This window comes from Wolbachia endosymbiont (group A) of Ischnus inquisitorius, from assembly GCF_964026985.1.
Taxonomy (GTDB): Bacteria; Pseudomonadota; Alphaproteobacteria; order Rickettsiales; family Anaplasmataceae; genus Wolbachia; species Wolbachia pipientis.
Genome location: NZ_OZ034715.1, coordinates 922,257 through 979,927, shown reverse-complemented (window position 1 = coordinate 979,927; position 57,671 = coordinate 922,257). Strand labels below are relative to the sequence as shown.

The 57,671-nt window shown below is 35.6% G+C and carries 56 protein-coding genes, 2 rRNA genes and 10 pseudogenes (2 of these 68 cut by a window edge); 40 read left to right on the top strand and 28 right to left on the bottom strand.

Going from position 1 to position 57,671, the window contains the following annotated elements; all coding sequences use genetic code 11:
• A protein-coding gene (locus AAGD90_RS05050; RefSeq protein ID WP_341821667.1) for an IS110 family transposase crosses the window boundary here: on the bottom strand, positions 1-681 show its 5' portion. Its footprint begins 666 nt before the window's first position; the window shows 681 of its 1,347 coding nt (coding positions 1-681); the start codon lies at positions 679-681; its stop codon lies off the left edge, out of view.
• A gap of 252 nt (positions 682-933) precedes the next feature.
• Positions 934-1,467, bottom strand: coding sequence for a hypothetical protein (locus AAGD90_RS05045; protein ID WP_341821755.1), 534 nt, complete (start codon positions 1,465-1,467; stop codon positions 934-936).
• 50 nt (positions 1,468-1,517) lie between these two features.
• Between AAGD90_RS05045 and AAGD90_RS05040 the strand changes: the two genes are divergently transcribed.
• From AAGD90_RS05040 to AAGD90_RS04975, 14 genes and pseudogenes are all read left to right on the top strand, one after another.
• Positions 1,518-2,377, top strand: a protein-coding gene (locus AAGD90_RS05040) for an IS630 family transposase (RefSeq protein ID WP_156518142.1) whose coding sequence is annotated in 2 segments (ribosomal slippage) — positions 1,518-1,842 and positions 1,842-2,377 — 861 coding nt in all. Because the reading frame shifts where the segments join, the coding sequence is not laid out codon by codon here.
• A gap of 29 nt (positions 2,378-2,406) precedes the next feature.
• Positions 2,407-2,805 (top strand): annotated as a pseudogene (locus tag AAGD90_RS05035) (hypothetical protein); the annotation flags it as partial.
• 16 nt (positions 2,806-2,821) lie between these two features.
• Positions 2,822-4,039 (top strand): annotated as a pseudogene (locus AAGD90_RS05030) (DUF4815 domain-containing protein); the annotation flags it as partial.
• Between the two features lie 164 nt (positions 4,040-4,203).
• A protein-coding gene (locus AAGD90_RS05025; RefSeq protein WP_341821644.1) for an IS5-like element ISWpi1 family transposase occupies positions 4,204-5,036 on the top strand; the annotation gives its coding sequence in 2 pieces (ribosomal slippage) (positions 4,204-4,573 and positions 4,573-5,036; 834 coding nt in all).
• A 23-nt stretch (positions 5,037-5,059) separates the two neighbouring features.
• Positions 5,060-5,773, top strand: a pseudogene (locus AAGD90_RS05020) (DUF4815 domain-containing protein); the annotation flags it as partial.
• Positions 5,774-5,782: 9 nt separating this feature from the next.
• The gene (locus tag AAGD90_RS05015; RefSeq protein ID WP_070356855.1) at positions 5,783-6,961 is read left to right on the top strand and encodes a hypothetical protein; all 1,179 of its coding nucleotides are present in this window, start codon (positions 5,783-5,785) and stop codon (positions 6,959-6,961) included.
• 4 nt (positions 6,962-6,965) lie between these two features.
• Positions 6,966-7,160 carry a hypothetical protein gene (locus AAGD90_RS05010; protein ID WP_010962688.1) on the top strand — a complete coding sequence of 65 codons (195 nt, stop codon included), beginning with the start codon at positions 6,966-6,968 and terminating at the stop codon, positions 7,158-7,160.
• Positions 7,157-8,587 (top strand): hypothetical protein, encoded by a 1,431-nt coding sequence (locus AAGD90_RS05005; protein WP_022626305.1) that lies wholly within the window; start codon positions 7,157-7,159, stop codon positions 8,585-8,587. The genes AAGD90_RS05010 and AAGD90_RS05005 overlap by 4 nt, the downstream gene beginning before the upstream one ends.
• A gap of 6 nt (positions 8,588-8,593) precedes the next feature.
• Positions 8,594-9,154, top strand: a complete 561-nt coding sequence (locus AAGD90_RS05000) for a hypothetical protein (RefSeq protein WP_155968663.1) — start codon at positions 8,594-8,596, stop codon at positions 9,152-9,154.
• Positions 9,147-10,334 (top strand): phage tail sheath subtilisin-like domain-containing protein, encoded by a 1,188-nt coding sequence (locus AAGD90_RS04995; RefSeq protein ID WP_341822189.1) that lies wholly within the window; start codon positions 9,147-9,149, stop codon positions 10,332-10,334. Before AAGD90_RS05000 ends, AAGD90_RS04995 begins: the two co-directional genes overlap by 8 nt.
• An 11-nt stretch (positions 10,335-10,345) precedes the next feature.
• Positions 10,346-10,843 (top strand): phage major tail tube protein, encoded by a 498-nt coding sequence (locus AAGD90_RS04990; RefSeq protein WP_010082216.1) that lies wholly within the window; start codon positions 10,346-10,348, stop codon positions 10,841-10,843.
• A gap of 61 nt (positions 10,844-10,904) precedes the next feature.
• Complete coding sequence (locus AAGD90_RS04985; protein WP_007303020.1) at positions 10,905-11,105, top strand: hypothetical protein; 201 nt, start codon at positions 10,905-10,907, stop codon at positions 11,103-11,105.
• Complete coding sequence (locus AAGD90_RS04980; protein ID WP_010082215.1) at positions 11,089-11,370, top strand: type II toxin-antitoxin system RelE family toxin; 282 nt, start codon at positions 11,089-11,091, stop codon at positions 11,368-11,370. The genes AAGD90_RS04985 and AAGD90_RS04980 overlap by 17 nt, the downstream gene beginning before the upstream one ends.
• Before the next feature lie 83 nt (positions 11,371-11,453).
• Positions 11,454-11,711, top strand: a complete 258-nt coding sequence (locus tag AAGD90_RS04975) for a phage tail assembly protein (RefSeq protein WP_010405430.1) — start codon at positions 11,454-11,456, stop codon at positions 11,709-11,711.
• 143 nt (positions 11,712-11,854) lie between these two features.
• Here AAGD90_RS04975 and AAGD90_RS04970 read toward each other — a convergent pair.
• Positions 11,855-12,687 (bottom strand): annotated as a pseudogene (locus AAGD90_RS04970) (IS5 family transposase).
• Between the two features lie 156 nt (positions 12,688-12,843).
• Between AAGD90_RS04970 and AAGD90_RS04965 the strand changes: the two are divergent.
• The 4 genes and pseudogenes from AAGD90_RS04965 to ruvX all read left to right on the top strand — a co-directional run.
• Positions 12,844-13,266 (top strand): annotated as a pseudogene (locus tag AAGD90_RS04965) (phage tail tape measure protein); the annotation flags it as partial.
• A 164-nt stretch (positions 13,267-13,430) separates the two neighbouring features.
• A protein-coding gene (locus tag AAGD90_RS04960; protein ID WP_341821644.1) for an IS5-like element ISWpi1 family transposase occupies positions 13,431-14,263 on the top strand; the annotation gives its coding sequence in 2 pieces (ribosomal slippage) (positions 13,431-13,800 and positions 13,800-14,263; 834 coding nt in all).
• Between the two features lie 81 nt (positions 14,264-14,344).
• On the top strand, positions 14,345-15,295 hold the full coding sequence (locus tag AAGD90_RS04955) for an IS481 family transposase (protein ID WP_338482200.1): 951 nt from the start codon (positions 14,345-14,347) through the stop codon (positions 15,293-15,295).
• Between the two features lie 1,009 nt (positions 15,296-16,304).
• Complete coding sequence (ruvX, locus tag AAGD90_RS04950) at positions 16,305-16,772, top strand: Holliday junction resolvase RuvX (RefSeq protein WP_010082183.1); 468 nt, start codon at positions 16,305-16,307, stop codon at positions 16,770-16,772.
• Between the two features lie 44 nt (positions 16,773-16,816).
• Here the strand turns inward: ruvX and ruvC are convergent, their stop codons facing one another.
• Genes ruvC through AAGD90_RS04930 form a run of 4 tightly spaced genes read right to left on the bottom strand, consistent with a single transcriptional unit; the run spans position 16,817 to position 19,472 of the window.
• Positions 16,817-17,305 (bottom strand): crossover junction endodeoxyribonuclease RuvC, encoded by a 489-nt coding sequence (gene ruvC, locus AAGD90_RS04945; protein ID WP_038199503.1) that lies wholly within the window; start codon positions 17,303-17,305, stop codon positions 16,817-16,819.
• Complete coding sequence (locus tag AAGD90_RS04940) at positions 17,306-18,133, bottom strand: cytochrome c oxidase subunit 3 (protein WP_006279354.1); 828 nt, start codon at positions 18,131-18,133, stop codon at positions 17,306-17,308.
• A 47-nt stretch (positions 18,134-18,180) separates the two neighbouring features.
• Positions 18,181-18,840, bottom strand: a complete 660-nt coding sequence (locus AAGD90_RS04935; protein ID WP_010962391.1) for a TenA family protein — start codon at positions 18,838-18,840, stop codon at positions 18,181-18,183.
• Positions 18,841-18,884: 44 nt separating this feature from the next.
• Positions 18,885-19,472, bottom strand: coding sequence for a TenA family protein (locus AAGD90_RS04930; protein WP_223823049.1), 588 nt, complete (start codon positions 19,470-19,472; stop codon positions 18,885-18,887).
• A 115-nt stretch (positions 19,473-19,587) separates the two neighbouring features.
• Between AAGD90_RS04930 and AAGD90_RS04925 the strand changes: the two genes are divergently transcribed.
• The 5 genes and pseudogenes from AAGD90_RS04925 to AAGD90_RS07245 all read left to right on the top strand — a co-directional run bounded on the left by AAGD90_RS04925 (position 19,588) and on the right by AAGD90_RS07245 (position 21,176).
• Positions 19,588-20,420, top strand: a protein-coding gene (locus tag AAGD90_RS04925; protein WP_341821644.1) for an IS5-like element ISWpi1 family transposase whose coding sequence is annotated in 2 segments (ribosomal slippage) — positions 19,588-19,957 and positions 19,957-20,420 — 834 coding nt in all. Because the reading frame shifts where the segments join, the coding sequence is not laid out codon by codon here.
• Positions 20,413-20,514, top strand: a pseudogene (locus tag AAGD90_RS07250) (hypothetical protein); the annotation flags it as partial. The gene AAGD90_RS04925 and the pseudogene AAGD90_RS07250, both read left to right, overlap by 8 nt.
• Positions 20,515-20,604: 90 nt before the next feature.
• On the top strand, positions 20,605-20,796 hold the full coding sequence (locus AAGD90_RS04920; RefSeq protein ID WP_341821752.1) for a hypothetical protein: 192 nt from the start codon (positions 20,605-20,607) through the stop codon (positions 20,794-20,796).
• Positions 20,766-20,963 (top strand): hypothetical protein, encoded by a 198-nt coding sequence (locus AAGD90_RS04915; RefSeq protein ID WP_010082070.1) that lies wholly within the window; start codon positions 20,766-20,768, stop codon positions 20,961-20,963. The genes AAGD90_RS04920 and AAGD90_RS04915 overlap by 31 nt, the downstream gene beginning before the upstream one ends.
• A 3-nt stretch (positions 20,964-20,966) precedes the next feature.
• Complete coding sequence (locus tag AAGD90_RS07245) at positions 20,967-21,176, top strand: hypothetical protein (protein ID WP_405197159.1); 210 nt, start codon at positions 20,967-20,969, stop codon at positions 21,174-21,176.
• Here the strand turns inward: AAGD90_RS07245 and AAGD90_RS04910 are convergent.
• A pseudogene (locus AAGD90_RS04910) lies at positions 21,109-22,451 on the bottom strand (IS110 family transposase). The gene AAGD90_RS07245 and the pseudogene AAGD90_RS04910 overlap by 68 nt on opposite strands.
• A gap of 282 nt (positions 22,452-22,733) precedes the next feature.
• Between AAGD90_RS04910 and AAGD90_RS04905 the strand changes: the two are divergent.
• Positions 22,734-22,898, top strand: coding sequence for an IS3 family transposase (locus AAGD90_RS04905; RefSeq protein WP_010082072.1), 165 nt, complete (start codon positions 22,734-22,736; stop codon positions 22,896-22,898).
• Positions 22,899-22,989: 91 nt separating this feature from the next.
• Here AAGD90_RS04905 and AAGD90_RS04900 read toward each other — a convergent pair whose 3' ends face one another.
• The 3 genes from AAGD90_RS04900 to AAGD90_RS04890 form a co-directional block, all read right to left on the bottom strand.
• A complete protein-coding gene (locus AAGD90_RS04900; RefSeq protein WP_341821751.1) occupies positions 22,990-24,393 on the bottom strand; it encodes an NAD(P)H-dependent flavin oxidoreductase in 1,404 nt (467 codons plus the stop codon).
• A gap of 351 nt (positions 24,394-24,744) precedes the next feature.
• Positions 24,745-25,332, bottom strand: coding sequence for a dephospho-CoA kinase (gene coaE, locus AAGD90_RS04895; RefSeq protein ID WP_006280338.1), 588 nt, complete (start codon positions 25,330-25,332; stop codon positions 24,745-24,747).
• A gap of 312 nt (positions 25,333-25,644) precedes the next feature.
• Complete coding sequence (locus tag AAGD90_RS04890; RefSeq protein ID WP_341822188.1) at positions 25,645-26,823, bottom strand: ribonuclease D; 1,179 nt, start codon at positions 26,821-26,823, stop codon at positions 25,645-25,647.
• A gap of 303 nt (positions 26,824-27,126) precedes the next feature.
• On the opposite strand from AAGD90_RS04890, the gene AAGD90_RS04885 reads away from it, so the two are divergent.
• Positions 27,127-28,083: an IS5 family transposase gene (locus AAGD90_RS04885; RefSeq protein WP_341821750.1), complete on the top strand. Its 957-nt coding sequence runs from the start codon at positions 27,127-27,129 to the stop codon at positions 28,081-28,083.
• Positions 28,084-28,761: 678 nt separating this feature from the next.
• Here AAGD90_RS04885 and mutS read toward each other — a convergent pair.
• The 4 genes from mutS to AAGD90_RS04865 form a co-directional block, all read right to left on the bottom strand.
• Complete coding sequence (gene mutS, locus AAGD90_RS04880; RefSeq protein WP_341821749.1) at positions 28,762-31,272, bottom strand: DNA mismatch repair protein MutS; 2,511 nt, start codon at positions 31,270-31,272, stop codon at positions 28,762-28,764.
• A 274-nt stretch (positions 31,273-31,546) separates the two neighbouring features.
• On the bottom strand, positions 31,547-31,867 hold the full coding sequence (locus AAGD90_RS04875; RefSeq protein ID WP_341821748.1) for a hypothetical protein: 321 nt from the start codon (positions 31,865-31,867) through the stop codon (positions 31,547-31,549).
• Between the two features lie 15 nt (positions 31,868-31,882).
• Positions 31,883-33,229, bottom strand: coding sequence for an IS110 family transposase (locus AAGD90_RS04870; protein WP_341821667.1), 1,347 nt, complete (start codon positions 33,227-33,229; stop codon positions 31,883-31,885).
• Between the two features lie 190 nt (positions 33,230-33,419).
• Positions 33,420-33,980, bottom strand: coding sequence for an ankyrin repeat domain-containing protein (locus AAGD90_RS04865; RefSeq protein ID WP_264373862.1), 561 nt, complete (start codon positions 33,978-33,980; stop codon positions 33,420-33,422).
• 765 nt (positions 33,981-34,745) lie between these two features.
• Here AAGD90_RS04865 and AAGD90_RS04860 point away from each other — a divergent pair.
• Positions 34,746-35,453, top strand: a complete 708-nt coding sequence (locus tag AAGD90_RS04860; RefSeq protein ID WP_010082284.1) for a TerC family protein — start codon at positions 34,746-34,748, stop codon at positions 35,451-35,453.
• A gap of 32 nt (positions 35,454-35,485) precedes the next feature.
• Here the strand turns inward: AAGD90_RS04860 and guaA are convergent, their stop codons facing one another.
• The 3 genes from guaA to AAGD90_RS04845 form a co-directional block, all read right to left on the bottom strand.
• Positions 35,486-37,048: a glutamine-hydrolyzing GMP synthase gene (gene guaA / locus AAGD90_RS04855; protein WP_264373861.1), complete on the bottom strand. Its 1,563-nt coding sequence runs from the start codon at positions 37,046-37,048 to the stop codon at positions 35,486-35,488.
• Positions 37,049-37,950: 902 nt separating this feature from the next.
• Positions 37,951-39,735, bottom strand: a complete 1,785-nt coding sequence (locus tag AAGD90_RS04850; protein WP_077188557.1) for a ribonucleoside-diphosphate reductase subunit alpha — start codon at positions 39,733-39,735, stop codon at positions 37,951-37,953.
• Positions 39,736-39,793: 58 nt separating this feature from the next.
• The gene (locus tag AAGD90_RS04845) at positions 39,794-40,870 is read right to left on the bottom strand and encodes a methyltransferase domain-containing protein (RefSeq protein ID WP_341821747.1); all 1,077 of its coding nucleotides are present in this window, start codon (positions 40,868-40,870) and stop codon (positions 39,794-39,796) included.
• 335 nt (positions 40,871-41,205) lie between these two features.
• Between AAGD90_RS04845 and AAGD90_RS04840 the strand changes: the two genes are divergently transcribed.
• Positions 41,206-43,971 (top strand): 23S ribosomal RNA (locus tag AAGD90_RS04840).
• 66 nt (positions 43,972-44,037) lie between these two features.
• A 5S ribosomal RNA gene (rrf, locus tag AAGD90_RS04835) occupies positions 44,038-44,144 on the top strand.
• An 85-nt stretch (positions 44,145-44,229) separates the two neighbouring features.
• Here the strand turns inward: rrf and AAGD90_RS04830 are convergent.
• The 3 genes and pseudogenes from AAGD90_RS04830 to rpmH all read right to left on the bottom strand — a co-directional run bounded on the left by AAGD90_RS04830 (position 44,230) and on the right by rpmH (position 45,056).
• Positions 44,230-44,493, bottom strand: coding sequence for a hypothetical protein (locus AAGD90_RS04830; protein ID WP_341821746.1), 264 nt, complete (start codon positions 44,491-44,493; stop codon positions 44,230-44,232).
• A gap of 85 nt (positions 44,494-44,578) precedes the next feature.
• Positions 44,579-44,854 (bottom strand): annotated as a pseudogene (rnpA, locus tag AAGD90_RS04825) (ribonuclease P protein component); the annotation flags it as partial.
• A 67-nt stretch (positions 44,855-44,921) separates the two neighbouring features.
• Positions 44,922-45,056: a 50S ribosomal protein L34 gene (gene rpmH, locus AAGD90_RS04820; protein WP_006279898.1), complete on the bottom strand. Its 135-nt coding sequence runs from the start codon at positions 45,054-45,056 to the stop codon at positions 44,922-44,924.
• 107 nt (positions 45,057-45,163) lie between these two features.
• Here rpmH and pstC point away from each other — a divergent pair, with 107 nt between their 5' ends.
• The 4 genes from pstC (at position 45,164) to AAGD90_RS04800 (ending at position 48,744) form a co-directional block, all read left to right on the top strand.
• Positions 45,164-46,252: a phosphate ABC transporter permease subunit PstC gene (gene pstC, locus AAGD90_RS04815; protein ID WP_341822187.1), complete on the top strand. Its 1,089-nt coding sequence runs from the start codon at positions 45,164-45,166 to the stop codon at positions 46,250-46,252.
• A gap of 101 nt (positions 46,253-46,353) precedes the next feature.
• Positions 46,354-47,781, top strand: coding sequence for a F0F1 ATP synthase subunit beta (gene atpD, locus AAGD90_RS04810; RefSeq protein WP_341822186.1), 1,428 nt, complete (start codon positions 46,354-46,356; stop codon positions 47,779-47,781).
• Between the two features lie 12 nt (positions 47,782-47,793).
• Positions 47,794-48,138: a F0F1 ATP synthase subunit epsilon gene (locus AAGD90_RS04805; RefSeq protein ID WP_006279902.1), complete on the top strand. Its 345-nt coding sequence runs from the start codon at positions 47,794-47,796 to the stop codon at positions 48,136-48,138.
• A gap of 426 nt (positions 48,139-48,564) precedes the next feature.
• Complete coding sequence (locus AAGD90_RS04800) at positions 48,565-48,744, top strand: ankyrin repeat domain-containing protein (protein WP_223823054.1); 180 nt, start codon at positions 48,565-48,567, stop codon at positions 48,742-48,744.
• A gap of 176 nt (positions 48,745-48,920) precedes the next feature.
• Here the strand turns inward: AAGD90_RS04800 and AAGD90_RS07240 are convergent, their stop codons facing one another.
• From AAGD90_RS07240 to AAGD90_RS04775, 6 genes are all read right to left on the bottom strand, one after another.
• Positions 48,921-49,091 (bottom strand): DDE-type integrase/transposase/recombinase, encoded by a 171-nt coding sequence (locus AAGD90_RS07240; RefSeq protein ID WP_080717647.1) that lies wholly within the window; start codon positions 49,089-49,091, stop codon positions 48,921-48,923.
• Positions 49,092-49,177: 86 nt separating this feature from the next.
• Positions 49,178-49,330 (bottom strand): transposase, encoded by a 153-nt coding sequence (locus AAGD90_RS04795; RefSeq protein ID WP_022626429.1) that lies wholly within the window; start codon positions 49,328-49,330, stop codon positions 49,178-49,180.
• A 16-nt stretch (positions 49,331-49,346) separates the two neighbouring features.
• Positions 49,347-49,493, bottom strand: a complete 147-nt coding sequence (locus AAGD90_RS04790) for an IS3 family transposase (protein ID WP_080717648.1) — start codon at positions 49,491-49,493, stop codon at positions 49,347-49,349.
• Between the two features lie 59 nt (positions 49,494-49,552).
• Positions 49,553-49,684: a hypothetical protein gene (locus AAGD90_RS04785; protein ID WP_255322265.1), complete on the bottom strand. Its 132-nt coding sequence runs from the start codon at positions 49,682-49,684 to the stop codon at positions 49,553-49,555.
• Positions 49,684-49,818 (bottom strand): IS3 family transposase, encoded by a 135-nt coding sequence (locus tag AAGD90_RS04780; protein WP_007548354.1) that lies wholly within the window; start codon positions 49,816-49,818, stop codon positions 49,684-49,686. The genes AAGD90_RS04785 and AAGD90_RS04780 overlap by 1 nt, the downstream gene beginning before the upstream one ends.
• 209 nt (positions 49,819-50,027) lie before the next feature.
• A complete protein-coding gene (locus AAGD90_RS04775; RefSeq protein ID WP_006279391.1) occupies positions 50,028-50,957 on the bottom strand; it encodes an AEC family transporter in 930 nt (309 codons plus the stop codon).
• A 463-nt stretch (positions 50,958-51,420) separates the two neighbouring features.
• Here AAGD90_RS04775 and AAGD90_RS04770 point away from each other — a divergent pair.
• The 3 genes and pseudogenes from AAGD90_RS04770 to AAGD90_RS04760 all read left to right on the top strand — a co-directional run.
• Positions 51,421-51,909: pseudogene (locus AAGD90_RS04770) on the top strand (MFS transporter); the annotation flags it as partial.
• Positions 51,910-51,972: 63 nt separating this feature from the next.
• Positions 51,973-52,832, top strand: a protein-coding gene (locus AAGD90_RS04765) for an IS630 family transposase (RefSeq protein WP_156518142.1) whose coding sequence is annotated in 2 segments (ribosomal slippage) — positions 51,973-52,297 and positions 52,297-52,832 — 861 coding nt in all. Because the reading frame shifts where the segments join, the coding sequence is not laid out codon by codon here.
• Between the two features lie 24 nt (positions 52,833-52,856).
• Positions 52,857-53,537: pseudogene (locus AAGD90_RS04760) on the top strand (MFS transporter); the annotation flags it as partial.
• Positions 53,538-53,564: 27 nt separating this feature from the next.
• On the opposite strand, the gene prfA reads toward AAGD90_RS04760, so the two are convergent.
• Positions 53,565-54,644: a peptide chain release factor 1 gene (gene prfA, locus AAGD90_RS04755; protein WP_007548640.1), complete on the bottom strand. Its 1,080-nt coding sequence runs from the start codon at positions 54,642-54,644 to the stop codon at positions 53,565-53,567.
• Between the two features lie 98 nt (positions 54,645-54,742).
• Between prfA and yihA the strand changes: the two genes are divergently transcribed.
• From yihA to AAGD90_RS04730, 5 genes are all read left to right on the top strand, one after another.
• The gene (yihA, locus tag AAGD90_RS04750) at positions 54,743-55,336 is read left to right on the top strand and encodes a ribosome biogenesis GTP-binding protein YihA/YsxC (RefSeq protein ID WP_010962460.1); all 594 of its coding nucleotides are present in this window, start codon (positions 54,743-54,745) and stop codon (positions 55,334-55,336) included.
• Between the two features lie 4 nt (positions 55,337-55,340).
• The gene (gene argB / locus AAGD90_RS04745; RefSeq protein ID WP_341821743.1) at positions 55,341-56,252 is read left to right on the top strand and encodes an acetylglutamate kinase; all 912 of its coding nucleotides are present in this window, start codon (positions 55,341-55,343) and stop codon (positions 56,250-56,252) included.
• Between the two features lie 143 nt (positions 56,253-56,395).
• Positions 56,396-56,491, top strand: coding sequence for a WPE palindromic element domain-containing protein (locus AAGD90_RS04740; protein ID WP_341821742.1), 96 nt, complete (start codon positions 56,396-56,398; stop codon positions 56,489-56,491).
• Between the two features lie 175 nt (positions 56,492-56,666).
• A complete protein-coding gene (gene dut / locus AAGD90_RS04735) occupies positions 56,667-57,128 on the top strand; it encodes a dUTP diphosphatase (protein ID WP_006279458.1) in 462 nt (153 codons plus the stop codon).
• Between the two features lie 63 nt (positions 57,129-57,191).
• Positions 57,192-57,671, top strand: partial view of a hypothetical protein gene (locus tag AAGD90_RS04730; RefSeq protein WP_182282568.1) — the 5' portion only. It continues 174 nt past the right edge of the window; only the first 480 of its 654 coding nucleotides appear in the window; it begins with the start codon at positions 57,192-57,194; its stop codon lies off the right edge, out of view.

The window sequence follows — 57,671 nt, the reverse complement described above, 5'->3', positions numbered from 1 at the left end:
TTCTTGTTTTAGCACAAACAAGTGTTCCTCTCTATAATCACCAGCTAACGCTTTTGCTATAGTAGACTGATCATTTTTTATTCGTGCATCCCTGAATTTAGCCAATTTCTCAGGATCTCTTTCGCCTTCAATTATAGCTTCAATGATTTTCATACCAGTTATCCCAGTAATATGACTAATAACCTTGTGTAATTGAATATTCATTTGAATTAGCGCTTTTTGCATACGTTGAGTATGTTTAGCTGCATTTTCAATTAGATTAGCACGTTGTCTAACGTAACTACGCAGTACACACATTTGATTATCCGGTCTAAATGATCCTTGAAGCAGTCCATAGCTGTGCAATTGTTGCAGCCATTGACAATCTTGAACATCAGACTTTCTACCAGGCACATTTTTGACATGTCGCGCATTTACTAATTTTACTTCAAATTTATGTGATTCTAATATTTGAAATAAGGGAATCCAATATACTCCAGTTGACTCCATGGCTACAGTTCTAACCTGACACTTTTTTAACCACTTTGCTAAGTTGTGTAGATCTACTGTAAAGCACCCAAATTTTTGGATACGTTGTTCATCTCTTCCTTCAGGTACACATACATAATGTACAGTCGAGCCAATATCAATCCCTGCTGCATCAAGGTTTATTGTTTTTAATTTACTTTTTGCTTCTGCCATATAAAATCCCTCCTATATTATTATGATAAGAAGCACTTCAGCTTGGGACGGTTAGGTTATACAATCTTCTAAACGAGGTAGCCCAAAAAGAACTCCATCAATGGTTTTACCATTTCCCCCAAAACCATGCTTTCAAACGGGCATTTATAGCACCATTGATTGTTTCGGTTATAGCTGCAGAAGCGCTTCTTCATAACACTATACCCAAAGAACATAAAGTAAAGAGGGAGTTTCTTTTTGGTTTTACAGATTTTATCTGTTCTGGGCTTTTAATTGCTTCAGCAGATCTTGATTGCATACTTCCACCTTTATATGGCTTTTATTTTTTATGTCAGGACGCAACCTAACCTCTAACTCTCCCAAACTAGTATAGAAAGTTAATACTACATCGCTGCCTTCTGTAAGATCTGTGTAATTCCTTTTGCCTTTTTCAGTTTTAATTTCTACTTCACTATTACCAATCTTTACTATATTTCTTCCACACTTTAAATCTCCATGGGTTAGACCCAAACCCCTTGCCCCATCTGTTATTTTTGTAATGTCTATTTTACTATCTTTAGAATATTCTAAGTAAAAAACGGAGTTGTCTATTCTTATATCTTTCAGCTCGCTGCTAGTTGCACTTTTTGCGACTTCAATAAACTTATGAGTATTGCTAATATAATCTTTATATGCTTTTTTCATGTTAGTTTTATGCTCTTTAAATTCTGATGTCAGTGTGTTAACAATATTAGCATCAACTGTATTACCAAACACCGCTCCTTTTGATACTATAGCTCTTTCCACAGAAGTCCGGATATGATAAGATTAAGGATAGATGGCGATAAGGAGGTTGGATGCCGGCAGCATATAGTTATGATTTAAGAAAAAAAGCAATGGAAGCACTAGACGAAGGGGAAAGCAGAGAAGCAGTGGCAGCAAGATTTAAAATTGGACGAACTACTTTGTGGGAGTGGCAGCAAAGAAAAAAAGAAACAGGCGACTTTCAGTCAAAAAAACTCGGTAATGGAGGTTACAATCAGAAAATTATCGACTGGAATAAGTTTATCGAATTTGCTAAAAAACACGGTAGAAAAACTCTGTCGGAAATGGCTAAACTTTGGGGCAACGTTAGTATCCAAACGATCCACCGAGCTCTCAGAAAAATTGGATTTACGCGCAAAAAAAGACATATGGATACAAGGAAAGGAACGAAGAAAAACGTGCTGAATTCTTAAAAATTATAGCAACAAAAGAACCAGAAAACTTAGTGTATATAGATGAGTCTGGGATTGATAACACGGAGGACTATCCATATGGGTATTGCCAGAAAGGACAGCGATTTTATGCCCTAAAATCTGGAAAAAAAACTCAACGAATCAGCATGGTTGCAGCCTTAAGTAGAAGAAAGATAGTTGCTCCATTAACATTTGAAGGCCACTGTAATATGGATATTTTTAATGGATGGTTTGAGCAATTTTTGGCACCGATCTTAGAACCTGGACAAACTGTCATTCTTGATAATGCTACTTTTCATAAGTCTGATAAGCTTATCAAGCTCGCTAAAGGAGTCGGTGCAGAAATTTTGTATCTGCCGCCTTATTCTCCAGATTTTAACAAAATTGAGCATCATTGGTTTGCTATAAAAAACAGAGCCAGGAAAAACATTCCTCTATTCGAATCCTTTCGTCGTGCTGTTGATTCTGCCTTCCTATGACCTATTCGGACTATTATGAGAAATGCTATACTGTAGAGTATAGTGAAAGCACACCACCAGAGCTGATAACTTCTGAAAAACTGCTCAATGAACTTGGCAGACGTACTGCAGACGAAGTGCTATTCTGCACAGGTGATGAAAACGGTGAACTTATAACTCCATCTGGAAGGTTTAGGCCCTCAAATGTACCAACTAATAATCTCTATCTCAAATTTACTTTCGATTTCACGGATGCAGCAAATCAAGTAATCAGAGAGCTAGGGGTTATGGTTGGTACTAAAATAAAAGAAGAATTACCTGAAGGACAGAGATATTTTGAACCTCAAGATATAGAAGAACATGGGATTTTATTGATTTTGGAACATACCGTACCACTTATCAGAACTGCTGCAACTCGGGAAACTTTTTCATTTGTTGTAACTTTTTGAATTTTTCTAGCATTAAATGACTTTAAACGCCTATTATAACCGCTTTAATCCTGACAAAGAATACGAAAAAAGCTTGTTTCTAGCAGGAAGAGGTCTACAGTCTGCAGAACTAAACGAGACTCAGGAGTATGCTCTCTCTAAGATTAAAGGCATAGGCGATGCAATATTTCGTGATGGTGATGTTATAACAGGAAGCAATTGTATTATAGATAGAGAAACTGGTAAAGTTACACTTGAGGGAGGAAAAATCTATCTGCGCGGTGCAGTTAGAAAAGTTGAAAAAGAAGAATTTGTTATTCCACTGAGTACCACAGTTCGCATAGGTGTTTATTATGTAGAATCTACGATTACAGAACTTGAGGATGAAAACCTTCGTGATCCTGCTATTGGTACAAGAAATTATCAGGAAGTAGGAGCTGCAAGGCTTAAAGTTTCCACCATTTGGGGTTATCAAGCAGAAGGTCTTTCTCCACGTTTTTCTGAAGGAGAGTTTTATCCAATCTATAACATTGAAAATGGAGTATTAATAGAACATTCACCACCTCCACAAGCAAACATAGTAACTACTGCTCTTGCTCGTTATGACAAAGAAGCAAATGGTTCCTACGTCGTAAATGGTCTTGAAGTAATGTTCCTGCAAAAGGAAGAGGGAGAAGGAGGAAAAAAAATATTTGTGATTAATGAGGGCAAAGCTCATGTTGATGGCTATGAGATTGAACTTCCTCACAGTATTCGTGTTTCTTTTGATGAAGATCCGGATATAAAATCAGTTGAATCAGAACCACATACTTTTCAGCCAAATAGCCAAAGAGTAATGGAACTGAAGGTTAATGATTTTCCAATAAGTGAAATTAAAAAAGTAGATATAACTGTTCAGAAAACCATTACTGTTACTCATGGTTCATACTCTGGAGCTATTGATCCGATACCTGACTCTGCAGTACTTGAGATTATTCAAGTTAAACAAGGCAATGTTATTTATGAAAATAGTATAGATTACAAATTAAACGCAGGAAACGTTGATTGGTCATTACCAGGTAAAGAACCAGCTCCTGGAAGTAGTTATCAAATAACCTACCGCTGTCGTACTCATGTAAGCCCTGAAGATATAAGTGAACAGGGATGCAAAGTAAAAGGAGCAGTTGATAACAGCTTGGTTCTGATTGATTACACCTGGAAAATGCCCCGCTATGATTTAATTACTATCGATAGCAAAGGAGTGGTAAGAAGAATATAGCTCTTTTTACAATAATCCGAACAGACCGTAATATGCTACTGGCCTGCTATAGCCATAAACACATATCTTATCGCATTCGGACTATTATAAGAAAGGCTATAAGAGGTTGTCCGGAAACAAGTAAAAGGCTATAATATCTGAAATTTTAGTACGTGGTAAAGATGAGAAAAAAGTATCCAACAGATCTAAGCGAAAGGGAATGGGCAAGAATAGAAAAACACTTCAGAGTATCATACAAGAAAGGAGGAAGGCCGCAAAAGTATAGCAAAAAAGAAATATTAGAAGCAATTTTCTATGTATTGCGTACAGGGTGTCAATGGCGGTATTTACCAAATGATTTTCCGCTATGGAAGACTGTGTATGAGCAGTTCAGGCAATGGAAGAAGCAGGGAATTTTTGAGAAAATGAATTATGAAATTACAAAATATAGTAGAAGAAAAATAGGAAGGAATGAGCAGCCGAGTGCCTGTATAGTAGATAGTCAATCTGTAAAGACTACAGAAAAGGGGGGATCAAAGGCTATGATGGAAGTAAAAAAGTAAAGGGTAGAAAAAGGCATATAATTACAGACACTCAGGGTTTTATACTAGGTTGTTACGTAGGCGCTGCTAACGAAAATGATAGAGATGGTATTAAAATAGCATTAAACAATATGAGAACAAAATATACTAAAGTTAAAAAAATGTGGGCTGACATGGGATACCAAGGAAGAAATTTAAAGAATCACATAAAGGAAGAATATGACATAGATATTGAAATTGTTAAAAGGCCTCCATGTAGATTTTGGGTGCACAAAGATACGCCACCTGAGCTACTACCAACAAGAGAACAAGGGTTTAAAGTACAGCCAAGAAGATGGGTTGTAGAAAGGACTTTTGCTTGGGTTAATAGGAATAGAAGGCTATCGAAGGAGTATGATTTACTCACAACATCCACTGAGAATTTCATATACCTAGCTATGAGTAGGGTTATGTTAAAGAGGGAATATGCTTGAATTTACTAGTTTCCGGACAACCTCTAAAAGGAATTTCTCACCCTTGGCGACCATCAATGCCTAGAGCGCCTAGTGGACAACTTTTGCTCTGCTACATTCATCAGACGTGGAAAAAAGGCGAAGGGGTAAAAATAGTGAATAATGCTATTCATGCTGTACCGATGAATGAGCTTGAAGCAATGAAAAAAGGAATAAATGATCTTTATGCGCTGGTTGCAGAGGAACGTCTACGCAATGATGCAAATTCAAGAGAACCTACCACCAAAAAAGGAGTATTTGTTGATTCATTCTTTGATGATGATATGCGCGATCAAGGAATTTTGCAGTCTGCAGCAATAGTAAATAAGGAACTAATTTTACCAATAGATGTAACGATTGCTGATATTGATGGAGGAGAAAAAACTTATTTGTTGCCATATGAACTTGAACCGTTACTGGAGCAGCTTTTACAGACCAAAGGAGAAAAGATCAATCCATATCAAGCTTTTGACCCAGTCCCGGCAAAAGTTACCATGAACAAAAATATAGATCACTGGACGGAGGTTACTACGAATTGGAAAAGTCCAGTAACCAGAGTGTTTAATGTTAAAGAAACAACAGAGCTGCTGTCAAGTACCTCATACGAAACTGAATTTATGCGAGAAGCAACTCAAAATTTTGAGATTGAAGGTTTTGCAACTGGTGAAAAGCTTAAGGAAGTAAAATTTGATGGCCTAAGCATTCAACCCATACCATAGAGGAAAAAAGTGGAAAATCAAGGACGAATAAGTGGAAAGATAAAAATCCCAGCAAACATTCCAGCAGGTACTAAATTAGTACAGTTTTATGGGGATAAAGGAAGCTATGGAGAGGCAACTTATACTGGTAAAAAAACTATTACCATAGAAGAAAGAAGAAGAGTGATCGCAGCAAGACGAGTTGATCCTTTAGCCCAAACATTTACGCTAAATGAGAGCAGACACATAGGAGGCGTGGAGCTATGGTTTGTAAATAAAGGCAAAAAACGTGTTGTTGTGCAGATTAGAGAAACAGCAGTGGGAATGCCCTCGCAGACTGTCATTGCTGAAAGCTATATTGAGCCAAAAGATATAAAGATAGATGGCACAGCAACACGTATAACTTGGTCTCCTGTCTGGTGTGAATCTAGCAGAGAATATGCAATAGTTTTGCTAACCGATGATGCAGATACAGCAGTAAAAATAGCAGAGCTTGGCAAATATGATGTAGTAAATAGCCGCTGGGTAACGAGTCAGCCATATCAAGTAGGAGTATTACTATCATCAAGTAATGCAAGTACCTGGACTCCGCATCAAAATTTAGATTTAACGTTTCGACTACTAGCTGCAAAATTTAGTGAAAATTCTCATGTTATTGATCTTGGTAAAGTCACTGCAAACAACGTATCAGATTTAATAGTTTTAACAAATGTTGAAAAAGTAGCATTTGATACCAATGTAGAATTTATCTTAACAGATGAAGAAGGGAAAGAAAACTTTTTGTCTGATAATTTGCCGCTCGCGCTGCGTGAAAGACTATCTGGAGAGTTAACAGTAAAGGCAAATTTAAAAGGTGCAAAAGAAAAAAGTCCTGTTCTCTATCCTGGGTTACAGCTAGTTCTAGGTAATCTTTCAGAGTCCGGAGATTATGTTACAAGGAGCATTACAGCAGGAGCTAACACTAAGATAACAATTACCTATGATGCGCTAATACCTGGCACTGCAGATGTTAAAGCATATGTGGAACAAAGCGTCAAAGGATGGCAATTAGTAAATTTAACATCAGGAAAACCTATTGGGGAAAATTGGGTGGAGAGAACTCATGTACTAACAAACTTTAATAGCAATGAAACAAGGGTAAAATTGGTTTTAAGTGGAACGGTTATTTATCGGCCAAAGGTAAAAAACTTGCGGGTTGTTATAACGTAAGAAAATGCCAAATGATGAAACGAGGCGCGGATATCCTTTGCCACACCCAGAGAATATTGCAGTGGAAGATGTAGTACGTATTCGCAGAGCTATAGAAAAAGTAGATGAGGATATGAGTAATAGAGAAAATAAACATAATCAACTTAAAAGTAATTTTGAACGATTTAGATTTGAAACTTTTTTGAATTTTTGGGAATGAAAGAAGCAATAGAAGCGTTACATCAAAGGATAAAGGATTTAGCAGTAAGTAGCACACCTGATCAACTGGCATATCTTGCAAAATCGCTGGAATTGATAGCAGATAAAAAAGCTATTTCTGATATTGCGCAAATGACTAAAGTAAAAGAAATAATTGATGCACTACAAAAGAGGCTTAAGGATTTAGCAGAAAACAGTACACCAGATCAATTAGCATATCTTGCTAAAGCATTGGAATCAATAATCGACAAAAGTGCAGTTTCTGAAATTGTACAGATGACAGATGGTAAGCTAAAAGAACTTCTTGATAGTGCAAAAAAACACTTAACTGATCTGGATAATAAAAAAGCTAGTTCTTTAGCAGTGATCTCTGAATCAGAGAAGCAGTTATTAAAGAGAATTGATGAAAAAGGAACAACAAATTTATCGCTACTTGATACGAGAAAGAATGCCAATATTGCAGCAATAAATAGCATTAGTAACAGTCATAAAGATGGTCTTAAAGGTTTAGTGAATAACTTCCGTACTGTTAATGATGTGCCAAGTGGCTCATCAATTATTAGGGAAATAGAAACTCGAATTGAAAACATCCTGAATGAGGTAAAAACTCGGGATGAACAGTTAAAAGCGTCTCTTATAAATGAAATAAGAAAGCGCAACATGGTTGAACCAGGGTCATTACCTTTCTTATTTGGTGTACTTGGCAGAAAAAATAATTATTTTGGCCACGGAACTTTTACGACAGAGCTTGGAAAGTGGAGTAGTGATATAACAAAAACTGACTATATGTTACAACTACTAGCAGGTAGCCATACGTACAATACAGATTACGTTAGTTTTTATCGGCCAAGACAACTAAGTTTTATAGAGGGAAGTAAAGGAACATTTATTTACGGAGAGTTATGCACAAAAAGTTTTTCGGGTAGTTATGATGAGATATACTATTACCCGTATGCTGCACTTGGAGTAGTATTTGTAAAAAATACAACCAATGTGAACATAAATAAGACAATGGAATTTGTTGGATCATCGTATTCGAGTACGGAGTATGGGGGAGCAGGATTATTTGTGGGAACTCCTGATAACACTAATTCTAATAAATCAAGTATTTCAAAAATAGTATGGAAAAATGTTTACCAATACACGAGTTCTGATAGCAAGTTAGCCGGATCTGGTAATGTGGAGATTCCAGCAGGAAAAACAGTTGCAATATTACTTTACACATCATCTTATCTGTATTCCAGAACACAAGTTAGTCAAGGTATGCTTGCATCAAATTATGTACACAACTATGGTCAATTTATTCAGTGGGGGATTTATAACATACGTAGCAATTTTCTCACCACAGGGCTTGAGGTAGATGTGGAAAGGACGCTCAGGGGTTGGCAATGTCCAGGATTATCTAACACGTATGAGATTTGGAGGTAACAAACAATGTCTATCTACATTAGATTTGAAAATGATAAACAAGTAGAAACAACAACACTTGAAAGCAAGCCAACTGAAAATGATTGGTATGAAGCACCAGAAGATTTTGATTGGCAAAAAAGCTATTGTTTAACAGAAGGAGGAAAAATTGCTCAGCGTACTAAAGAAGATATACAAAAGGAGTTACTGGATAATGCGAAGCTTTGTGCATTTGATAGTATGCGTTTCTATTATGATAATCATACTCACCAATATGCAGGTCATTCTCACCAAAAAGCTAAATCTTATGAGATTCAAGCGGAAGCCGCAAAAAGCATTCTAGCAGCACCAGAATCTATAGATGAAAAGGATAAAGAAATTATAGAACCTTTAGCAAAAGTCCGTGGTATTACGGTTATTGAAATGGCAAGAATAATTGAGGAAAAAGTGAAAAAAGCAGTAAAAGCAATAATTAAATGTGAAGAGCTTGAAGATTTAGCCAAAAGAAAGATTGAAGAAGCCAAAAGTGAAAATGAGCTACAGACTTTGCTAGATGATTTCAGGAAAAAAATACAAAGAAATGGCTGAAGAATTTTTACATGGCGTAAATGTTATTGAGGTAACCTCAGGAGCAAAGACAGTACGTACAGCTAAATCATCAGTGATAGGTGTAATTGGTACTGCACCTGAAGCAGATGAGCAAAAATTTCCGCTAAATAAACCAGTGTTAGTTGCAGGAAGCTTAAAGGAAGCAGCAAAGCTCGGAAAGAGTGGCAGTTTACCTTCTGCAATAAATGGAATATTTTCCCAGATTGGTGCAACAGTAGTAGTTATTCGAGTTAAAGAAAGTGAAAACAGCGATCCAAAGCTCAAAGAAAGTGAAACTATTCAAAGTATAATCGGTGGAGTTGATAAAGAGACTGGAGAATATCAAGGGATAGAGGCATTCCTCAGTAGTGAAAGTATAGTTCATGTTGCTCCAAGAATATTAATTGCACCTCAGTTTACTCATCAGTTACCTGAAATAGATGGAGTAAATCCAGTAGTGAGTGCTTTAATTTCCATAGCAGAAAAATTAAGAGCAATTATTGTTGCAGACGGACCAAATACTAATGATGAAGAAGCAATAAAATGGAGAAAAAGTGTAGGCAGCTCAAGAGTTTACGTAGTTGACCCATGGATTAAGTTATTTATTGAAGGAAAAGAAAAAATCTTGCCATCGAGTCCATTTGTAGCTGGTTTAATAGCTAAAATAGACAGCGAACAAGGCTTCTGGCATTCACCTTCAAATAAAGAGATAAATGGTATTGTTGGCACAAGCAGGCCTATTGATTTTAGCTTAGGTTATGCAAATTGTAGAGCAAACCACTTAAATGAAAATGAAGTAACAACGATAATTCATCAAAACGGCTATAGGCTTTGGGGAAATAGAACATGTTCAAATGACTCAAAATGGGCTTTTCTGTCAGTGAGAAGGACTGCAGATTTAATCAATGATAGTCTACTTCGAGCTCATTTATGGGCAGTTGATCGCAATATCACCAAAACTTATATAGATGATGTGATTGAGGGGGTGAATTCTTACCTTGCAAGTTTAAAAGCGCAAGGAGCAATTATCAGTGGAAAATGTTATGCAACTCCCGAACTCAATACACCGGCAAATATTGCAAGCGGAAAAGTGTCTTTTGATTTTGAGTTTACACCGCCATATCCAGCTGAGCAAATAATATTCAGATCCCATCTTGTAAATAATAGTGTAATAAGTTAGGAGAAAGCGAAGTGTTACCCAAAATACTGAGAAATTTTAACGTATTTGTAGATGGTCGTGGTTATGCAGGAAAAATAGATGAAATAACCTTGCCGAAGCTTACCATAAAAACCGAAGAGTACAGAGCTGGTGGTATGGATATTCCAATAAATATTGACATGGGCATGGAAAAGCTTGAAGCAGACTTTACTTTTGCTGAGTATGATTCAGAACTATTTAGACTTTTTGGCTTGATAGATGGAAACTCAGTATCTTTAACGCTCCGTGGAGGAATGCAAGGTAATGATATTGAAGCAGTAATAATCAATTTAAGAGGCATTTTTAAAGAGTTTGACTTTGGCAACTGGAAACCTGCTGAGAAAGCAACGCTGAAGTGTACTGTAGCTGCCCATTATTATAAACTTACTATAGGTGGTAATGAATTAATAGAGATCGATGCTGAAAATATGATTAGAAAGATAAATGGCGTTGATCAAATGGCCTTGCTACAAACGATTCTAGGGATCTAATATGGTTGACAAAATTACATAAAAATGTTAAAATATAAGAAGTTGTAGGTATATAGTTAATATGGATTCTAAAGCTCATACAAATTCCATAGAGCAGCTAACTGGTTTACTTGTTAGTGTAGCACAATCTCAAGACAAGTCCGTTTTAAAGTTATTAACTGAATTAATGGAAGAAGAAATTGAAGATATGGAATTATCTAAGATTGCTGACGAACGCTATAAAGAAAAGAGGGTTAAACATCAAGATGCCTTCTGGGATTAAGCCTTACAATATAGACTATTCAGAATCTGTTATAAAGAAAGACATTCCGGCTCTTCCAGCAAAAGTAAAGTTAATGATTAAGAAGGCAATAATGGAGCGTCTAACAGTTGATCCAATTGGACTTGGAAAGCCATTAAAGCATAACTTAAGTGGACAACGTAGTCTACGGGTGAGTACCTATCGTATACTTTATTATATAGATGTACCAGAACATACAGTAGTTATTACTTCAATTGAACACAGAAAAGATTCTTATCAAAGCTAATCCTATTTATAGCACCATACAAAGAAATTAGTTATGTAAAAGCCGATATAGACTTTTATTTAATTAACTTTTTAAGGAGGAACATGCAAGCTATAACACTTAATAACCCAATAACAGTTGATGGAATTTCTGTCTCAGAACTTACTGTTAGACGTCCAAAAGTTAGAGACTATCTTGCAATTGAACGCTTAAATGGTAGTGACCTTAGTAAAGAAGTAACTTTGACTGCCAATTTGACATCAGTTGCAAAAGAAGCAATTGAAGAGTTAGATATTGCTGATTATGTGAAAATTCAAGAGGTATTAAAGGATTTTTTTTCACCGATTATCCAAAAAACTTGAGATTAGAAGTATTATAGCTCTTTTTACAATAATCCGAACAGACCGTAATATGCTACTGGCCTGCTATAGCCATAAACACATATCTTATCGCATTCGGACTATTATAAGAAAGGCTATAAGAGGTTGTCCGGAAACTAGTAAATTCAAGCATATTCCCTCTTTAACATAACCCTACTCATAGCTAGGTATATGAAATTCTCAGTGGATGTTGTGAGTAAATCATACTCCTTCGATAGCCTTCTATTCCTATTAACCCAAGCAAAAGTCCTTTCTACAACCCATCTTCTTGGCTGTACTTTAAACCCTTGTTCTCTTGTTGGTAGTAGCTCAGGTGGCGTATCTTTGTGCACCCAAAATCTACATGGAGGCCTTTTAACAATTTCAATATCTATGTCATATTCTTCCTTTATGTGATTCTTTAAATTTCTTCCTTGGTATCCCATGTCAGCCCACATTTTTTTAACTTTAGTATATTTTGTTCTCATATTGTTTAATGCTATTTTAATACCATCTCTATCATTTTCGTTAGCAGCGCCTACGTAACAACCTAGTATAAAACCCTGAGTGTCTGTAATTATATGCCTTTTTCTACCCTTTACTTTTTTACTTCCATCATAGCCTTTGATCCCCCCTTTTCTGTAGTCTTTACAGATTGACTATCTACTATACAGGCACTCGGCTGCTCATTCCTTCCTATTTTTCTTCTACTATATTTTGTAATTTCATAATTCATTTTCTCAAAAATTCCCTGCTTCTTCCATTGCCTGAACTGCTCATACACAGTCTTCCATAGCGGAAAATCATTTGGTAAATACCGCCATTGACACCCTGTACGCAATACATAGAAAATTGCTTCTAATATTTCTTTTTTGCTATACTTTTGCGGCCTTCCTCCTTTCTTGTATGATACTCTGAAGTGTTTTTCTATTCTTGCCCATTCCCTTTCGCTTAGATCTGTTGGATACTTTTTTCTCATCTTTACCCCGTACTAAAATTTCAGATATTATAGCCTTTTACTTGTTTCCGGACAACCTCTAATGTTCAGCTCTGTTGTAGGAGGCGGGGTTGAACAAATACTTGATATGGAGATTAATGAATTTATCTTATGGCATAAAGCAGCGAGGAAGGTACAATGTCAACATTATCTATAAAAATCGGAGCAGTTTTAGATGGCAGTTTCAGTACTGTAATAAAAGGAAGTAGCAGTCAACTTACTCATCTTGGTGAGAATATAAGAAAGCTTGACTCATCTTTAAAATCAGTATCAAAGTTTAAGCAGTTAGGTCATGATGTTTTGACTAGCAAGAGGTCATGGAAAGGCTTTGAAGATCAAGTAAAATCTTTAGCTAAACAAATGAAGGCAATAGAGAAACCGAGCAAAACTTTAAAAGCAGAATTTGACAAGGCCAAAACCTCTGCAATAAAAGCAAAAGAAGCATATTTGAAAAAGAGAGATGCTTTGCATTCATTTAATGAAGAAGTAAGAAAAAGTGGAAGAAATATTAAGTACTTAGTAAGTGACCAACATAAACTTGGCTCTTCTATTGAAGTATTATAGCTCTTTTTACAATAATCCGAACAGACCGTAATATGCTACTGGCCTGCCATAGCCATAAACACATATCTTATCGCATTCGGACTATTATAAGAAAGGCTATAAGAGGTTGTCCGGAAACAAGTAAAAGGCTATAATATCTGAAATTTTAGTACGGGGTAAAGATGAGAAAAAAGTATCCAACAGATCTAAGCGAAAGGGAATGGGCAAGAATAGAAAAACACTTCAGAGTATCATACAAGAAAGGAGGAAGGCCGCAAAAGTATAGCAAAAAAGAAATATTAGAAGCAATTTTCTATGTATTGCGTACAGGGTGTCAATGGCGGTATTTACCAAATGATTTTCCGCTATGGAAGACTGTGTATGAGCAGTTCAGGCAATGGAAGAAGCAGGGAATTTTTGAGAAAATGAATTATGAAATTACAAAATATAGTAGAAGAAAAATAGGAAGGAATGAGCAGCCGAGTGCCTGTATAGTAGATAGTCAATCTGTAAAGACTACAGAAAAGGGGGGATCAAAGGCTATGATGGAAGTAAAAAAGTAAAGGGTAGAAAAAGGCATATAATTACAGACACTCAGGGTTTTATACTAGGTTGTTACGTAGGCGCTGCTAACGAAAATGATAGAGATGGTATTAAAATAGCATTAAACAATATGAGAACAAAATATACTAAAGTTAAAAAAATGTGGGCTGACATGGGATACCAAGGAAGAAATTTAAAGAATCACATAAAGGAAGAATATGACATAGATATTGAAATTGTTAAAAGGCCTCCATGTAGATTTTGGGTGCACAAAGATACGCCACCTGAGCTACTACCAACAAGAGAACAAGGGTTTAAAGTACAGCCAAGAAGATGGGTTGTAGAAAGGACTTTTGCTTGGGTTAATAGGAATAGAAGGCTATCGAAGGAGTATGATTTACTCACAACATCCACTGAGAATTTCATATACCTAGCTATGAGTAGGGTTATGTTAAAGAGGGAATATGCTTGAATTTACTAGTTTCCGGACAACCTCTAATTGTATGGTCCCAGAGAGTGATGGTATACTATCATCATCATTTAAGGAGTCATTATGGGACAGATATTACATGGGTGCGCCAAAACAACACAGACGATTCGTAGAGCAATACAAAATAGAAAAGAGAGCATAGCAAAACTCTCCAAGCATTATAACCTTAATCCAAAAACTATTATTAAGTGGAGAAAACGTTCATTTACGAAAGATGCTGATATGGGTCCAAAGCATCCAAGATCAACTGTTTTAACGCTAGAAGAGGAAGCTATAATAGTTACATTTCGCAAGTATACACTACTGCCACTAGATGATTGCCTTTACGCTCTGCAGTCTACAATTCCGCATTTGACTCGCTCTAGCTTGCATCGTTGTTTACAAAGACACAACATTAGCAGATTACCAACTGTTGATGGAGAAGTTAAGTCAAAAAAGAAATTCAAACAATATCCTATCGGTTACTTTCATATTGATATTGCTGAAGTTAGAACTGAGGAGGGCAAATTACATTTGTTTGTTGCTATTGATAGGACATCCAAATTTACCTATGTTGAGTTGTGTAACAGTGCTACAAAACCCATAGCTGCTGAGTTCTTACGTAATTTGATTAGAATTTTACCGTATAAAATCCATACTATTTTGACAGATAACGGTATACAATTTACAAACCAGAAGCGTCATAAGTATGCTTTCCAACATATATTTGATAGAGTTTGCGAAGAGAATGTTATTGAACATCGTTTGACAAAAGTTAGCCATCCTTGGACGAATGGGCAAGTCGAGCGTATGAATAAAACTTTAAAGGATGCTACAGTTAAGAAGTATTACTATCAATCGCACCAGCAACTTAAAGAACACCTTTATAACTTTGTTATGGCTTATAATTATGCAAAGAGACTCAAAACTCTTAAGGGTCTTACTCCTTATGAATTTATATGTTATCAGTGGACACAGTCTCCAGAATTATTTATACTAAATCCACACCATCACACTCTGGGACCATACATCTAATTAGCCAACCACGGGGCTTCTTTTGCCTTTTTTTTCGTTTGGTAAATTTCTTAATGTTTGTAGCTAAACGATAACCGTCATCCCGCTACTTGTTAGCGGCCGAGATACCGCGAATGAATCGCGGTATGACGTAGGATTGCTGTCATTCCAGTGCCAAGCACTGGGATCCAGCCTTTATTATTTGGTTGAAATTAAGTCTTCTGGATCCCAGTGGGCTTTGTTGCATCGCTACTTATGAAAGGCTAACTATAGTTAGGATTATAAGCAACCTATTGAAAATCTTGTTTTTTTGCAATCAATCTGATCAAATTTAAGAATAGTAATTTGTTATTTATATTAATAAATTTAATTCTATTGAAAATAGCTAAAGCATTGAAATTCTTGAATTTTAGCCGGATTGGTAAATGGTAGTGAAATTTCTTTTACTCAAATTTAGGTATTCATTGACCGTTCTTGTTATAAATACCAGAATAATAAGCTACTGATATTCCCTATCTTTTTTATCTTTAATCCATCATAGCTAGCGATGCAACAAAGCCATCCCAGTGTCAGCTACTTGGATGACACCATTCTTTTTCCTGGATTCCAGTGTCTGGGCACTGGAATGACATCCTCCCTTGTGGAGATTGCTCTCAAATCACAATGTTCGTACAGCTATGCAAACACAAAGGTGTCATTCCAGCGCGTGACGCTGGAATCCAGTTGAGCTATTTCAACAAAAATACTGCATTTTGAGATGAACGTCTATTCTCACCAGACTTATTTACAAGTATAACAATTAAAGTCTGGATTCCAGTGTCAAGCACTGGAATGACATTATAGGGGCACTGCCCTTTTGGATGGAAACCAGTGTCAGCTACTTAGATGATACCTTTTTTCTACTTAGTTTGGGTTATGCAAGAAGTCTATTGCATTCCTGAGCAATTTGATTCATTATTCTTTTTGTAAAAAATTTTCTTAACTTTCTCTCCACTTTTTTGGTAAGGTCACTTTAAAGGAAGTCTAATAGATGCTACATAGAAATCCAGATGAGTTTCTAAAGTCTATTCCAAAAGATAAGCGCATAATGTGCCTTGACATGGGAGAAAAGCAAATAGGCATAGCATTTAGCGATAAAACACAGCTCATAGCCACAGCTCATAGCATATATCACAGAAAAAATATGAGCAAAGATTTAGGTTATCTGCATAGAATATTCAAAGAAAATGAATCTGGATCAATGGTAATAGGACTACCATTAAAAATGGACGAGCAAGAAACTAAATGGTGTAAAACTATAATCCAATTCGCAAATAAAATAATAAAAAAATATAAAGTAAATATATACTTACAAGACGAAAGCTTCTCAACATCTATCGCAACTCATACACTAAAAATTACTGGAATATCAATCACAAAATCGAAAAAAATAGATGATAAAATCTCCGCATGTATTATTTTGCAACGAACGTTAGACAAGATAAATACAATCAAATAGTTTTTCCAGATCTGGAAATCTTCAAACTGAATCCCATATAAAAGTTATTCAACAAAACAAGAACCTTTCGTATAAGCATGACAAATTGCTACAGCAAGAGCGTCAGCAGCATGGTGGCATTTTATACTCAAATTTTTAACTATTTGCTTCACCATAAATATAATCTGATCCTTATCAGCATGGCCATTTCCGGTAATGCTTTTTTTTACATAGTTTGCATCATATTCATTCATAGTTAGCTTTGTTATTTTTAACGCTAAAATTACAACCCCTCTTGCATATCCTAAAGTTAGTGAAGATTTAGGATTTTTATTAACAAAAATTTTCTCCACCGCAGCTTCATTCGGAGAGTATAGGGAAATTACTTTCTTTAATTGTTCAAAAATTATATGTAGGCGTTCACCTGTACCCAATTTACCATCAGTTGATATGGTACCGCCGCCCAAAAATTCAATATTATTTTTTTCGTTCAGGCTGATAATGGCCCACCCAGTCTTGCTTATTCCTGGATCTAGACCTATTATTTTAACCACTTAATAAACGCTTAACCAATAGACAAACAAAAATAAAAATATCCAGACTACATCTACAAAGTGCCAATACCAGGAGGCAAACTCAAAGCACAAATGGTCCTGAAGTGTAAATTGGCCTTTCCGTGCTCTAAATAAACACACTGATAAAAATATTATTCCTATTATAACGTGTGCGCAGTGAAAACCGGTAATCATATAAAAATTGGATGTATAAATAAGCTTTTCTCCTGTTTCTTGTAGAGAAAAACTCGCTTCATGATACTCTATTGCTTGCACTATTATAAAAAAAACTCCAAGCAATATAGTTATGGACAGCATTTTAATCATGCTCTTTTTATCATTTTTAAGTAAAGAGTGATTTGCCCAAGTAATTGTTGTACCAGAAAGCAATAATATTAATGTATTCATGAATGGTAGTGACCACGGATCAGGTGGCAAAATTCCCTCAGGGGGCCATTCAACTTTTTTTGCAGGAGAAAACGCCTCAAATAAAAAAACTGGATCAAGCCAGGCTTTAAAGAATGAACAAAAGAACACTATAAAAAATACGACCTCCGAGAGAATAAACAAGTACATTGCAAATTTGAGTCCATGTTTTACAATGGCAGTGTGACATTTGTCATAAATGGCCTCCCTTATTACATCTCTCCACCAATAAAACAGCACCCCTGATACTGCGGAGATTCCCAAAACTAAACAAAACATTCCGACAATTTGTTTATGAAGCGCGCCAACTAATCCAAGTGCAAGAATAAGAATTGCTGCTGATACAGCAATTGGCCAAGGGCTTGGATCCACTAAATGAAAATCATGTTCTTTACTTTTCATAGCATTTTAAAAAATACTTATTAAGGATACAAATTAGCTTAAAATTGTCAATGTTCCTTAGGAAATTGATTGAATCTTGAAAAATTATATGCACCGTTCAAAAAATCTAACACAAATTGTGCAGTTATTCTAAACAACTCAAGCATTCTGCTCTTTTCGTTTTCTCTTGCTCTGCTGCAATATCCATCAACAATATTTTCCAAAATAATGCATCCAGACTTTACTGAATCACTGTAACAAAAATTAAACCAATCCCTATATCTATTATTTTTCTTGAATCTATTTTTCATGCTATCAACGACAGTCTCGTATATAAACATGCAAGAATACAAAACCGTCATAGCCTCATAGGTATTACTATGCGAGATGGATAAAAGAAAATTAGTGAAATTAAAACACTCAAGAGATTTCTTTTCGCGACTTATACCGTACATAGTAAAGTAGTAGTCATATAGCATTCTATTAACAGTCACTACTCTTTGGGCTACTTCAGCAAGCGAGATAATACTACTATAATCTTCCATTTTGGATGCAGTAATTAAGGTGGTACGAATATAATCACCTAAGAACAACGTCTTTTGTTGAGCATAGAATTTGAAGTTCTCTATATTTAGGGTGTTATTCGCTAACTCAACATTAAAAGGATGCTCAATTATATCCTTTAAAAGATTTGACCCGTAACAGCTCCTAATTATGCCACTGAACACTGTAGTTACCGATAAAAGATCAAGTTAACGTAAATAATCCGCTGCTAATATTCTTTGCTAGATATATTAGAGTAATATGCCTCATCCCAAAACATTATTTCTAATTCCAGCCCTTTCTTAAAAAACTCATACATCCTCTTTTTTTCACAGTCACTAGCTTTTTTATATAGCTTATTTGTAATATCAGTAACCTCATCAATTACAGCATTTACTGTTTCGCTACTATAAATGTTGATCCACTCTTTGTATTTGTTATTTTTAACCCCTTTAGTTGTTATCTCATTTACCATATGGCGTATAACGATTTGGTATATGTTAAAGCAAGAATAAGATGCTACTAAAGCTTCATTAACAGAATTGTGATATGCGGCACTCATGAAAAAGTCAGTAAAGGCAGAACAAGCTCTTGACTTTTTGTGATCATCAGATAGATCACAATCTTCAAAATATTTTTTATACTGTTCTCGAACATAAAATGCTCCTTGTGCCAAATTGATTAAACTACTCATCATTTCAATATCATCAACTCTAGCTGCAACAATTAAAAAAGCACGAGCGCAATCTATACAATACAGAAAATCCTGCTGAAGGTAGAATTTGAATTTTTCATAATCTAATGTATTATTTATCAATTCAACATTAAAAGGGTGTTCTTTTATTTTATCAATAAGATCAGAAAACTCTTTTAGAGGTTGTCCGGAAACAAGTAAAAGGCTATAATATCTGAAATTTTAGTACGGGGTAAAGATGAGAAAAAAGTATCCAACAGATCTAAGCGAAAGGGAATGGGCAAGAATAGAAAAACACTTCAGAGTATCATACAAGAAAGGAGGAAGGCCGCAAAAGTATAGCAAAAAAGAAATATTAGAAGCAATTTTCTATGTATTGCGTACAGGGTGTCAATGGCGGTATTTACCAAATGATTTTCCGCTATGGAAGACTGTGTATGAGCAGTTCAGGCAATGGAAGAAGCAGGGAATTTTTGAGAAAATGAATTATGAAATTACAAAATATAGTAGAAGAAAAATAGGAAGGAATGAGCAGCCGAGTGCCTGTATAGTAGATAGTCAATCTGTAAAGACTACAGAAAAGGGGGGATCAAAGGCTATGATGGAAGTAAAAAAGTAAAGGGTAGAAAAAGGCATATAATTACAGACACTCAGGGTTTTATACTAGGTTGTTACGTAGGCGCTGCTAACGAAAATGATAGAGATGGTATTAAAATAGCATTAAACAATATGAGAACAAAATATACTAAAGTTAAAAAAATGTGGGCTGACATGGGATACCAAGGAAGAAATTTAAAGAATCACATAAAGGAAGAATATGACATAGATATTGAAATTGTTAAAAGGCCTCCATGTAGATTTTGGGTGCACAAAGATACGCCACCTGAGCTACTACCAACAAGAGAACAAGGGTTTAAAGTACAGCCAAGAAGATGGGTTGTAGAAAGGACTTTTGCTTGGGTTAATAGGAATAGAAGGCTATCGAAGGAGTATGATTTACTCACAACATCCACTGAGAATTTCATATACCTAGCTATGAGTAGGGTTATGTTAAAGAGGGAATATGCTTGAATTTACTAGTTTCCGGACAACCTCTAAAGAGCTACTCGCAGCTATTCAAAAAATATATCAAGTTTCTAAATGTAGATATGGAGCTCCTAAAATTCATGCTGAATTGAAGGCTTTGGGTAAAAGTTGCAATTTGAAAACGGTGCAAAGTATAGCTCTTTTTACAATAATCCGAACAGACCGTAATATGCTACTGGCCTGCTATAGCCATAAACACATATCTTATCGCATTCGGACTATTATAGCTCTTTTTACAATAATCCGAACAGACCGTAATATGCTACTGGCCTGCTATAGCCATAAACACATATCTTATCGCATTCGGACTATTATAAGAAAGGCTATATTATGCAGAAAAATGACATCAGGGCTATACTGAGAAGAAAGTTTAAAATTAAAAAACAACAAACAGATAATAGAGCTGTAGCTCCCAATATACTAGATCAAAACTTTATTGTTGATCAACCAAATAAAGTATGGGATTACTTACATCAAAACCAAGGAGGGATGGCTATATTTGGCAGCAATAATTCTCACGTATGGTAGTTAATGAGTAGTGCAATAAATAAACAATTGGTTATGAACTCTTTATTAATGGCCATTAATAGGCGTAAACCTGTTAAAAATCTACTGCTGCACAGTGACCAAGGTTCACAATATACTGCGCAAGGGTATCAATATCTCTTAGCTTCTAAGAAACTCCCTCTATTAGTTTATCTTGTTTTACCAAGATATAGCCAAATTCCTTTGCTCTTTTGATCAAATTTTTCACAGTTCTATCTTTATAGCGTGTTTCATAGTATTCCATTCCTTTTTCCACATATTCCTGCCCGTATTTGAGCATACTATAAAATATGCATGCTATTTTTCTTGCAGTAGCTGTTATTGCTTTTGGCGCTCCTAATCGTTTTTTTAATCTCCTGTAGTATGCACCCAATGAACTTTTACTATTTCCTACAGAATTAGCAGCCATTCGAAATGCATTCGCAGCACGATTAATGACTTTACGCGTTCTTGTGCTAAACACTTTTTCTCCTGTAATTTTATTGGCAGGGCTGAGTCCTAACCACGATGAAAAGTGCTTTTCTGTTGACCATTTATTATGGTTTATACCAGTTTCTGAAATTATGGTCTGTATACTTAGCACATCAAGTCCTGGAACTTTAGTAAAATCCATACCAGTTACTCGGTGCAGTTCTGCAAAGCAAAACCCGGCTTACTTTTGCTATACTTATTCTTTTCCTTACTCAGCTGTTTACTTTCGTAAGACTTTGTTTCAAACGTTTTATAATAGGCCTCAATATTTCTATCACACTCTGCTATTTTTTCTTGGTAAATATTATATAGTTCAAATTCTTGCCTTAGCGTGAATAGGTGCTCCTCCCTATAGTCACCAGATAACGCTTTTGCAATAGTGGATTTATTGTTTTTAATATTTGGACTCCTGAACTCAGCCAGTTTGTCAGGGTTCCTTTCACCTTCTACAATTGCTTTAATGATGTGCATTCCAGTAACACCAGTAATATCACTTATAACTTTATGTAACTGAATATTCATTTGAATTAATGCCTTCTGCATACGTAGAACATGCGTAGATGCACTTTCAGTGAGAGTCTTACGTTGCCTAACATAACTACGCAGTATACATATTTGATTGTCTGGTCTAAATGACCCCTGAAGTAATCCGTAACTGTGCAGTTGTTGAAGCCATTGACAGTCTTGAACATCTGACTTCCTTCCAGGTACGTTCTTTACATGTTTTGCATTTACCAATTTTACTTCGAACCCAGATGATTCAAGTATTTGAAACAAAGGGATCCAGTATACTCCAGTAGATTCCATAGCTACAGTCGTAACTTTACACTTTTTTAACCACCGTGCTAAATTATGAAGATCTTCAGTAAAACAGCCAAATTTTTGAACACGTTGTTCATCTCTTCCTTCTGGTACACATGCGTAATGTACAGCTGAACCAATATCAATCCCCGCTGTATCAGGATTGACTATCTTTAATTTACTTTTTGCTTTTTTCATGGTAACCTTCTCTTTATAATTTACAATAGTGAAGCGCTTCAGCTTGGAATGGTTAAATAATACACTCTTCTAACCGAGGTAGTCTAAGGACTCCATCAATGGTTTAACCGTTTCCTCCAAAACCACGCTGCAAAACGGGCACTTAAGGCACCATTGCATAGTTCGGTTATAACTGCAGGAGCGCTTCTTGTAAATTATACCTAACTATTACTGAAAATCTAGATAGGGAGTTTTTTGTCTGGTTTAACAGACTTCATCCGTTCGGCGCTGTAAAGAATATAGATGAGTAATAAAGGCTGTTGTTACGACAATTCTGTTGCAGAAAGCTTCTTTAGCTCATTGAAAAGAGAAATACTTATTGATACTTCACAACACTCTGCTCAACAAACTAGAACTGCAATATTTGAATACATAGAAATTTTTTATAACAAACAACGTCACTATTAACTATTGCATTCCAGAACAATTTGATGCATCATTCTTTTTGTAAAAAACATTCCACACTTTCTCTCCACTTTTTCTGGGTAAGGTCACTGACTCAATACCCAGTCAATATCCTTTCCACCAGTTCTTTTACTGCCGGTACGTAGCCATTCTCATAAAATGGATCTTGCTTAAATTTGTACACATTGTGCCCGGAAAACATGAGTTCGTTCTCAATATCACCATCGTGTATAACGTTTTGCAGTGTTTTTTGTATGCAAAAACTACGTGGATCTGGCTTTCGTCCTGTTGAATGGTCACCATGATCTTTCCAATTGCTAAACAAACAATGACTTAAGCATCCCATACAATTGATTTGATCTTGTCTTATCTCTGCAAACCTGCCTGGCGTCACAAAAATAACAGTTGTATCTGGAGTTTTCATTGCTTCTGTATACCCTGCTTTAGTCCATGTATTTGCCAGTTCTTTGTCTTTTGCAGTAAGGTAGATCTTTCTACCTCTGCTACCCATTGCAAATTCATTATTAAATTCTTCGCTAGCATTTTCTGAAAACTTTATTTGACGTGAATTCCGTTCATGCAACTCACGTATGAAGTTATTTTTTACTGCAGATGAGTAAAACCCTGTTGGACTGAATTTATTTAAAAATACATCACTTTCTTCTAAAGTGAGTAGCTTCTTTTTCCACTCTGCAGAAATTGGGCTTTCTTTCGTCAAAAGTGGACGAGTGCCAAACTGAAAAGCTATTGGTCCAATTTGCAGATTGTCAAACCAATGTTCCCAATCTTTCAAATGCCACACTCCTCCTGCCATAACAATTGGTGTTTCTGAGAGACCGACCTCGTTCATGAAAGATCTAAGCTCTGCAACTCTTTCAAATGGAGCCTGTGGTAGCTCTGGGTCTTCACTGTTACTGAGTCCATTGTGCCCTCCAGCAAGCCATGGATCTTCATACACTACTCCACCAAGCAAATAGGAAGATATTCTTTGGTAAGTACGCTTCCATAATGCTTTAAAAGCACGCACCGATGAGATAATAGGGTAATAATAAACCTGATATTTAGCTGCAATTTCTCCAAGCCTATAAGGCATACCAGCACCGCAGGTAATACCATGAATCAAACCTTTCGCTCCTTCTAATATGCCATGAAGTACGCGTTCTGCTGCTCCCATCTCCCAAAGTACATTCATGTGTATTCTTCCATGACCTTTTGATATTTCATTTGCTATTCTTGCCTGACTAATTCCAGCTTCAATACTATACTCAATCAATTCACTATGCTTTTCATTTCTTGTTTTGCCTTTATAAATTAGTTGCACTAACTCGCCATTATCATCAATAAGCTTAGCATTTGCACCAGAAAATGTACCCACAGCATCTGCTGCAGCAAATGCTCCGCTTGATCTCCCATCACTAACTGCAATGCCTTTACCACCTTCGATGATTGGCCACACTTCCTTTCCTGAAATTACTATCTTTTTTATCTTATTTTTCAAAACTTCCTCGCAATCTTTCACTCTATTTTACTTAATTACTAAAAAAATGATAGCTGTTTATTTTTTCTTGTATCATTAAAGCTTCTATAGCTACTCATGCTGTTGTAGTTTGAGAGCAGTTCCCATCGGAAGGGTGTCATTCCAGTGCTTGACACTGGAATCCAGTTTTTGATCAAAAATGTTGCTATAGTGCACAATCAATTTTCCTGGATCCAAGTAGTCTGGGCTACTTGGATGACACCATAGGGGGCTACTTGGATGACAGGGGAGGGAGGCTGCTGGGATCCTGACAACCGTCATCCCGCTGCTTGTTAGCGGGATCTAGAGATACCGCGGCGGTATGACGTAGAGCTACGTGTTTAGGTTTAATGAATCCACTATATCTTTTACTTGAGAAAAAACATACTCTTTGCTTACACTGGTATCGATAATAAAGTCACTCATCTTCCTTTTCTCCTCAATAGATAACTGAACATCGGAGATTAGATTAAGCTTTTCTTTATCTATGTTGCGTTCGTTAAGTCTTTGAGCTTGCACAACGCTATCTGCATGAACAAAAACAATAAGGTCGCAATATAAATAAAATTTTGTTTCTAATAGAAGTGGCACATCTAAAACTAAAAGTTTTCTATCGATCTTTTTTTCCTTGGCAATAAAAAATTCTAATTCACGCAGCACAGCAGAGTGAACCAAAGATTGAAATTGTTTCCAATTTTCATCGTAGGCTAAGAAATATTTAGACAGTACTGTTCTATCTATTTCACCATTTACTACCACTCCAGGAAAATTTTTCTCTGCATAACTTATTATGCTTTTATCCACTTTATAAAGTTGGTGTACAACAGAATCAGCATCAAATACAACAGCACCAAACTCTTGAAAGCAATTAGCTACAAAGCTCTTTCCTACCCCAATTCCGCCTGTTAGACTTATAATCATATAACAAAATACATTCGACTTCTTTTGAAACTATAGCTAAGGTTTCTCTATATATATTAACTAGATTTTCTAGATCCCAGTGTCAAGCACATAACTATACGAACATTGCAATTTGTAGGTGGTGTCATCCCAGTCTGGGATCTAGCTTTTTGGTAATTTTATCGAAAATGTTTGCTCGTTTACAATCAATTTTCCTGGATCGAAGTAGTCTGGGCTACTTGGATGACACCCTACTTAACCGTCATACCGCCGCGGTATCTCTTAGCCGCTAACACGTAGCGGGATGACGATTGTCGATAAATCTAAGTTACTTTAGCAACAGTTATTCTCTACCAAATTACTCTGAATTTTGGTTATATTATTTGCGGATTTCACTGCTGAAATCTCAAATTTTGAGCTTGTGTTCAAAAATGATTCAACTGACCTGCCAAAAAAATCATATCTCCACCCCTTGAATAATTTATCTGTCTGTCTAGATATTGACCCGGTTAACTCATCTTTTGAAGAAACTAATTTCCTTGATATGTTACTTTCTTTACATTTACTATCTAAAATAATTGAGAGTATATCAAGTACAGATTTGTCATAATTACTCGATAAGGTATTGTTTTGCTGCATCCAATTTCCCTCATTTTCATTAAAAATATTCACAAACTCTAGTAAATCTGCATCTTTTATATTTTTTGCATTCCTCTTGAGATCATCTAAAATCTCATCAACATGCTCTATATTTTTTTCAATAAAACCAGCTATTACAGCATTATTGATTATTTTATTACGGTTCATATTATAGCGCTGTGCTAAGGTTTCTTGCCACTCACTAACTGCTTTAACAGTTAGTATCAATCTTGGATTTACTTCATAATTAAATTTCATCCTCTTCCATGCATCTTTTGGATTATGTAAATACTTATTTATATTAACTATTGATTCCATCTCTTCTTGAAACCAACCCATCCTATTATTTTCTTCAAGTTTATTGCACAATATTTGGTGTAGGTCATATAGGTGTATCACGTCGTTTATTGCATAGTCTAACTGATCCTCGGACAACGGACGCCTTAACCAATCTGAATTTTTAGCTTTAATTTTATCCAGTGCTATTCCTTGATATTGCTCCACTACTTTTGAGTAACCAATAAAGTCATGATAATAATGACAAAACATAGCAGCAACTTGGGTATCAAAAATGGGAGTGGGAATACATTTAAACACAGTGAGTAAGGATTCTATATCCTGCCGGCAGCTATGAAACACTTTGGTTATCCCCTGATTTAGCATTATTTTCTTAATGAATGATAAATCAATTTCTGGCACTAATGCGTCTACAATAAAACTCTTCTCTCCGTAAGAAATTTGAATTAACGATAATTTTGGGTAGTAGATTAAATTATTTCTAATGAACTCCGTGTCAACTGCTATAAATTTTGGCTTTTTTGCTATCAACCCCTCACATATGTCCTCCAGCTCCGACGTTGTATTAATTAACATATGTTTTTTATTCAGTGGTTCTACTTTACCACTTATATTAAATTTTTGCAATTAATGACTTCTTGCAGAACTTTCTATCACTCATTGGCATCACACAAATAGCCTTTTCCATCCCAATCCCAGTGCTTCCTTCTCCTGTCATCCAAGTAGCTGACACTGGGATCTAGAAGACTTAATTTCAACCAAGTGGCTGCATAATAAAGGCTGGATTCCAGTGGGCTTTGTTGCATAGCAACTGAAAAAATCTGGTGGCTACTGACAAAATTCATTATAAAATAGCCATTTAACCTTGAAAGAAAAAATATGCCACAAAAAATGAGGGTCAGTAACCATAGCGAATATAACAAATTTCTAGAAAAAAGAGGAAATATTTTTCATTATATCAACGAAGCCATAGAAAAGTGGTACGAGAATGGTCCAAAAATACCAGGTGGCAACAATATTTATAGCGATAAAATTGTAATTTTGGTGCACATAATAACTTGTTTATTTAGAATAGGCCTGAGGCAAACAGTTGGGTTTATAGCAGGATACCTTGAGCAAATTGGGAAAAATTTGCAAGTTATCAGCTATTCACAATCATCAAGAAGGTTTAAGAAACTCAATATTAAGATCAATGATTGCAGAATTGATAAAAATAATATGGAAGATATCGAAATTGCTATAGACAGTACAGGAATTAGTATATACAACAACACTCCTGGTCATAGCAAAGAAAATAGCGAAGATAGAAAGTATCGCAGCTATGAACAGACAAGAAAATTGCATGTAATGTTGAATACAAACAGCAAAAAAGCCATAGCTGTAAAATACAGTAACGGTGTCTACTCTGATCACTATGGAGCTTGTGATTTGCTAAAAGAAGTCGATTTTCAGTATGTCATAAAAGTACTATATGCAGATAGGGCATATGACAGAGAAAAGCTCTATAAGCTGTGTAATCAATATGGTATAAAAACGAAAATTCCTCCGAAAAACAACGCAGCAGAGCATCCAAAGTTAGGCTATATGGCTGAGAGAAATTCTGCAGTCAAGCTCATAAAGTCATATGATGAAGATGGTATAAAGAAGTGGAAAAAAGAGATGAGTTATGGAAAAAGATCTTATATAGAAAGTTTTTTCTCGCAACTGAAACAAACATTCGGGTTTAGTTTTAGGAATAAATCTGAGACAAATAGAGAGAAGGAACTACTTGTTAAATGCTATTTGCTCAATAAGTTCACTGATATTGGTATGGCTAAATTTGAGATAGCTTCATAAATTTATTGTGCGTTACCTACTATCCGAAGAGCGATGCAACAAAGCCATTCCAGTGCCAAGCACTGGAATGACAGCACTCTACGTCATACCGCCGCGAACTGTCATCCCGCAGCGGGATCTAGAGATACCGCTGCGGGATGACGATTGTCGTTTAGCTATAAATATTAAGAAATTTACCAAATAAAAAAAAAGGCAAAAGAAGCCCTGGGGTTATTATCCGCTTTAAAATATTGGCGTTTTTTATGTTTTAAACGCTTGACAAGCGAGATTCAGCCGCTTTTAATTGCAACTAACTTACGCTGCAAATGTTTAAGAAATTTACTAAGCAGAAAAAAAGACAAAGAATCCCCGAGTTAGCTAGTCTTTTACTATCTCTGTCGAGTATTGGCATTTTTTGATGTCTTGTAACGCTTTATAAGCGCGTTCAGCTTATTTAGATAAAAATCTAGATGTAGATGAAGTTTTGTAAAGACATACAGTATCTATATACTGCAAAAAATTGAACATAAGACGCCGATACATTAAGTAATCCTTACCTTTTAATCTGCAGATTGGCGAAAGCAAATACAATAGCTTCACTATCATGATAAGGGCGCTGGCGAAGGGTGTCAAGTAAGTTTTTCGTTTCTATAGCTACTACCACGATTGTATAGGTAATTCTTCACTTATAATAATGATTTAAGCCTTCAGCTCCTCAAACACTTCACTTGCTCTATTTAAAACAGAATCAGGAAAACCAGCAAGTTTTGCTACATGTATTCCATATGACTCATCTGCAATGCCTTCAATTACTTCATGTAGAAAGATAACCTCTCCGTTCCACTCTCTTATTTTTACACAAAAACATTTCACGTTCTTCAAGTATTTGCTTACTTTAGTTAATTCATGATAATGAGTTGCAAAAATGGCGCGGCACTTATTTACATTGTGAATATGTTCAATCACCGCCTGTGCAATAGATAATCCATCATACACCCCTGTGCCCCTACCAATTTCATCAAGTATCACCAAGGAACGGTCCGTTGCCTGATTTACTATCGTTGCTGTTTCGATCATCTCTACCATGAAGGTAGAATAACCAGCTGTTATATTATCCGTTGCGCCAACCCTGCTGAATATCTTGTCAATCACTCCAATATGTGCACTCTCTGCTGGCACAAATGACCCCATGTGAGCTAAAATTGCAATGAGAGCGTTTTGCCTCAAGAAAGTGCTTTTTCCAGCCATATTAGGACCAGTAATTAGACGTATACCAGCTAAATTGATGCTATTTGCAATGAATTTATCGTTAACTTCAACCACTGGGTGTCTTCCGCTACAGATATTGAACTCTTTGCTGTCATCAATAATGGGTTTTACGTAATTATTTTGCACTGCAAGCTCTGCAAATGCGGTTCTAATATCAAGTTTTGCCAAAGCATTTGCAGCAAGAGCGATTTTTTCAGACTCTTTAGCAACTTCACTACACAGTTCACTAAAAATTTTCATTTCTAAGCCGATTGCAGCATCACGTGCCGTAAGAATTTTATTTTCTAGTTCTTTCAATTCATTAGTAGTGTAGCGCATGCTATTTGCTAAGCTTTGTCTATGAATAAATATATCCGAAGTTATTTTGTGATTTGCCGACACTTCAACGTAATAACCGAGTATGTTGTTATGTAATATTTTAAGTGCGGCAATACCAGTTAGGTCGCGATAAGATTCACGGAGTTTGGTTATTAGTTTATTACTATTATTTAATATGTAGGATAACTCAGATAATTCTGAGTTGTATTTTGAGTGAATAAATCCTCCTTCTTTCACGGAACTGAGGTTATTATCAAGTATAGCACTATTTAACAGTTCAAATAGGTCTTTATGATTGCCAAGGCTTTTATGTATTGTGCTTAGTTCACTTTCGTCACTACTTATCACCTGAGTAGTAGACACTGGTTCCTTTTCTCTGGTCAAGCACTGGAATGACATCTGAGAGTTAATTTCTGATTTTTCACTTAAACAATAATTATGCAAGGTAGACAGAAACTCAGACAACTCTAAAGTTTTTCCTAGGCCTATTTTTAATAGGTTCATATCCTTTGGTGAACCACGCCCTAGTATTAAGCGCGATAAAGACCTCTCAATATCTGGAATGTTAGATAATATCTCTCGTATTTTTTTGCGTGAATCATGATTATTTACAAAAAATTGAGCGGTACTGATCCTCAAATTGATTGCTTTGGAGCAAGCAAGGGGTGAAGCGAGCATTTGTTTTAACAGGCGTCCACCAGAAGCTGTAACTGTATGATCAATAACTGAAATTAGTGAACCTTTCTTTTCACCAAATTGAGTTGAAAATAACTCAAGATTTCTCCTTGCTGAAGCATCAATAAGCATGAAATTTTGTTGCTTATAGGTTTTTGGGAATTCAAGCCTTGGAATAGAGCCCCTTTGTGTTACTCTGACATATTCAAGCAGTGCACCACACGCCATGATTTCTACTTTGCTGAAATTTCCTATACTCCCAAGTTCCCTGATTTTATAAAACTCGCATAACGTTCTGTGAGATTTACTATACTCAAAAAAGCTCTGTGCGTGTTGCGTAATTGATATTTTATAATTTTTTAAAATCGATCTAATTTTTTCGTCCTCAGTGAATTTTTCAGAAATTAATAATTCTCTTGGTGATATACGCAACAAATCACTATCTAGAGCTTTCAAACTCGTTAAAGTGTGAAAAAATTTTCCCGTCGATAATTCAAGCCAACTAATAGCATATTCGTCATTTTGTTCAACTATGGACGCGAGATAATTATTGCTTTTATCCTCCAGTAGTGAATCTTCTATAATTGTACCTGGAGTTACAACTCGCACTACATCACGTTTTACTATGGATTTATAGCCCCTCTTTTTTGCTTCATCAGCAGTTTCTAATTGATCACAGATTGCTACTTTGAATCCTAAATCTATTAGCTTGTGCAGGTAAGACTCACTACTGTGTGCTGGCACTCCACACATTGGTATTTCTTGCCCACACGAATTACCTCTCTTAGTGAGCACTATATTCAGCAATTTCGCAGCTTTAATAGCATCATCGAAAAACAACTCATAAAAATCTCCTAGCCTATAAAATAGCAGATGATCCTTGTATTGAGCTTTCAGGTTCAAATACTGCTCCATCACAGGGGTGTTTTTTTCTTTTACGAAGCTCATAATATTTTTTAATATATTGTATTGATAAACGTTATTATAGATTATATTGCACATGTGAATAACATAAATTTTAAATAGGTGTATAGAGGGGAAAATTTAAAACAATTAAATTTCTTGGATCCAAGTAGTCAGGACACTTGGATGACATAAAGAGTAGGAGTATTTGATGACAAAAAAGCAAAAACACAGTTGTCATTCCAGCGCGTGACGCTGGAATCCAGAATATCCTAATTACAAGGTTTATTATTTAGTTTGAAAAATACTATAGCTTTTTCTATGTAAGTTGTGGCCCCTTTTTACCATTTGCGACAGTTGTATCATCAACAGATATTTCAGAGCTAACAGTGCTAATAGTTTTTTCTATCGCTTTAGCCTGTTCATAGTCTTGACTCAAAAAATACATGGCCAGTCCAATAGCTATACTAGCAACAAGAGAAGATGCTATCATTACACCTAGTATCATACCACCAGAAAGACTTACTGCAACACACACATCAGCTCCAAGTACAACACCAAGAAAACCACCAATTATTACGCCAGGCACCAAACTGCCTACCATAGCGCTTTCTTTTTTCGTATTAGCTTGTTTTTTCATACTTCTAAGAAACTCCTAAGAACCTTCTTCATCTATCGGCTCCTCTTTCATTAGTATATAACCAAATTCCTTTGCTTTTTTAGTCAAATTTTTGACTACTCTCTCTTTGTAGAGTGTTTCATAATAGTTCATTCCTTTTTCTACATATTCTTGTCCATATTTTAGCATATTATAAAAAATACATGCTAATTTCCTTGCTGTAGCAGTGATCGCTTTTGGTATCCCTAGTCGCTTCTTTAACCTCCTGCAGTATGCACCAAGTGCAGTGTTGCTTCTTGATACACAATGAGCAGCAAGTCGCAAGGCAGTTGCAGCACGATTAACAACTTTACGAGTTCTTGTTCCAATAATTTTCCCTCCTGTAATTTTATTAGCAGGACTTAATCCGAGCCAGGAAGAAAAATGCTTTTCTGTCCTCCATTTATTGTGATTTATACCTGTTTCTGAAATGACAGCCTGTATACTTAATACATCAAGTCCTGGAACTCTAGTAAAATCCATCCCCGTTATTCGATATAAATCTTCATCTACGGCAAAATCTGGACTATTCTTCTGTTTTCTCTTTCGTGTCTTATTCAATGCCCTGTTCTCATTCGACTTTGTTTCAAATGTTTTATAGTAATTTTCTATACTTTTATCACATCCCGTTATTTGCTCTTGAAAAAAAGTATATGCTGCATATTCTTGTTTTAGCACAAACAAGTGTTCCTCTCTATAATCACCAGCTAACGCTTTTGCTATAGTAGACTGATCATTTTTTATTCGTGCATCCCTGAATTTAGCCAATTTCTCAGGATCTCTTTCGCCTTCAATTATAGCTTCAATGATTTTCATACCAGTTATCCCAGTAATATGACTAATAACCTTGTGTAATTGAATATTCATTTGAATTAGCGCTTTTTGCATACGTTGAGTATGTTTAGCTGCATTTTCAATTAGATTAGCACGTTGTCTAACGTAACTACGCAGTACACACATTTGATTATCCGGTCTAAATGATCCTTGAAGCAGTCCATAGCTGTGCAATTGTTGCAGCCATTGACAATCTTGAACATCAGACTTTCTACCAGGCACATTTTTGACATGTCGCGCATTTACTAATTTTACTTCAAATTTATGTGATTCTAATATTTGAAATAAGGGAATCCAATATACTCCAGTTGACTCCATGGCTACAGTTCTAACCTGACACTTTTTTAACCACTTTGCTAAGTTGTGTAGATCTACTGTAAAGCACCCAAATTTTTGGATACGTTGTTCATCTCTTCCTTCAGGTACACATACATAATGTACAGTCGAGCCAATATCAATCCCTGCTGCATCAAGGTTTATTGTTTTTAATTTACTTTTTGCTTCTGCCATATAAAATCCCTCCTATATTATTATGATAAGAAGCACTTCAGCTTGGGACGGTTAGGTTATACAATCTTCTAAACGAGGTAGCCCAAAAAGAACTCCATCAATGGTTTTACCATTTCCCCCAAAACCATGCTTTCAAACGGGCATTTATAGCACCATTGATTGTTTCGGTTATAGCTGCAGAAGCGCTTCTTCATAACACTATACCCAAAGAACATAAAGTAAAGAGGGAGTTCCTTTTTGGTTTTACAGATTTTATCTGTTCTGGGCTTTTAATAAGCACTTCTTTTGTTTTTCCTTGAGCTAAATCTGAAGGAATTTTATTATCCGCGTTTTGTATCAAAGGATTTGCACTATATGTAACAAGAAGGGTGGTTATTTCTTCAGTTTTATTACCTATAACTGCATGATGTAGTAATGTATTTCCCTCTTCATCTTTAAAGTTTATATGAGTACGAAATTCTTCATCTAGATTTCTTATTGGGTTGTTTTTTGCATATATCCCAGATTGTATTGCTCTATCTAAGCATTGTATCACTTGTTCTAGTGATTGCTCGCCAGGATTTTGTATAAAATGAAGCAGAATTTCGTGTACTATCGCTTCCTTTGTAGTTTTTGGGCATCGTAAAGCGTAATTAAATGTCTGTGTAGTAATAACTTCTTCTTTTCTTTTTTTAAGAACAACCCTTAAATCTTCAATCGCCTTTTCACCATCTTTTATTCCAAGAATTATTGAATCCAAATTATTTATCATGCTATCCTCCTTGGTTTGATTGCATTACTCATTAATAAATAATATAATAAATCCTGCTAAAAGTCAAGCAATTAATTAATAAGTTAATATAATCCTCCAAAAGGAGCTCCTTACTTTTTGTTCAGCATGTCCATTGGATCAGACTCTTTAAGCTTGCTGTTTGCTGAATTTATTCATCACAATAGCTACAATGTGCTATCGAAGTTCTCTGTAATCTTAGTTGGTTCTTCTAGAATATTCAAAATATCAGTTGCACAATAAACCCGATCTCTCTTTCCTTGAGAAGTTTGTGAAACGATGCCTAAATCTTCAAGCTTTACGATTGCTCTTTGGGCTGTTGTAAATACGACACCTAAGTTTTCAACCACTTTCCTTATAGTAAAGTAAGGGTTTAAAGACTATTAACTAAATCATTGTCCCATTCAAATTTTGGTGGCAAGGGGCTTGGTATAAATGCCTGATAACCAGCGAATACTTTGCCTGATGGTGATCCTTTAATATACATTCATTCAACCGAGCACACTATTTTTATAGTATATATTATTTTCAAATAAAGTCAAAAATGAAAATAAGGCTTTATCTTATTTGCGTGCATGAAAATAAGAAACTCTCTTATTATTGATTTTGCTCAAAAACGAAAATAGAAGAAGCTGCTGAACTTTATATATCCTGTTTTTCTGGAGAACTGCTATAAAACTTCTGAGTGAAGTCACTTAATTTTTACACATCTATTGTAGAGTAAGAAGAACCGAATTTGAAACAAAAATGCTAACTGATGCTTGGACTTTACTGACACTTACACTACTTGAAACTATACTTAGTGTAGACAATTTAATCTTTATTTCTCTAGCAATAGATAAGGTACCAAATGCGCTGAGAGAAAGAGTGCGCCTTATGGGCCTTGGATTAGCACTATTAATGCGTTTTGTAATACTATTTTTTACATCATCTATATTATCAATGCAAAAACCTATATTTCACACTGCATCAGCAAGGGATTTACTTATGATCGCAGGGGGATTATTCCTTATTGTTAAGAGCTCTATGGAGTTACGGGATGACATCTTTGTATGTAAGAAAAATAAAAAGAAAGCAAACGTTAAATCAAAATTTTTTTTAGTTGTGCTACAAATTATATTAATAGATTTAGTTTTTTCGGTTGATTCGATATTAACTGCTATAGCACTAACTTATAACATGGTAATAATTGCTACAGCATTTACATTTTCCATGCTAGCAATGCTGTTTTTATCAAGTTATACCGCCCAGTTAATCAAATCTAACCCAGGGTTAAAAATAATCGCCATTTTATTTGTTTTACTTGTCGGTGTGTACCTCATACTTCATGGATTTCATATAGAATTACCAAAAGGATATTTGTATTCTTCATTTATGTTTGCACTGCTTGTGGAAATTATAAGCAAAATAAAGAAAATTAACCGTCATACCGCGATTCATTCGCGGTATCTCTAGATCCAGCTAACAAGCAGCGGGATCTTTTTGATTTACTCCCACTCAATAGTTGCGGGTGGTTTAGAAGTGATATCATAAACAACTCTATTTACTCCGGGAACATTATTAACAATTATACTGCCGACATTGCGTAAAAAATCCCAAAATACTAGCAAGTGTTGATCCTTATCTTCAAATGGAAATGCATCGGCTGTCATACCATCAGATGATGTTACAGCCCTTAAAGCACAAACATATCCATACGTACGACCATCTCCCATAACGCCTACAGTTTTTATTGGTAATAATACAGCAAAAGCTTGCCATATCTTATCGTATAGATCGTAATTTTTCATCGTATTAATATATATTTCATCTACTTCTTGCAATATTCGCACCTTTTCTTCATCGACTTCACTTATAATCCTCACTGCAAGTCCAGGTCCAGGAAATGGATGTTGAAATATTATCTCATCTGAAAGCCCAATTTCTTTTCCAAGTAGCCTTACCTCATCTTTAAAGAGGTAGCGTAAAGGCTCCACTAGCTTCAGGTTCATCTTTTCTGGCAACCCACCAACATTATGGTGAGACTTAATTGTACTAGTGTTGTTTGAGGCATGCCCTGACTCAACTACATCAGAGTAGATGGTACCTTGCATCAAAAAATCCACATCACCTATTTTTTTTGCTTCTTCTTCAAACACTTCAATAAAAGTGTTACCGATAATTTTTCGCTTTTCTTCTGGATCAGTTATTCCCTTCAACCTACTCAAAAATAAATTTGATTTATCAACGTAATTTATCGGAATCTCTTTCAACATAGCGATGGTTTGGTTCTTGCGTAACAACCCAGTATCGATAAAAATACAGTTCAATTGTTTTCCTATAGCTTTATGTGTGAGAGCCGCTGCAACGCTTGAATCAACCCCACCACTTACTGCAGCGATTACTTTTTTCTCTCCTACTACATTTTTGATTTTTTCCTTTTGCTCCTCAATAAACGACTTCATTGTCCAGTCTCTTTTGCAATTTGCAATATCCAAGAAGTTAGAGAGCAATTTACTGCCATTTGTTGTGGGCTTAACCTCAGGATGGAACTGAGTACAGTAAATCTTCCGCTGTTCGTTGACAATCATTGCAATTGTTTGATTTATCACACCTGATGCGATAACAGTAAATCCCTGTGGTATAGTATCAACACTGTCCGCATGGTTCATTAATACATCCACTTCAGAATTAACATCCCAGGTATCCTTTACAATGGGGGATTCTTTTAGTATCTTGATTTTAGTTCTACCAAACTCCTGTTTGAAACTCTCTTTTACTTTTGCTCCAAAATAATGACAAATGAGTTGCTGTCCATAGCATATTCCAAGTATAGGAACGCTTGTTGCCTCATTAAGTTTTATAATTTCATGTACTATTCTACTTGTTTCAGAACAATCATCATTTACAGATTGTGGTCCTCCAGAGAGAATAAACCCATTGAATTTTGATATTGTTTCAAAACTGACGCTGCTTGGAAATATTTCACAATAAACGCCCATTCCTCTTACTTGTCTTGCGATAAGCTGTGTAAACTGTGAACCAAAATCAATAATGGCAATTGCTGACAATTTGCTCCTCCATATTATTTAAAATGATATCTGATAATAAAGAAAATAATGGAGTAAGTAAACCAAGACCTGTTTAAAAGCTTTAACGCGTGGTACAAGTTAGCTATATAGCTAATTTTCCTACACCATACCGCTACGACGCTAACACGTAGCGGGACGACGAGCTTATCGTCATACCGCGATTCATTCGCGGTATCCCTTAGCCGCTAACAAGTAGCGGGATTATCTTCATGCTGCCACGAACCGTCATACCACCGCGAACCGTCATACCGCGATTCATTCGCGGTATCTCGGCAATAGATCCCGCTAACAAGTAGCGGGATGACGATTGTCGTTTAGCCATAAATGTTTAAGAAATTTACCAAATGAAAAAAAAGGCAAAAGAAGCCCCATGGTGGTTGGCTATTTACTATGTACTAAAATATCGGCGTTTTTTTTATTCTAAAACGCTTGATTAAGAGCGATTTAGCTGCTTTTAACTTGCAACTAACCTACACCGCAAGTGTTTAAGAAATTTACTAAGCAGGAAAAAAGGCAAAGAAACCCCGTAGTAGCTAGCATTCAAATTCTCCCTTGTCAATTTGACGTTTTTTGCTGTCTTAAACGCTTTGTAAGCGCGTTTCGGCTTATATAGGTAAAAACCTAAAAATTTTTAAAGACATGCGATGCACGTAGTGCGAAAAATTAAACATGAGACGCCAAATACCCTAAGTTTTTTGTCATTAACCTGCACAGACTGCGAAGATAAATAAATAGCTTCAGTTTTATGATAAGGGAGCTGGCGGAGTTTGTCAAGAAAGTTTTTTCGTTTCTATTCCCAATAAAAGTGCGTTATATGGTTATGCAAGAAGTCTATTTACCCATTTGCTTAACTTTCTCTCTACTTTTTCTGAGTAAGGCCGCTATTGGCATGACAGACATTCATCGTAGTCAATATCTGTTTTTTGTTGCAATATTTCACTTTTTTTGAATATGTCATGCGAGACCTTATCGGCTCTCTGCATTGATTGTGATCTGCAGTAATATAAGCTCTTCAATCCTTTTTTCCAAGCAAGCATGTGTATTTTGTGCAAGTAACGTTTATGTACGTTGGCAGGTAAGAACAGATTTACTGATTGAGATTGACAAATATACGAAGTTCTATTACTTGCATGTTCTATAATCCATCTTTGGTCAAGCTCGTACGCTGTTTTAAATGTCAATTTTTCATGCTCACTAAGAAAATCTAAATGCTGAACGGAACCCTCGTTTGTTGAAATTGAAGACCATATTTTATCATTGTCTTGATTTTTTTCTGCTAATAGTTTTTGCAAGAATTTATTTCGCACTACAAATGAGCCTGTAAGTGTCTTTTGTATGAATACGTTTGCTGCGTATGGTTCTATTCCAGGGGAGGTATTACCTGCAATAATGGAGATCGAGGCAGTAGGAGCAATAGCGAGTTTGTGTGTAAACCTTTCCATTAGATCAACTTCTTTGGCATCAGGACATGCTCCCTTTTCTTCTGCTAATTTTTTAGAAACTATATCTGCTTGCTCGCGTAAATACTTAAATATTTTTTTATTCCATTGTTGTGCTGTTACTGATTCAAAAGGAACCATTTTGCTTTGTAAAAATGAGTGAAAGCCCATCACACCAAGACCAATACTGCGTTCTCTGGCTGCAGAATATTTTGCTCGCTGCATTTCATTCGGTGCTTTATTTATGAAATCTTCCAATACATTATCAAGAAAGCGCATTATATCTTCTATGAAGAGTTTATTGTCTTTCCATTCTTCGTAGTACTCAAGGTTTACGGATGATAGACAACACACAGCAGTGCGTGACTTATTCAGGTGATCATAACCTGTGGTTAAAGTTATTTCACTGCATAGATTTGACATCTTGATGTCTAAGTTGAGCTTTTTGTAAGATTCTGGCTTATTGTTATTTGTTGCATCAAGGAAAATAATGTAAGGTTCTCCAGTTTCAACTCTTGCTGTTAATATTTTGATCCATATATCCCGCGCTTTTACAGTTGAAATAACCTTATTGTTGTGAGGGCTTATTAAATTCCATTCTTGATCATTCTCAACAGCCTGCATAAATTTATCTGTTACTATTACAGCATGATGTATATTTAACGCTTTGCGATTTGGGTCACCGCCTGTTGGCTTGCGTAAATCTAGAAACTCTTCTATCTCCGGATGAGATACAGGAAGGTAGACTGCTGAACTTCCTCGCCTTAGGGATCCCTGACTAATTGCAAGCGTTAGAGCATTTTGCACTACAATAAATGGAACAATTCCTGATGTTTTGCCGCTACCCTTTACGCTTTCGCCTATTGAGCGTAAATTTCCCCAATAACTACCTATGCCTCCTCCACGTGCAGCAAGCCAAACATTTTCGTTCCATAGATCAACTATTCCCTGCAAGCTGTCTTCGGTTTCATTAAGAAAGCAAGAGATAGGTAACCCTCTCTTAGTGCCACCATTGCTGAGTATTGGTGTTGAAGGCATGAACCACAAGTTGCTCATGTAGTCATAAAGACGCTGCGCATGTTCTTTATTATCAGAATAGTAATTAGCAATACGTGCAAAGAGGTCTTGATAACTTTCATTTTCTATTAAATACCTGTCTGATAGAACTGCTTTTCCAAAGTCGGTTAATTTGCTGTCCTTTGCGTAATTAATGGTAATGTTATTCATAAAGTTCCTTTTATTCTTTTATTATATATAGGTACTTAAAAGTCATTTTGAGCGATTTTTAAGTTAGGTTTTTCGGATTTTTTTGTTGATGCTGTAATGCAAACAAGATACCGTCAACCTGACTGCCATATATTTTACAGTAACTCATATAACTTATTTGCATATTTATTTCTTTTGCAACATGTTGAACATAACTTTCTGAGTGACGAAAATAGTCTCCTTTGTTTACAAAGTCAATACCTTCACCTTCCTTTCTTCTTATTAAACATACAATAACTCCTTTTTTGCTCGTAGATCTTTTTGCTAATTCCAACTCTTCTTGAAAGTCATGTAGATAATGTAGCACTTCAACAAAGATAATTACATCATACTGCTGGTTTTTCTCTTGTTTAAGAAACTCTTTCATTTCCATATGTATTAATTCATTGTAAACAGGCTTACCTTTTATAAAGCATCCTCTTGCGATATTTAGCATTCTACTTGAAATGTCAATTCCTGTTATATGGTTTCCAATACTATTTATTTTCAAGAAATGACCACATATTCCAGTTCCACAACCAAGGTCGAGTATATTGAGCTCAGAAGTGGAGTTGTTGAAGATTTTTGTAATTATCATGTGTACAAGTTCATGCCCTCTATATTGTTTGGCAATCAACCAATGCTCAACAAAATATTCACCTGTGTAATCAAAATATTGTCTTATGAGGTTTTTTGGCAATTCTGTAATAGGCGCTGAGTTTGTCATTTTTTTTATATAGTAAGACGCCTCCTCGTGGTCATTATCTAATTTTAGTGCCCTTGTTAAATAATTATAAGCTTTGTTAGTATTCCCTACCGCAAAATGACACCTTCCGATGTTATACCAGACTATAGGTAAATGGGGGTAAAATATGCTAATTAACCAAAATCGTAACTTTGCATCTGATATGCTACCTTTATAAAAGTGATATAAACCGATTTCAATGTTGGTGTTTAACAGGTTCTTAGATTTTTTAAGAAGCACTGTCATTTCTTTATGAAGAGTATTATATTTATTCACAATGAAGTGTTTTACTTTCTTAATATTTAATACGCCAATGAGCTTAGACATACAATTTAAAGCAACGTTTTTTATAAAAGAGAGATTACTTTTCATACGTTAGAAATACTCCGAATGTTTATTATCATTTTTAGGCAATTGATTTTAACACATTTTATCTTACAAAATATCTTTTTTATTAATTTTTACTGTATATATAAGTTTACCACATATTTCTCAGATTATACTGTTTAGGATTGCTAGTATATTGTTGTTGATAATATAAGTAAATGTTTTGTGCAAAAAGGCGTTGACATATTATTTATTAGGTTATAACATATAAAAGATTAATTTAGTTTTTAGATGTTTGACAAGTTTTATGGTAGAGATTAATTTAATCTCAATTCAATTTTAATAATATTTAACTCTGCATATTCTGCATATAGTCGGATAAATAAATTATTAAGAGCACTTGATGGATGCCTTGGCGTTAAGAGGCGATGAAGGACGTGGCAGGCTGCGATAAGCTGTGGGGAATTGTCAACAAATTTTGATCCGCAGATTTCCGAATGGGGAAACCCAACTAGTTTAGCTAGTTATTACGTACTAAGTATGTAAAGCAAACTTGGTGAACTGAAATATCTAAGTAGCCAAAGGAAAAGAAATCAACCGAGATTCTGTTAGTAGTGACGAGCGAAAGCGGAAAAGGCTAGTGATTTAAGAATAAGAATTAGAATACTCTGGAAATAGTAACCATAGAAGGTGATAGTCCTGTATAAGTAGAAAGTTTTTAAATCCTTGAGTAGAGCGGGGCACGTGAAATCCTGTTTGAATATGGGGGGACCATCCTCCAAGCCTAAATACTCCTTAACGACCGATAGTGAACAAGTACCGTGAGGGAAAGGTGAAAAGAACCCCGGGAGGGGAGTGAAATAGAATCTGAAATCAAGTGCTTACAAACAGTTGGAGCTCTATATCAATTTATTGATATTTAGAGTGACAGCGTACCTTTTGCATAATGGGTCAGCGAGTTAATCTATGAAGCAAGCTTAAGCCGTTAGGTGTAGGCGTAGCGAAAGCAAGTCTGAATAGGGCGTTTTAGTTTTATGGATTAGACCCGAAACCAAGTGATCTAGTCATGACCAGATTGAAGGTGTGGTAAAACACACTGGAGGATCGAACCAGTTAATGTTGCAACATTATTGGATGAGTTGTGATTAGGGGTGAAAGGCCAATCAAACTTGGAAATAGCTGGTTCTCCGCGAAATCTATTTAGGTAGAGCGTTGTATGTATGTTGTTGGGGGTAGAGCACTGGATAGACTAGGGGGATTCACCGTCTTACCAAATCTAACTAAACTCCGAATACCAACAATTAATTATACAGCAGGCACACTACGGGTGCTAAGTCCGTGGTGAAGAGGGAAACAACCCAGATCACTATCTAAGGTCCCAAAATTACAGCTAAGTGGGGAAGGAAGTAGAAAAACCATTACAGCTAGGAGGTTGGCTTGGAAGCAGCCATCCTTTAAAGAAAGCGTAACAGCTCACTTGTCTAAATAAGTTTTTCTGCGCCGAAAATGTACCGGGGCTAAAGCTGTATACCGAAGATGTGAGTGCTTATTGATTTCGATCAATAGGCGCGGTAGCGGAGCGTTCCGTAAGTCTGTGAAGGTGGTTTGTGAAAACTGCTGGAGATATCGGAAGTGAGAATGCTGACATAAGTAGCGTAAAAGAGTGTGAAAAACACTCTCACCAAAAATCTAAGGGTTCCTACGTTAAGTTAATCTGCGTAGGGTTAGTCGGTTCCTAAGGCGAGTCCGTAAAGGAGTAGTCGATGGCAATTAGGTTAATATTCCTAAACCTCTTAAGTGTGACGGGTTTCGTATTTGTATAGATCTTATTGGATTGATCTATGCTTAAAAGAAGCTCCAGGAAATAGCACTTATATTTATGAGGCCGTACCGCAAACCGACACTGGTGGATGAGTAGAGTATACTAAGGTGTTGAAAGAATGATGTTGAAGGAACTCGGCAAATTATACCTGTAACTTCGGAAGAAGGGTAACCTGCTTTTAGGCAACTATGAGTAGGTGGCACAAAATAGGGAGTAGCGACTGTTTACTAAAAACACAGGACTCTGCAAACACGTAAGTGGAAGTATAGGGTCTGACGCCTGCCCGGTGCTGGAAGGTTAATAGGAAGGGTGCAAGCTCCGAATTGAAGCCCCAGTAAACGGCGGCCGTAACACTGACGGTCCTAAGGTAGCGAAATTCCTTGTCGGGTAAGTTCCGACCCGCACGAATGGCGTAACGATTTCTCCACTGTCTCCAACATCACTTCAGCGAAATTGAATTCCCCGTGCAGATGCGGGGTACCCGCGGTTAGACGAAGAGACCCCGTGCACCTTTACTATAGCTTTACATTGCTATTAAAAGTGTGATGTGCAGGATAGGTGGGAGACTTTGAAGTTATGGCGCTAGCTATAATGGAGTCAACCTTGAGATACCACCCTTTACACTTTTGATATCTAACTATGTTTCATTATCTGGAACTAGGACATTGTATGGTGGGTAGTTTGACTGGGGCGGTCGCCTCCTAAAAAGTAACGGAGGCGTGCGAAGGTAAGCTAGAGCTGGTCGGAAATCAGCTTGATAGTATAATGGCATAAGCTTGCCTGACTGCGAGGCTGACAAGCCAAGCAGAGACGAAAGTCGGTCATAGTGATCCGGTGATTCTGTATGGAAGGGTCATCGCTCAACGGATAAAAGGTACGCCGGGGATAACAGGCTGATGGTGTTCGAGCGTTCATAGCGACGACACCGTTTGGCACCTCGATGTCGACTCATCACATCCTGGGGCTGAAGAAGGTCCCAAGGGTTCGGCTGTTCGCCGATTAAAGTGATACGTGAGTTGGGTTTAGAACGTCGTGAGACAGTTCGGTTTCTATCTGCCGTGGGTGAAGGAAATTTGAGAAGGTCTGACTCTAGTACGAGAGGACCGAGATGGATATACCTCTGGTGTACCAGCTGTTATGCCAATAGCATCGCTGGGTGGCTATGTATAGATGGGATAATTGCTGAAAGCATATAAGCAAGAAACCCTCTTCAAAAAGATTTCCCAATTAAGGCCGTGGAAGACTACCACGTTGATAGGCTAGGTGTGGAAGCATGGTAACATGTGAAGCTAAATAGTACTAATAGCCTGATTGATTTATTTGCTTTCTATATGTGTGTATGCAGTGTTAAATATTAAGTTAAAATTGTTAAGTTAGAAATTTTTATTGACTTGGTGGCTATAGCAAAAATGAACCACCCGATCTCATCTCGAACTCGGAAGTGAAACTTTTTAGCGCTGATGGTACTTGAAAAGGGAGAGTAGGTCGCCGCCAAGTTTATAAAAATTTCTTTGTTAATTAGACAGTAGGTATACTTATATTTTAACTTTCTTGTTTTGTTACTATTCTTTAAGTTTTTACTTTAACTACGATATCTTTTTTTTCTTATATGTTCTTGGTCATTTTCTACATTATTTAGCATTGTTCCTACTTCCCCTAATTGATTCCCTTTTGAAGGAGAATTACTGATTTCTGGTAACATTACATTACCTCCCACTTTTTTAAATAATTCTTCTTGTTGGCGAAATGCTGACCTCCAATCTGTTCCTGTTCCTTTAGGAAGAAATAAGAATTGATACATCTGACCAAAGCCTGTGTTATTTACCTCTTTTATATGCTCTACCATTCACCACACCCATTAACTATTTTTAAAAATTTTACCTATATTATCATAAAAAATATAGTTGTAAATACCTTAATTGAGATTTTTTTTATTTTATCTTTTTTAAGCAAATAGTTAGATCTTTTTGTAAATTTTTATAACTTGCTTGCATAATGTTTCTATGAGTTAGTATTATGTAGTAGTGCCCTATATTACTTATATTTAAAATGCTAATTTTAGCAAGCATTCGTAGTTGCCTTTTTATTTTATTTCTTTTTGCTGCTTTTCCGGTTTTTTTACTGATAGCCAGACCTACTCTAATAGTATGAATGTACTTTTCAGGTTCTCTTTCTTTTATAGCGTACAGTGATATATAAAGCCCACGATAAAAAAGACTATTGAGTGCTAACTTATTTTTGAAAGCAGAAGAAAAATCTTTTTTTTTATACTTACTATGCGCATAATTTGTTACACCCTAATGAACGGCGCCTATTAAGGATTTTTCTTCCAGCTCTTGTTGCCATACGTGAACGAAATCCGTGTCTGCGCTTTCTTATCAAATTTTTTGGTTGAAATGTTCTCTTCATTGTTTTTATATTAATATAATTATTTATTTTAAATTGTTTTACTTTATTGTCAAATAATGGTGAACTTGTATGACATTTTCGTAGAATAAAATTTGATGCATGGAAGAATGAATTCGGTGATAGTCATACCTGTCTTACTAATCCTTTTATTTTGTTTTAGTAGGTTTCAAGAAGTAAATAAGGTTAAATCTTATCTATATCTTAGTTGTGTATGGATGCTAACTTGGTTGTTAGTATTCTATAATAATTGTTTTGTAACTTTTATTTCTATAGCGTTACTTTTTTTCATGCTTGCTTTTATCTTTAAAAATAAAAGAAATAAGATAATAAAACTTTCGTTATTTGTGGCTTTGGCCATATCATTTTTTATCACTTTATTTATAATGCTGTCTATTTTTATTCAATCCATTAGTTTTTTTAATAAAGTAGCTATTTCAGAATTCTTGTTTTGCTTGAAATGGGGCCACAATGTAGTCACTATCAATGAAGAGAAGATAGGATGTTTTGGTATAGCGCCGCTTTTAGTTGGTACATTACTTATAACTATTATAGCAATGTTAGTTGTCGTTCCGCTTGGTTTATTTTCTGCAATATATATTAGTGAATATGCGAGTGAGAAAGTGCGTTATATTGTTAATACAACTTTGCAAGTTTTGTCTGCTATTCCTACGGTTGTATATGGATATTTCGCGGTTGTGTTTTTGTCTTTCTTTATAAAGCAGGTAGCAAATTTTTTTGGTTTAAGTATACACTCAGAAAGTGCCTTAGTTGCCGGTTTATCGATTGGGATAATGATTCTTCCTTTTATTATTTCTTTACTCGAAGATGCCATAAGATCTGTTCCAAAAAGCTTGCGTTATGGCTTCATGGCACTTGGTGCAACTCCAGCGGAAACTATATGGCATATAACAATACCTTATGCAATGCCTACAATTTTAAGTGCAATTTTATTGTCAATTTCAAGAGTGATAGGTGAAACAATGATTGTGCTAATGGCTGTGGGAATCAACGCAAATTTGACTTTTAACCCTCTTAATTCAGTTGCTACCATTACCGTGCAGATCGCTACATTACTTACCGGAGATCAGGATTTCAATAGTGTACAAACTCTTGCTGCTTATGCGCTTAGTTTAGTATTGTTTATTATTACTTGGCTATTAAATGCATTTGCATTGTTTGTAATGAAGCGTAACTAGTAAGCGTTTTAATGTTGCAAAATTTCTATTAATAATATAAAATTTATTTTCTTTAGAAGTTCTTTTATGGAATTATAGTGTTAGGTGATAAAAATAAAGAGATGAATATAGGTAGAGCGATTAAGGTAACTCAAGCAGTTGTTGATATAAAATTTGAAGGTGAATTGCCTAAAATATTTAATGCTTTAAAAAGCAAACTAAAATATAAGGATAAGGAGCTGGTTTTAGAAGTTTCGCAGCATATAGGTGACAATATAGTTCGTTGTATTGCTATGGATAGCACAGATGGCATGTCAAGGGGGGATGAATTTGTTGATACAGGTGCACCAATATCGGTGCCAATTGGGCGTTCAACTTTAGGAAGGATTTTTAATGTTGTTGGAGAGCTTATAGATGAGTGTGGTCCACTGAAGGGAAAGTATAACTTAGAGCCTATACACAGAGCACCTCCAAGTTTTACTGAACAGAGAATACAGGAAGAAGTTTTAGTTACGGGAATAAAAGTTATAGATCTTCTTGCACCTTATCTTAAAGGAGGAAAAATTGGCTTATTTGGTGGAGCCGGTGTTGGTAAAACAGTCCTAATAATGGAATTAATTAATAATATAGCAAAAGCTCATAAAGGATTTTCTGTGTTTGCCGGGGTAGGGGAGAGAACGCGTGAAGGTAACGATCTTTATCACGAGATGATCACTTCAAATGTAATAAATATAAATGAGCATGAAAAATCTCAAGCTGTTTTGGTTTATGGTCAGATGAATGAGCCTCCTGGAGCAAGGGCTAGAGTTGCTTTAACAGCGCTTACTATGGCAGAGTATTTTCGTGACCGTGAAAACCAAGATGTTCTATTTTTTGTGGATAATATCTTTAGATTTACACAAGCTGGTTCTGAAATTTCTGCTTTACTTGGAAGAATACCGTCAGCTGTTGGTTATCAGCCAACCCTTGCAACTGATATGGGTTCAATGCAAGAAAGAATAGCTTCAACAACTTCTGGCTCTATTACTTCTGTGCAAGCTATATATGTTCCTGCGGACGATTTGACTGATCCAGCCCCAGCAACTACATTCTCTCACCTTGATGCAACCACAGTGTTGTCAAGGCAAATAGCTGAAATGGGAATATACCCTGCTGTTGATCCACTTGATTCAACTTCTCAGTCTTTATCTGCTGAAATCATTGGTGAAGAACATTATAATGTAGCTTCTGAGGTGAAACGTATATTGCAAACTTATAAATCACTGCAAGATATTATCGCAATACTTGGTATGGATGAGCTATCTGATGAAGATAAAATTATTGTTGATAGGGCTCGTAAGATTCAGAAATTTCTTTCTCAACCTTTTCACGTTGCAGAAATATTTACTGGCATGCCTGGTAAATTTGTTTCACTTTCTGATACTGTTTCCAGTTTTAAAGGGATTGTTGAAGGCAAATATGATCACTTACCAGAGGCTGCTTTTTATATGGTGGGGAATATAGATGAAGCAATAAAAAAGGCTGAATTAATACAAGCTGAAGCTAAATAAAAGTTAAAGATTATGAATACTTTTAAAGTGCAATTTTTCTCTCCTGATGATCAAATTTCATTCAGTGGAGTGGTTTCTCTTTCAGTAACTGGGCTCGAAGGGGAGCTTATGATTTTAGCTCACCATGCTCCTTACTTAATTTATTTATTGCCTGGTATGATTACTGTTAAAATGAGTAACCAAACAGAAAAGAAGGTTGTAATTGATAGTGGCGTATTAGAAGTTGCAAATAATAATTGTAGCATTATAACAAGTCAAATTCAGGTTTTTGATCGTGCAATTCATGATGAGAAATCGTTTAAAAATAAGAGAATTAGTATATATTTAAGTTATCTTGATGAGAAGTTTCTTTCTTAGTTATTTTAGGCAAAAAGTCAATTATCATTCAAGTGGCTATAAGATTTTTGCTCAGGGGGCTCTTTTTTGTCATCCCAGAAACCCCTGGGTGTCATCCCAGTGTCGGAGTACTTTAGGTGTATGATCCCAGAGTGTGATGGTATGGGACCATACACCTAATCAAATAAAAATTAAAGAAGGAGAGTTGGTTGTAACGGTTGGAGATAACGACTTTGTTTTACCTGGAATTTACGTTGGATAAACTACAAAAAATAACAGGTAAAAATCAACGTAAATTTAAGATAAATCGATTTTATTAGTATTATCAAATCAAAATCTGTTTTTAATTAATCAATAATACTTTTTTACATATTTTCATCCCCTTTCATGGATTTTTTAATTTTATAGATGATATCTAATATTATTAGAAGCATTGTAAAATATCTTATGAGAAAAGTTATAAAATATATTAGCATTATTGGTATTGCATGTTTAGTATTGTTATTTTTTATATCTAATGTGGAAACACGCGTAAAAACACAGGAAGAACAATTATTCCTAGCTGTAGAAGATGGTAATGCACAAGAAGTAAAACTATTACTCAAAAATGGTGCAGACCCAAATTGACCTTACCCAGAAAAAGTAGAGAGAAAGTTAAGACGTTTTTATCATGAGAATAAATTGTGCAGGAATGCAATAGTTAATAGTAGAATGTCTACGTTATTTGTTATAAAAGATTTCTATGTATTCAAATATGGTAGTTCTGGTTTGTTGAGCGAGAAGTATCAATAAGCAGCTCCCTTTTAAGTGAACTTTTCTGCAACAGAGTTATCGTAACAACAGCCCTTATGGCTCATGCTGGAAATGATGTTTTTTGTATTCAATAGAAATTGGTAATTTTGAGAGGTATACTGTGATCCTTGATCGCTATGTAACAGCAGATTTTTATCGGGTTTGCGTTTATCAACGGCCATCAATAAAGAATCTATAACTAATTATCATGTTACTCATTAACCACCATGCGTGAATATAGGTCAATTATTGCCGCCAACAACCTTCTTTAGTTTTTATGTAGGTAATCCCAAACTTTATTTGGCTGATCAGTAGTAAAATTTTGATCCAATGTGTTCGGAGCCACAACTCGGTTGCTTATTTGCTGTTTTTTATTTTTGAACCTTCGTCTAAACTTGGCTTTAATGCCATTTTCTTGCATAACACTTTGTACTGTTTTAATTTTTGCCTAAAGCTTTTAATTCAGCGTGAATTTTAGGGGCTCCATATCTGCATTTAGAAGCTTGATGTATTTTTTGAATATCTGCTAGAAGCCCTTCTTTTGCTAATTCTTTACTGCTTTTTTCCTTAGCAACCCATACCACCAGTACAAAACCCTACATAGTTCCTGTGTTTTATAGCAATTTCTATATAAAAGAATACTTTACTCTTTTTCTTTGCCCAGGGCTTTTTTTAAGATGTCTCTTTCTCTTATTAGCTCTTTTTTTAGATCAAATCTTTCTTTGTCATAAGGAGCCTTTGCCTGGAAATGCGTATGCTCCAGACATTTTTCCATCATATTTTCTTACTTAACATACTGCCATCTATACCTAGATCTTTTGCTATTTTTGTACTTGCTTGACCTGTTTCTTTAACCAGCTTAACAGCTTCTAATTTGAATTCTGCTGTATATTCTCTTCTATTTGTCATATTTTGAAAAAACGTTTTATTTTACTCCAAAAACGTCTTAACTTTCTCTCTACTTTTTCTGGGTAAGGTCAATTTACCGCCGCGGCGCTAACTAGTAGCGGGATGACGGGTTACCAAATTGTAGAAGTTGCTTTAGCTATAAATTCAAGTTTTATCAATGTCTTGTGTTGTTACCCAAATAATGGTTGTGCAAGCGCTTAATTTTTTGATCAAAAAGGAACAAGTTTAGTAAAAAATAATGATATTATTAGTGGAACATAAAACAGTCCCACTGCAGTACTGATTAGAAGCAACAGAGTAGCTTTATCTGGTTGATAATTCAAAATATTAGCAAGTATTATACTGGACCCAGAAACTGGAATAATAGCCAGCAACATCAGTGCTTTATATATGCTCTCATCGTATATACCTATAACATGCTTGTCTAAAAGGACAATTCCTAAAACAAACAGTGGCCAGAATACGTACTTTGCTGTAATAGTGATCAAAGCAAGCTTCCAATCTATTTTAAAGCTTGCAATATTCGCAATGCTCACTCCAAGTAGCACCATTCCTAATGTGACAAATGTACTTCTAATATTCATCATAACATCTGTTAAAAAAGTAGGTATTTGTATATCGTATATACTTAAAAAGAAGCCCAGAACCATCGCATAAAGCGAAGGAAGTTTGAACAACTTTAATATGCATTCTTTTGCGGTATAAATACCATTTGCAGCTATGTAAAATCCTAAGCTGTTTTCAAATAGCGCCATTCCTATATAACAAACAACATATACAGATACTGAATCTTCATCAAATAAAGCCATGGCAATCGGCAGGCCAAAATAACCCATACTTGTGCTGCCCGAGCTAAATGCTAATATGTTTCTTGTGTTATCCTTAAATAAAAAAGAAGAAAGATAATACACTGATAAGGACATAGTGCTACCTATAAACCATATCAAAATCGGCAGAGAAATTACTTTTAAGTTAACTTCTGTATGAGAGACTCCATATAAAATCACTATTGGATTAGCTATATAAAAAAGTATTTGAGATATAGTGTTTCTATCAATTTTAAGATATTTTCCTGCTAAGTAACCAATAAATATTGTAATATAAATAGGTAATATTTTGAGAAAAAGAGTAAGGAACATACTAGCCTATTGTAATATTTTTGATTGATAAAGTGACATTAGATCTTAAGGTGTTGTAAAAGTAAACAAAATTTATTTTCCAATTTATCGAGCTCATAGTTAATTAAATTAGTGCCAAAATTTGTTTTTACATAGGACTTAAGAATGACATTTGTATGATAAAATTATGTTAAGTTTCTGTAAAGCTTCTTGCATATTTTTGAATAATGACATATTTACTAAAAATTAAACTGCTTGTAGTAATTTAGACGGACTGTTGAAAAAGTAAGAGGAAATAAGTAAAGTTAGGACAGAGAGTAAGAGCTTTAACATAGTTGTCATATTTTTCTTTAATTAACCCTAGTGTCCAATTTATCCACCATTCCTTCACATGAGGTGTTTCTAACCATTTTAATAACAGTAAAAAATGTTTTCTTTCAACGCTTTAAATGTGATATTTTTATTCATTAATTAAAAATCTCAAATGTTACTACCATTTCTGTTAATCCTGTCTCTCATTGCCAAGTTCATTGAAATTGACATTTCCGTACCTAGTTTTCCTGATATGGTGCACTATTTTAACGTACCGGAAGGCATAATTCAATTAACTATTGCTTATAATTTCCTAGGCTTTTGCATAGGAGGGTTGTTTTTTGGTCCATTGTCTGAATGCTATGGCAGAAGGAGAATTATGATCATAGGTAACACTTTGTTATTAATCGGCGCTGTTGGTTGTGTTTTTGCACCGTCGATTTTTTGGCTTTTAATCTCTCGCTTTGTTCAGGGCATTGGTGTTAGCACATCTGTAGTTGTGTTTGCAATCGTTGCAGACAGCTACAAAGGCGACGAAGCGGTGAAATTTATTGGAATCATGAATTCTGTTCTTACAGTTGTCATGGCAATTGCGCCAGTGTTAGGCAGTTTCATCAATGAAATTGTAGGATGGCGTGGTAATTATGCAACTGTTGCAATATAGCTCTTTCCACAGAAGTCCGGATATGATAAGATTAAGGATAGATGGCGATAAGGAGGTTGGATGCCGGCAGCATATAGTTATGATTTAAGAAAAAAAGCAATGGAAGCACTAGACGAAGGGGAAAGCAGAGAAGCAGTGGCAGCAAGATTTAAAATTGGACGAACTACTTTGTGGGAGTGGCAGCAAAGAAAAAAAGAAACAGGCGACTTTCAGTCAAAAAAACTCGGTAATGGAGGTTACAATCAGAAAATTATCGACTGGAATAAGTTTATCGAATTTGCTAAAAAACACGGTAGAAAAACTCTGTCGGAAATGGCTAAACTTTGGGGCAACGTTAGTATCCAAACGATCCACCGAGCTCTCAGAAAAATTGGATTTACGCGCAAAAAAAGACATATGGATACAAGGAAAGGAACGAAGAAAAACGTGCTGAATTCTTAAAAATTATAGCAACAAAAGAACCAGAAAACTTAGTGTATATAGATGAGTCTGGGATTGATAACACGGAGGACTATCCATATGGGTATTGCCAGAAAGGACAGCGATTTTATGCCCTAAAATCTGGAAAAAAAACTCAACGAATCAGCATGGTTGCAGCCTTAAGTAGAAGAAAGATAGTTGCTCCATTAACATTTGAAGGCCACTGTAATATGGATATTTTTAATGGATGGTTTGAGCAATTTTTGGCACCGATCTTAGAACCTGGACAAACTGTCATTCTTGATAATGCTACTTTTCATAAGTCTGATAAGCTTATCAAGCTCGCTAAAGGAGTCGGTGCAGAAATTTTGTATCTGCCGCCTTATTCTCCAGATTTTAACAAAATTGAGCATCATTGGTTTGCTATAAAAAACAGAGCCAGGAAAAACATTCCTCTATTCGAATCCTTTCGTCGTGCTGTTGATTCTGCCTTCCTATGACCTATTCGGACTATTATGAGAAATGCTATACTTTGTTTGATCTCTTGGGTTTTGCTGCTTTTAGCGTTACCAGAAACAAAAAAGAACCGCGATATTTTCAGTTTGAAAAAAACGATGAAAGATTACAGAAAACTACTATCTAATCCGAGGTTTGTTACGTTGTCTTTGATGTCAAGCCTCTTTTCTGCTGCGTATATGTCATTCATTACTTGTGGACCTTTTCTGTATATGAAGACTTTTGGTTTATCTAGCACTATTTATGCACTACATCAAGGTGCAATAGTTGGGTGCTTCTCACTCATCAGCCTATTTGCTGGCAAAATCTTGCAGAAACTTGGAGCAATAAAGTGTGTAATTTCTGGTACGAGCGTGGGTGCTATTGGGTCTCTATTGCTTGTAATATTCAGTATAATTGTACCCCACTCTTTCTACTTAGTAACACTGTCTATGATTATTTTTTCTATCGGTTGTGCAATTTTCCAGCCAGTGATTTTTAATGCATCAATAAATGTTTTCCCTGAAATTAAAGGCACAGCTTCTTCTGCAGTCTCGTTCATTAGAGCTTTTATCATGGCTATTTTTATCGGCTTAACAAGCTACATTTACAATGGTCAAACAATTAGTGTAGCTGTTCTTGTTTTATCCGCGATAGTACTAGAACTTGTTTTTACTGTCTATCTATTGCGTTTAAAAGATCCTATGTAATTAATAAAGATATTCCATTGTAGGCTGCTAACTTTCCCCTGCCAATCTTTCTGCTTCATTACGTGAGATTAATGCCTCAATAAATTCATCTAGTTCGCCTTCTTTTATAATCTGCTCTAGCCGATGTGAAGTTAGATTAATTCTGTGGTCTGTTATTCTTGATTGTGGGAAATTATATGTTCTTATGCGCTCGGAACGATCACCAGAGCCAATCTGACTTTTCCTCATTGTTGACCTTTCCATTTCTTTTTTTTGTCTTTCAATTTCGTATAGCCTTGCCCTCAATACTTTGAGCGCTTTAGCTTTATTTTTATGCTGCGATTTTTCATCTTGCTGTATCACAACTATCCCTGTTGGCAAGTGGGTGACCCTTACTGCGCTGTCAGTTGTATTCACTGATTGCCCTCCAGGACCACTGGATCTATAAACATCTATTCGTAAGTCTTTTTCTTCTATTTTAAAGTCAACTTCTTCTACTTCAGGTAATATCGCAACAGTAGCGGCAGAGGTATGCAACCTTCCTGAAGATTCAGTTTCTGGCACTCTCTGTACTCTGTGCACTCCTGATTCAAATTTCAACCTTGCAAAAACTTCTGTTCCATTAATGAGTGCAGAAGCTTCCTTATATCCACCTATACCTGTATTAGAAATGCTTATTGGCTCGAACTTCCAATTTCTTCTTTCTGCATATTTTTGATACATACGAAATAACATTGCTGCAAATAATGCTGCTTCTTCTCCGCCTGTACCTGCTCTAATTTCTAATATTGCATTTCTTGAGTCATCTTCATCTTTGGGCAATAATGCTAACTTTAATTTTGCTTTTATTTTTGGTAATAATACCTTGTGCTTTTCGAAAAATTCTTCTTTTGCTAACTCTTTTATATCACCTTCGCTGTTTTCATCTTTCATTATTTCTTCTAAGTCTGAAATTTCCTCTTTCAGCGTGTTATATTCATCAATTATCTTGATTATTGGCCTGAGCTCAGAGTATTCCTTTGAAAGGGTAATGAATTCTTTTTGACTTAAATTGGTAGGATTTTCCAAATTCCTCTCTATATCATTAAATTTTTTCTTTAAGTCTTGTAAATTATTTTCCATATCCATATAGCACAGATCTAGCTAAGTAATATATACTGAAATAAAAAATTTCTTATATCAAGCAATAACACTATAATATACCTACTACCTTCTAGTTGAATATAATGGCAAAACAGATAACATCAAACTGCAATTTCATATTTGGAGCTTCGGATATAAAATCATTACCAAATGAGTCGGCTCCAGAGATTGCGTTTGCTGGTAGATCAAATGTAGGAAAATCCAGTCTGATCAACTTACTGATAAACAGCAAAAAAGCTGCCAGAGTTTCCTCTAAACCTGGATGCACTAGACAAATAAATTTTTACTCTATGTACGATGATAAGTTCAGACTTGTTGATCTACCAGGGTATGGCTACTCTCATGCAGGCAAGGAGGAAATTATACAATATTTAAACTTAATTGAGTATTATCTAATTCAAAGAGAAAATCTAAGAAGAGTGTTTGTGTTGATAGATAGCAAGGTAGGATTAAAAGAAATAGACAAAGACTTCATTTATTGGTTAATATATAATAACATTAACTTTAACATTGTGCTAACAAAAATAGATAAAGTAAGTCAAAAAAGCTTAGGTGCTGTTATAGAAGATATTCAAAAATGGATTAATAATGAGAATGTGTCAATTCATCAAATGAGCATCCGTGTTAAGCATAAAATAACCAAGGTAAGAGATGAGTTTTTCAAGTTTACAAGATAAAAAAATGAAGAGTAGTGAATTTTTAAAGGGTGAGGTATCATTTGAACAAAAAGCAGAAATATTACTTGAAGTGCTATCTAACATACCTAGCTTTGTAGGCGAGACTTTTGTCATTAAATGCGGTGGTACAATAATCTTAGATGAAACACTATTTAATACTTTTGTGCATAATGTTGTCTTGTTGAAGCAGCTTGGTATAAATCCGGTAATAATTCATGACGGAGAATATGAAATTAACTCGGTGTTAAAAGTGCTGGGTATGGACAGTAAATTTGTGAATGGTATCAGACTTACAGACAGAGACACTATGAAAATCATTGAAATGGCACTGTGTGGCTCAGTTAATAAAAAAATTGTTCAGCATATAAATTCTGCTGGTGGTTCAGCTATTGGATTATGTGGAAAAGATGGTAACTTAATTAAAGCCGAAAAAATAACCGCTACGCTTAGAGAAGATAGATCAAATAATATCGAAAAGATATTAGACATGGGGTTCATCGGTAGACCCACTGAAATCAATCCTGATATATTATTTTTTATTGAAGAATCAGATTTTATACCAGTTATTGCACCAATTGGTCATGGAAAAGATGGGGAAACATATCATATTGATGCCGATAGCACTGCAAGCGCAATCGCAATCGCAGTTTCTGCATCTAAAATGATAATCTTGAGTGACACAGATGAAGAAATAGATAAAATTGGTGGCAGGAAGATATCTGTTAAAAATTTAAATGCATCGATTGATTGTGGGAAAATTAAAGGGGAAAAATTTATTGAAAGGCTTATGGCATACGTTAAAATGGCGGAGGAATGTGCTGGAGTTGTTCACATAGTTGATGGTAGAATACCTAACATTATGCTTGATTTATTTACTGAGAGTAATTCAAGCATATCGATTGTGAGTGATTTATAGCTATACTGCTTGCAACTACACGAATACCAAGAGGGTGTCATTCAAGTAGCTGACACTGGAATGACAACAATCTACGTCATACCGCGATTCATTCGCGGTATCTCTAGATCCCGCTAACAAGTAGCGGGATGACGGTTGTCAGGGTGTCATCCCAGCGCCCTTATGATGTCATCCCAGTGCCCAGACACTGGGATCCAGAAGACTTAATTTCAACCAAGTGGCTGCATAATAAGGACTAGATTCGAGACTGGAATGACATCATAGAGGCACTGGGATGACAAAAAAAGGAGCACTGAACTTGTCAAGGAATTTTATGGCCTAGCGTCACGCGCTGGAATGACATCATTTACATTTATCACTTTTGCAGATACAATTTACATGCTATAATTGAGTCTTCATAGATGGTAAATTGGAGTGCAAAGAAGTAAAATTAAAGTAGAAATAAAAAGATTATCACACGGAGAAGACTTGTCTCTTCCATGTTATGCAACTACGCAGAGTGCTGGCATGGATCTTTATGCTGCATTGAATGATTCTGCTGTTTTAAATCCACTTGAAAGATTACTTGTTCCAACTGGAATTGTGATTGCAATACCAAACGGTTTTGAGGGGCAAATCCGCCCACGTTCTGGTCTTGCTGCAAAACATGGAATCACTGTCTTAAATTCTCCGGGCACTATAGACTCTGATTATCGAGGTGAAGTTAAAATTTGTCTAATTAATCTAAGTAATCAGCCATACGAAATAAAAAGAGGAGATAGAATCGCACAAATCCTTATTTCTCCTGTATCTCAGGTAATTTGGGATGACAGAGAAGAATTCTGCGCAGAAGAAACCGGTCGCAATGCAGGGGGCTTTGGCTCAAGCGGCAGGTAGCTTACGAAAAAGCTTGACTATGACAGTTTTTTTATTTAAGCATATTAATATTTGAGGTCGTTTATGCTAACTTTCAAAAATCACTGTGGTCAATTCCACAAAACAAATACTGCACTTGTTGCACTTACTTCTTTGTATGTCATAGGCGCAGCAGTAGCACTTTCAGCACCATATTGGGTGTCTTCAACTTGCACGCTTGCTCCACTTGCAGCTTTTGCAGCTACACCACTTGGAATCGGTATATTAGCAATTGTTGCTGTTGCACTGGTTAGTTCAGCAATGTACGCTATCAGCAAAAACAATGAAATATCTGAGTTGAGAGCTCCGAAGATTGTTGTTAATAACGATAGAAAAAACGGTAAAGAAACAGCATTGCTAGTAACAAAAGACACATTTAAGGAAATGGCAAGGAATAACCAAGTTAAAGATGAAGAAGGTAAGGTAGAAAAGGGTAAACATTATATAGCCTTCAGCTTAGAAGGCAAGAACTACCGTATTATTGTTGATATTAATCAGCTTACCAATACGCTAGGCAATACTTTA

What these genes read in the sequence shown, in the direction of transcription:
- AAGD90_RS05010 (WP_010962688.1), top strand. Translation starts at nt 6,966, where the DNA reads ATGCCAAATGATGAAACGAGGCGCGGATATCCTTTGCCACACCCAGAG.
- AAGD90_RS05005 (WP_022626305.1), top strand. Translation starts at nt 7,157, where the DNA reads ATGAAAGAAGCAATAGAAGCGTTACATCAAAGGATAAAGGATTTAGCA.
- AAGD90_RS05000 (WP_155968663.1), top strand. Translation starts at nt 8,594, where the DNA reads ATGTCTATCTACATTAGATTTGAAAATGATAAACAAGTAGAAACAACA.
- AAGD90_RS04995 (WP_341822189.1), top strand. Translation starts at nt 9,147, where the DNA reads ATGGCTGAAGAATTTTTACATGGCGTAAATGTTATTGAGGTAACCTCA.
- AAGD90_RS04985 (WP_007303020.1), top strand. Translation starts at nt 10,905, where the DNA reads ATGGATTCTAAAGCTCATACAAATTCCATAGAGCAGCTAACTGGTTTA.
- AAGD90_RS04980 (WP_010082215.1), top strand. Translation starts at nt 11,089, where the DNA reads ATGCCTTCTGGGATTAAGCCTTACAATATAGACTATTCAGAATCTGTT.
- AAGD90_RS04975 (WP_010405430.1), top strand. Translation starts at nt 11,454, where the DNA reads ATGCAAGCTATAACACTTAATAACCCAATAACAGTTGATGGAATTTCT.
- AAGD90_RS04955 (WP_338482200.1), top strand. Translation starts at nt 14,345, where the DNA reads ATGGGACAGATATTACATGGGTGCGCCAAAACAACACAGACGATTCGT.
- ruvX (WP_010082183.1), top strand. Translation starts at nt 16,305, where the DNA reads ATGCTACATAGAAATCCAGATGAGTTTCTAAAGTCTATTCCAAAAGAT.
- AAGD90_RS04940 (WP_006279354.1), bottom strand. Translation starts at nt 18,133, where the DNA reads ATGAAAAGTAAAGAACATGATTTTCATTTAGTGGATCCAAGCCCTTGG.
- AAGD90_RS04920 (WP_341821752.1), top strand. Translation starts at nt 20,605, where the DNA reads ATGCTACTGGCCTGCTATAGCCATAAACACATATCTTATCGCATTCGG.
- AAGD90_RS04915 (WP_010082070.1), top strand. Translation starts at nt 20,766, where the DNA reads ATGCAGAAAAATGACATCAGGGCTATACTGAGAAGAAAGTTTAAAATT.
- AAGD90_RS07245 (WP_405197159.1), top strand. Translation starts at nt 20,967, where the DNA reads ATGAGTAGTGCAATAAATAAACAATTGGTTATGAACTCTTTATTAATG.
- AAGD90_RS04905 (WP_010082072.1), top strand. Translation starts at nt 22,734, where the DNA reads ATGAGTAATAAAGGCTGTTGTTACGACAATTCTGTTGCAGAAAGCTTC.
- coaE (WP_006280338.1), bottom strand. Translation starts at nt 25,332, where the DNA reads ATGATTATAAGTCTAACAGGCGGAATTGGGGTAGGAAAGAGCTTTGTA.
- AAGD90_RS04890 (WP_341822188.1), bottom strand. Translation starts at nt 26,823, where the DNA reads ATGTTAATTAATACAACGTCGGAGCTGGAGGACATATGTGAGGGGTTG.
- AAGD90_RS04885 (WP_341821750.1), top strand. Translation starts at nt 27,127, where the DNA reads ATGCCACAAAAAATGAGGGTCAGTAACCATAGCGAATATAACAAATTT.
- mutS (WP_341821749.1), bottom strand. Translation starts at nt 31,272, where the DNA reads ATGAGCTTCGTAAAAGAAAAAAACACCCCTGTGATGGAGCAGTATTTG.
- AAGD90_RS04875 (WP_341821748.1), bottom strand. Translation starts at nt 31,867, where the DNA reads ATGAAAAAACAAGCTAATACGAAAAAAGAAAGCGCTATGGTAGGCAGT.
- AAGD90_RS04870 (WP_341821667.1), bottom strand. Translation starts at nt 33,229, where the DNA reads ATGGCAGAAGCAAAAAGTAAATTAAAAACAATAAACCTTGATGCAGCA.
- AAGD90_RS04865 (WP_264373862.1), bottom strand. Translation starts at nt 33,980, where the DNA reads ATGATAAATAATTTGGATTCAATAATTCTTGGAATAAAAGATGGTGAA.
- AAGD90_RS04860 (WP_010082284.1), top strand. Translation starts at nt 34,746, where the DNA reads ATGCTAACTGATGCTTGGACTTTACTGACACTTACACTACTTGAAACT.
- AAGD90_RS04850 (WP_077188557.1), bottom strand. Translation starts at nt 39,735, where the DNA reads ATGAATAACATTACCATTAATTACGCAAAGGACAGCAAATTAACCGAC.
- AAGD90_RS04845 (WP_341821747.1), bottom strand. Translation starts at nt 40,870, where the DNA reads ATGAAAAGTAATCTCTCTTTTATAAAAAACGTTGCTTTAAATTGTATG.
- AAGD90_RS04830 (WP_341821746.1), bottom strand. Translation starts at nt 44,493, where the DNA reads ATGGTAGAGCATATAAAAGAGGTAAATAACACAGGCTTTGGTCAGATG.
- rpmH (WP_006279898.1), bottom strand. Translation starts at nt 45,056, where the DNA reads ATGAAGAGAACATTTCAACCAAAAAATTTGATAAGAAAGCGCAGACAC.
- pstC (WP_341822187.1), top strand. Translation starts at nt 45,164, where the DNA reads ATGAATTCGGTGATAGTCATACCTGTCTTACTAATCCTTTTATTTTGT.
- atpD (WP_341822186.1), top strand. Translation starts at nt 46,354, where the DNA reads ATGAATATAGGTAGAGCGATTAAGGTAACTCAAGCAGTTGTTGATATA.
- AAGD90_RS04805 (WP_006279902.1), top strand. Translation starts at nt 47,794, where the DNA reads ATGAATACTTTTAAAGTGCAATTTTTCTCTCCTGATGATCAAATTTCA.
- AAGD90_RS04800 (WP_223823054.1), top strand. Translation starts at nt 48,565, where the DNA reads ATGAGAAAAGTTATAAAATATATTAGCATTATTGGTATTGCATGTTTA.
- AAGD90_RS07240 (WP_080717647.1), bottom strand. Translation starts at nt 49,091, where the DNA reads ATGGCCGTTGATAAACGCAAACCCGATAAAAATCTGCTGTTACATAGC.
- AAGD90_RS04795 (WP_022626429.1), bottom strand. Translation starts at nt 49,330, where the DNA reads ATGCAAGAAAATGGCATTAAAGCCAAGTTTAGACGAAGGTTCAAAAAT.
- AAGD90_RS04785 (WP_255322265.1), bottom strand. Translation starts at nt 49,684, where the DNA reads ATGGAAAAATGTCTGGAGCATACGCATTTCCAGGCAAAGGCTCCTTAT.
- AAGD90_RS04780 (WP_007548354.1), bottom strand. Translation starts at nt 49,818, where the DNA reads ATGACAAATAGAAGAGAATATACAGCAGAATTCAAATTAGAAGCTGTT.
- AAGD90_RS04775 (WP_006279391.1), bottom strand. Translation starts at nt 50,957, where the DNA reads ATGTTCCTTACTCTTTTTCTCAAAATATTACCTATTTATATTACAATA.
- prfA (WP_007548640.1), bottom strand. Translation starts at nt 54,644, where the DNA reads ATGGATATGGAAAATAATTTACAAGACTTAAAGAAAAAATTTAATGAT.
- yihA (WP_010962460.1), top strand. Translation starts at nt 54,743, where the DNA reads ATGGCAAAACAGATAACATCAAACTGCAATTTCATATTTGGAGCTTCG.
- argB (WP_341821743.1), top strand. Translation starts at nt 55,341, where the DNA reads ATGAAGAGTAGTGAATTTTTAAAGGGTGAGGTATCATTTGAACAAAAA.